This window comes from Tenacibaculum aquimarinum, from assembly GCF_022478115.1.
Lineage (GTDB): Bacteria > Bacteroidota > Bacteroidia > Flavobacteriales > Flavobacteriaceae > Polaribacter > Polaribacter aquimarinum_A.
Genome location: NZ_JAKGSC010000004.1, coordinates 57672 through 115342 on the forward strand (window position 1 = coordinate 57672; position 57671 = coordinate 115342).

General features: G+C 30.0%; 57 protein-coding genes and 1 pseudogene (2 of these 58 cut by a window edge). 25 read left to right on the plus strand and 33 right to left on the minus strand.

Annotated elements, in window-relative coordinates:
* The 3 genes from L1S33_RS09920 to L1S33_RS09930 form a co-directional block, all read left to right on the plus strand.
* Positions 1 to 445, plus strand: partial view of an ABC transporter permease gene (locus tag L1S33_RS09920; RefSeq protein WP_240562278.1) — the final stretch only. Its footprint begins 791 nt before the window's first position; 445 of the gene's 1236 nt are visible here — the last part of the coding sequence; the start codon falls outside the window, past its left edge; it ends in the stop codon at positions 443 to 445.
* Between the two features lie 394 nt (positions 446 to 839).
* Positions 840 to 2198: a pyridoxal-phosphate dependent enzyme gene (locus L1S33_RS09925; protein ID WP_240552021.1), complete on the plus strand. Its 1359-nt coding sequence runs from the start codon at positions 840 to 842 to the stop codon at positions 2196 to 2198.
* 582 nt (positions 2199 to 2780) lie between these two features.
* Positions 2781 to 3431 carry a hypothetical protein gene (locus tag L1S33_RS09930; protein WP_240562217.1) on the plus strand — a complete coding sequence of 217 codons (651 nt, stop codon included), beginning with the start codon at positions 2781 to 2783 and terminating at the stop codon, positions 3429 to 3431.
* Here L1S33_RS09930 and lipA read toward each other — a convergent pair.
* The 4 genes from lipA to L1S33_RS09950 are packed head-to-tail and all read right to left on the minus strand — an operon-like array spanning position 3424 to position 6208.
* A complete protein-coding gene (gene lipA / locus L1S33_RS09935; protein WP_240552023.1) occupies positions 3424 to 4293 on the minus strand; it encodes a lipoyl synthase in 870 nt (289 codons plus the stop codon). The genes L1S33_RS09930 and lipA overlap by 8 nt on opposite strands.
* A 37-nt stretch (positions 4294 to 4330) precedes the next feature.
* Positions 4331 to 4894: an RNA polymerase sigma factor gene (locus L1S33_RS09940; protein WP_240562218.1), complete on the minus strand. Its 564-nt coding sequence runs from the start codon at positions 4892 to 4894 to the stop codon at positions 4331 to 4333.
* Positions 4885 to 5991 (minus strand): glycosyltransferase, encoded by a 1107-nt coding sequence (locus L1S33_RS09945; RefSeq protein ID WP_240562219.1) that lies wholly within the window; start codon positions 5989 to 5991, stop codon positions 4885 to 4887. Before L1S33_RS09945 ends, L1S33_RS09940 begins: the two co-directional genes overlap by 10 nt.
* Positions 5992 to 6004: 13 nt before the next feature.
* On the minus strand, positions 6005 to 6208 hold the full coding sequence (locus tag L1S33_RS09950) for a membrane or secreted protein (protein ID WP_072555116.1): 204 nt from the start codon (positions 6206 to 6208) through the stop codon (positions 6005 to 6007).
* Positions 6209 to 6340: 132 nt separating this feature from the next.
* Between L1S33_RS09950 and aqpZ the strand changes: the two genes are divergently transcribed.
* The 9 genes from aqpZ to L1S33_RS09995 all read left to right on the plus strand — a co-directional run bounded on the left by aqpZ (position 6341) and on the right by L1S33_RS09995 (position 12723).
* Positions 6341 to 7027 carry an aquaporin Z gene (gene aqpZ, locus L1S33_RS09955; protein WP_240552028.1) on the plus strand — a complete coding sequence of 229 codons (687 nt, stop codon included), beginning with the start codon at positions 6341 to 6343 and terminating at the stop codon, positions 7025 to 7027.
* Positions 7028 to 7109: 82 nt separating this feature from the next.
* Positions 7110 to 7688 carry an RNA polymerase sigma factor gene (locus L1S33_RS09960; protein ID WP_240552029.1) on the plus strand — a complete coding sequence of 193 codons (579 nt, stop codon included), beginning with the start codon at positions 7110 to 7112 and terminating at the stop codon, positions 7686 to 7688.
* A gap of 51 nt (positions 7689 to 7739) precedes the next feature.
* Entirely contained in the window at positions 7740 to 8057 is a 318-nt protein-coding gene (locus tag L1S33_RS09965; RefSeq protein ID WP_240562220.1) for a hypothetical protein, read from the plus strand.
* Between the two features lie 5 nt (positions 8058 to 8062).
* The gene (locus L1S33_RS09970; RefSeq protein WP_240562221.1) at positions 8063 to 8548 is read left to right on the plus strand and encodes a hypothetical protein; all 486 of its coding nucleotides are present in this window, start codon (positions 8063 to 8065) and stop codon (positions 8546 to 8548) included.
* A 129-nt stretch (positions 8549 to 8677) separates the two neighbouring features.
* On the plus strand, positions 8678 to 9001 hold the full coding sequence (locus L1S33_RS09975; RefSeq protein WP_240562222.1) for an EF-hand domain-containing protein: 324 nt from the start codon (positions 8678 to 8680) through the stop codon (positions 8999 to 9001).
* 33 nt (positions 9002 to 9034) lie between these two features.
* The gene (locus L1S33_RS09980; protein ID WP_240562223.1) at positions 9035 to 10459 is read left to right on the plus strand and encodes a CotH kinase family protein; all 1425 of its coding nucleotides are present in this window, start codon (positions 9035 to 9037) and stop codon (positions 10457 to 10459) included.
* A gap of 233 nt (positions 10460 to 10692) precedes the next feature.
* Positions 10693 to 11427, plus strand: a complete 735-nt coding sequence (locus L1S33_RS09985; RefSeq protein WP_240552034.1) for a YHYH protein — start codon at positions 10693 to 10695, stop codon at positions 11425 to 11427.
* A 2-nt stretch (positions 11428 to 11429) separates the two neighbouring features.
* Complete coding sequence (locus L1S33_RS09990) at positions 11430 to 12053, plus strand: toxin-antitoxin system YwqK family antitoxin (RefSeq protein WP_240562224.1); 624 nt, start codon at positions 11430 to 11432, stop codon at positions 12051 to 12053.
* A complete protein-coding gene (locus L1S33_RS09995) occupies positions 12031 to 12723 on the plus strand; it encodes an SCO family protein (RefSeq protein WP_240562225.1) in 693 nt (230 codons plus the stop codon). Before L1S33_RS09990 ends, L1S33_RS09995 begins: the two co-directional genes overlap by 23 nt.
* A 56-nt stretch (positions 12724 to 12779) precedes the next feature.
* Here the strand turns inward: L1S33_RS09995 and murB are convergent, their stop codons facing one another.
* Complete coding sequence (gene murB, locus L1S33_RS10000) at positions 12780 to 13787, minus strand: UDP-N-acetylmuramate dehydrogenase (protein ID WP_240562226.1); 1008 nt, start codon at positions 13785 to 13787, stop codon at positions 12780 to 12782.
* Positions 13788 to 14978 carry a pyridoxal phosphate-dependent aminotransferase gene (locus L1S33_RS10005; RefSeq protein ID WP_240562227.1) on the minus strand — a complete coding sequence of 397 codons (1191 nt, stop codon included), beginning with the start codon at positions 14976 to 14978 and terminating at the stop codon, positions 13788 to 13790.
* Positions 14979 to 15130: 152 nt separating this feature from the next.
* Here L1S33_RS10005 and L1S33_RS10010 point away from each other — a divergent pair, with 152 nt between their 5' ends.
* Entirely contained in the window at positions 15131 to 16468 is a 1338-nt protein-coding gene (locus L1S33_RS10010; RefSeq protein ID WP_240562228.1) for an aspartyl protease family protein, read from the plus strand.
* 50 nt (positions 16469 to 16518) lie between these two features.
* On the opposite strand, the gene L1S33_RS10015 is transcribed toward L1S33_RS10010, so the two are convergent.
* Both L1S33_RS10015 and L1S33_RS10020 read right to left on the minus strand, forming a co-directional pair.
* Positions 16519 to 16923, minus strand: a complete 405-nt coding sequence (locus tag L1S33_RS10015; protein WP_240552040.1) for a DUF1573 domain-containing protein — start codon at positions 16921 to 16923, stop codon at positions 16519 to 16521.
* Between the two features lie 7 nt (positions 16924 to 16930).
* Positions 16931 to 17293, minus strand: a complete 363-nt coding sequence (locus L1S33_RS10020; protein ID WP_240552041.1) for a DUF1573 domain-containing protein — start codon at positions 17291 to 17293, stop codon at positions 16931 to 16933.
* Between the two features lie 106 nt (positions 17294 to 17399).
* Between L1S33_RS10020 and L1S33_RS10025 the strand changes: the two genes are divergently transcribed.
* Positions 17400 to 20036, plus strand: coding sequence for a valine--tRNA ligase (locus L1S33_RS10025; protein ID WP_240562229.1), 2637 nt, complete (start codon positions 17400 to 17402; stop codon positions 20034 to 20036).
* A gap of 175 nt (positions 20037 to 20211) precedes the next feature.
* The gene (locus tag L1S33_RS10030; RefSeq protein ID WP_240552043.1) at positions 20212 to 21075 is read left to right on the plus strand and encodes an OmpA/MotB family protein; all 864 of its coding nucleotides are present in this window, start codon (positions 20212 to 20214) and stop codon (positions 21073 to 21075) included.
* A 53-nt stretch (positions 21076 to 21128) separates the two neighbouring features.
* On the opposite strand, the gene L1S33_RS10035 is transcribed toward L1S33_RS10030, so the two are convergent.
* Positions 21129 to 24041, minus strand: coding sequence for an FAD-binding and (Fe-S)-binding domain-containing protein (locus L1S33_RS10035; protein ID WP_240562230.1), 2913 nt, complete (start codon positions 24039 to 24041; stop codon positions 21129 to 21131).
* A 181-nt stretch (positions 24042 to 24222) separates the two neighbouring features.
* Here L1S33_RS10035 and L1S33_RS10040 point away from each other — a divergent pair, with 181 nt between their 5' ends.
* The 6 genes and pseudogenes from L1S33_RS10040 to L1S33_RS10065 all read left to right on the plus strand — a co-directional run bounded on the left by L1S33_RS10040 (position 24223) and on the right by L1S33_RS10065 (position 30609).
* A complete protein-coding gene (locus L1S33_RS10040) occupies positions 24223 to 25035 on the plus strand; it encodes a DUF1338 domain-containing protein (RefSeq protein WP_240562231.1) in 813 nt (270 codons plus the stop codon).
* Positions 25036 to 25204: 169 nt separating this feature from the next.
* Positions 25205 to 27703, plus strand: a pseudogene (locus tag L1S33_RS10045) (M14 family metallopeptidase).
* Between the two features lie 132 nt (positions 27704 to 27835).
* A complete protein-coding gene (locus tag L1S33_RS10050; RefSeq protein ID WP_240562232.1) occupies positions 27836 to 28690 on the plus strand; it encodes a hypothetical protein in 855 nt (284 codons plus the stop codon).
* A gap of 118 nt (positions 28691 to 28808) precedes the next feature.
* On the plus strand, positions 28809 to 29219 hold the full coding sequence (locus tag L1S33_RS10055) for a hypothetical protein (RefSeq protein ID WP_240562233.1): 411 nt from the start codon (positions 28809 to 28811) through the stop codon (positions 29217 to 29219).
* A gap of 178 nt (positions 29220 to 29397) precedes the next feature.
* Complete coding sequence (locus tag L1S33_RS10060) at positions 29398 to 30252, plus strand: CPBP family intramembrane glutamic endopeptidase (RefSeq protein WP_240562234.1); 855 nt, start codon at positions 29398 to 29400, stop codon at positions 30250 to 30252.
* A gap of 198 nt (positions 30253 to 30450) precedes the next feature.
* A complete protein-coding gene (locus L1S33_RS10065; RefSeq protein WP_240552051.1) occupies positions 30451 to 30609 on the plus strand; it encodes a YqaE/Pmp3 family membrane protein in 159 nt (52 codons plus the stop codon).
* Here the strand turns inward: L1S33_RS10065 and L1S33_RS10070 are convergent.
* The 10 genes from L1S33_RS10070 to L1S33_RS10115 all read right to left on the minus strand — a co-directional run bounded on the left by L1S33_RS10070 (position 30606) and on the right by L1S33_RS10115 (position 40262).
* Positions 30606 to 30944 (minus strand): tRNA-binding protein, encoded by a 339-nt coding sequence (locus L1S33_RS10070; RefSeq protein WP_240553048.1) that lies wholly within the window; start codon positions 30942 to 30944, stop codon positions 30606 to 30608. The two genes, L1S33_RS10065 and L1S33_RS10070, sit on opposite strands and share 4 nt — an antisense overlap.
* 4 nt (positions 30945 to 30948) lie before the next feature.
* The gene (locus tag L1S33_RS10075; protein WP_240562235.1) at positions 30949 to 31413 is read right to left on the minus strand and encodes an Mpo1 family 2-hydroxy fatty acid dioxygenase; all 465 of its coding nucleotides are present in this window, start codon (positions 31411 to 31413) and stop codon (positions 30949 to 30951) included.
* Positions 31414 to 31444: 31 nt separating this feature from the next.
* On the minus strand, positions 31445 to 31990 hold the full coding sequence (locus L1S33_RS10080; protein ID WP_240562236.1) for a YfiT family bacillithiol transferase: 546 nt from the start codon (positions 31988 to 31990) through the stop codon (positions 31445 to 31447).
* A 149-nt stretch (positions 31991 to 32139) separates the two neighbouring features.
* Positions 32140 to 32646, minus strand: coding sequence for a hypothetical protein (locus tag L1S33_RS10085; RefSeq protein WP_240562237.1), 507 nt, complete (start codon positions 32644 to 32646; stop codon positions 32140 to 32142).
* A 190-nt stretch (positions 32647 to 32836) separates the two neighbouring features.
* The gene (locus L1S33_RS10090; protein WP_240562238.1) at positions 32837 to 35071 is read right to left on the minus strand and encodes a M1 family metallopeptidase; all 2235 of its coding nucleotides are present in this window, start codon (positions 35069 to 35071) and stop codon (positions 32837 to 32839) included.
* Between the two features lie 164 nt (positions 35072 to 35235).
* Positions 35236 to 37365 carry a M1 family metallopeptidase gene (locus L1S33_RS10095; RefSeq protein WP_240562239.1) on the minus strand — a complete coding sequence of 710 codons (2130 nt, stop codon included), beginning with the start codon at positions 37363 to 37365 and terminating at the stop codon, positions 35236 to 35238.
* 61 nt (positions 37366 to 37426) lie between these two features.
* Positions 37427 to 37918 carry a DUF6702 family protein gene (locus L1S33_RS10100; protein WP_240562240.1) on the minus strand — a complete coding sequence of 164 codons (492 nt, stop codon included), beginning with the start codon at positions 37916 to 37918 and terminating at the stop codon, positions 37427 to 37429.
* 33 nt (positions 37919 to 37951) lie between these two features.
* The gene (locus L1S33_RS10105) at positions 37952 to 38719 is read right to left on the minus strand and encodes a carboxypeptidase-like regulatory domain-containing protein (protein WP_240562241.1); all 768 of its coding nucleotides are present in this window, start codon (positions 38717 to 38719) and stop codon (positions 37952 to 37954) included.
* Positions 38716 to 39513, minus strand: coding sequence for a hypothetical protein (locus tag L1S33_RS10110; protein WP_240562242.1), 798 nt, complete (start codon positions 39511 to 39513; stop codon positions 38716 to 38718). Before L1S33_RS10110 ends, L1S33_RS10105 begins: the two co-directional genes overlap by 4 nt.
* On the minus strand, positions 39510 to 40262 hold the full coding sequence (locus L1S33_RS10115; protein ID WP_240562243.1) for a carboxypeptidase-like regulatory domain-containing protein: 753 nt from the start codon (positions 40260 to 40262) through the stop codon (positions 39510 to 39512). The genes L1S33_RS10110 and L1S33_RS10115 overlap by 4 nt, the downstream gene beginning before the upstream one ends.
* An 85-nt stretch (positions 40263 to 40347) precedes the next feature.
* Between L1S33_RS10115 and pepE the strand changes: the two genes are divergently transcribed.
* Positions 40348 to 41049, plus strand: a complete 702-nt coding sequence (gene pepE, locus L1S33_RS10120; RefSeq protein ID WP_240562244.1) for a dipeptidase PepE — start codon at positions 40348 to 40350, stop codon at positions 41047 to 41049.
* On the opposite strand, the gene ribB is transcribed toward pepE, so the two are convergent.
* From ribB to tpx, 6 genes are read right to left on the minus strand one after another with little or no spacing between them, the layout of a single operon-like run.
* Positions 41046 to 42188, minus strand: coding sequence for a 3,4-dihydroxy-2-butanone-4-phosphate synthase (gene ribB / locus L1S33_RS10125; RefSeq protein WP_240552061.1), 1143 nt, complete (start codon positions 42186 to 42188; stop codon positions 41046 to 41048). The two genes, pepE and ribB, sit on opposite strands and share 4 nt — an antisense overlap.
* Position 42189: 1 nt before the next feature.
* Positions 42190 to 43638, minus strand: a complete 1449-nt coding sequence (locus L1S33_RS10130; RefSeq protein ID WP_240562245.1) for an LptF/LptG family permease — start codon at positions 43636 to 43638, stop codon at positions 42190 to 42192.
* A 58-nt stretch (positions 43639 to 43696) separates the two neighbouring features.
* Positions 43697 to 44347 (minus strand): LolA family protein, encoded by a 651-nt coding sequence (locus tag L1S33_RS10135; RefSeq protein ID WP_240562246.1) that lies wholly within the window; start codon positions 44345 to 44347, stop codon positions 43697 to 43699.
* 30 nt (positions 44348 to 44377) lie between these two features.
* On the minus strand, positions 44378 to 46834 hold the full coding sequence (locus L1S33_RS10140) for a DNA translocase FtsK (RefSeq protein WP_240562247.1): 2457 nt from the start codon (positions 46832 to 46834) through the stop codon (positions 44378 to 44380).
* A 36-nt stretch (positions 46835 to 46870) separates the two neighbouring features.
* Positions 46871 to 47254, minus strand: a complete 384-nt coding sequence (locus L1S33_RS10145; protein ID WP_240562248.1) for a diacylglycerol kinase family protein — start codon at positions 47252 to 47254, stop codon at positions 46871 to 46873.
* A complete protein-coding gene (tpx, locus tag L1S33_RS10150; protein ID WP_240562249.1) occupies positions 47255 to 47752 on the minus strand; it encodes a thiol peroxidase in 498 nt (165 codons plus the stop codon).
* A 119-nt stretch (positions 47753 to 47871) separates the two neighbouring features.
* Between tpx and L1S33_RS10155 the strand changes: the two genes are divergently transcribed.
* Together L1S33_RS10155 and L1S33_RS10160 are read left to right on the plus strand one after the other, a co-directional pair.
* Positions 47872 to 49260, plus strand: coding sequence for an MATE family efflux transporter (locus tag L1S33_RS10155; RefSeq protein WP_240562250.1), 1389 nt, complete (start codon positions 47872 to 47874; stop codon positions 49258 to 49260).
* Positions 49247 to 49471 (plus strand): hypothetical protein, encoded by a 225-nt coding sequence (locus L1S33_RS10160; RefSeq protein ID WP_240552068.1) that lies wholly within the window; start codon positions 49247 to 49249, stop codon positions 49469 to 49471. The genes L1S33_RS10155 and L1S33_RS10160 overlap by 14 nt, the downstream gene beginning before the upstream one ends.
* Before the next feature lie 31 nt (positions 49472 to 49502).
* Here L1S33_RS10160 and L1S33_RS10165 read toward each other — a convergent pair whose 3' ends face one another.
* Positions 49503 to 51701, minus strand: a complete 2199-nt coding sequence (locus L1S33_RS10165) for an endonuclease MutS2 (RefSeq protein WP_240562251.1) — start codon at positions 51699 to 51701, stop codon at positions 49503 to 49505.
* 36 nt (positions 51702 to 51737) lie between these two features.
* Here L1S33_RS10165 and ung point away from each other — a divergent pair, with 36 nt between their 5' ends.
* Positions 51738 to 52400, plus strand: coding sequence for a uracil-DNA glycosylase (gene ung, locus L1S33_RS10170; protein ID WP_240562252.1), 663 nt, complete (start codon positions 51738 to 51740; stop codon positions 52398 to 52400).
* Here the strand turns inward: ung and L1S33_RS10175 are convergent.
* The 7 genes from L1S33_RS10175 to L1S33_RS10205 all read right to left on the minus strand — a co-directional run.
* Positions 52387 to 53403, minus strand: coding sequence for a glycosyltransferase family protein (locus tag L1S33_RS10175; RefSeq protein ID WP_240562253.1), 1017 nt, complete (start codon positions 53401 to 53403; stop codon positions 52387 to 52389). The genes ung and L1S33_RS10175 overlap by 14 nt on opposite strands.
* Before the next feature lie 3 nt (positions 53404 to 53406).
* The gene (locus tag L1S33_RS10180; protein ID WP_240552073.1) at positions 53407 to 54270 is read right to left on the minus strand and encodes a UDP-2,3-diacylglucosamine diphosphatase; all 864 of its coding nucleotides are present in this window, start codon (positions 54268 to 54270) and stop codon (positions 53407 to 53409) included.
* A 206-nt stretch (positions 54271 to 54476) separates the two neighbouring features.
* Positions 54477 to 54635, minus strand: a complete 159-nt coding sequence (locus tag L1S33_RS10185) for a hypothetical protein (RefSeq protein WP_240552074.1) — start codon at positions 54633 to 54635, stop codon at positions 54477 to 54479.
* An 18-nt stretch (positions 54636 to 54653) separates the two neighbouring features.
* Positions 54654 to 55514: a substrate-binding domain-containing protein gene (locus tag L1S33_RS10190; RefSeq protein ID WP_240552075.1), complete on the minus strand. Its 861-nt coding sequence runs from the start codon at positions 55512 to 55514 to the stop codon at positions 54654 to 54656.
* A gap of 1 nt (position 55515) precedes the next feature.
* Complete coding sequence (locus tag L1S33_RS10195; RefSeq protein WP_240562254.1) at positions 55516 to 56385, minus strand: nucleoside phosphorylase; 870 nt, start codon at positions 56383 to 56385, stop codon at positions 55516 to 55518.
* Positions 56385 to 57329 carry a DUF1835 domain-containing protein gene (locus L1S33_RS10200; protein WP_240562255.1) on the minus strand — a complete coding sequence of 315 codons (945 nt, stop codon included), beginning with the start codon at positions 57327 to 57329 and terminating at the stop codon, positions 56385 to 56387. Before L1S33_RS10200 ends, L1S33_RS10195 begins: the two co-directional genes overlap by 1 nt.
* A gap of 128 nt (positions 57330 to 57457) precedes the next feature.
* Positions 57458 to 57671 carry the 3' portion of a translation initiation factor gene (locus tag L1S33_RS10205; RefSeq protein ID WP_240562256.1) on the minus strand. It continues 110 nt past the right edge of the window, so the window shows 214 of its 324 coding nt (coding positions 111–324); its start codon lies off the right edge, out of view; it ends in the stop codon at positions 57458 to 57460.

Here is a 57671-nt window from a genome sequence, read left to right on the forward strand (position 1 = left end):
AGCAATTTTTGAATGGATTCAGCTTTTTGACAATAATGTGCAGTTTATAATTGCCATAATGATATTAATTGCAGGCATAAATATGATAACCGCTTTACTCGTTTTAATCTTAGAACGCGTACAAATGGTAGGTATTTTAAAAGCCTTAGGAAGTAGTAATTGGAGTGTTAGAAAAATATTTTTATACAACGCAACAAGTTTAATTTTAAAAGGACTTTTTTGGGGTAACTTAATAGGTTTAACGTTGTTGTTTATTCAGCATTATTTTGGGGTAATTACGTTAGATCCAGAAACCTATCATGTAACCAAAGTGCCTGTTTATATTAGTTTTTGGAATGTTTTACTTTTAAATATAGGAACGCTTATTTTGTGTTTTGTAATGCTAATTATTCCGTCTTATATAATTACAAAAATTAGACCATCAGAGTCTATAAAGTTCGCTTAAAATTTTATTTTTTAGTTGGGCGTTACTTTATCCTGAAAGCATTCAGGACCAAGTCGCGCTTTCCACTGTATCTTTTTAGTTTTGTTCTCGGTACAAATTTGTTCATTCTTCACAAATCCACTTGAACTGACAACTAAAAAGGATGCCGTTGCAATCGCTAACGCGCGTATATCCGCATTGTCATTACGAGGAACGAAGTGATCTCTTTTATATTAAAACCACGTAATTAAAGAATCTCTATTTTTCGATAATAATAAGTTTGTAGTAAGTAAACCCGCGTTAGGGATTGCGCGGCCTGTTTGAGCTCTTTTGTGAAGCATGAGCAAAAAGCGAGTAGCAAAAGCCCGTTAAAACGCCCAAAAAATAAGTATCTTTGCAGCTGTAAATTTAAGAGATGAAATACGCAAAAAATATATTAGAAACCATTGGTAATACGCCGTTGGTACAATTAAATACTGTAACTAAAGAGATAGATGCTTTAGTGTTGGCAAAGGTAGAAACGTTTAACCCAGGAAATTCTATAAAAGATAGAATGGCGTTAAAAATGATTGAAGATGCTGAGGCAGACGGGCGTTTAAAACCAGGTGGAACAATTATTGAAGGAACTTCTGGAAATACCGGAATGGGATTGGCTTTGGCTGCAATTATAAAAGGTTACAAATGTATTTTTGTGATTTCGGACAAACAATCTAAAGAAAAAATGGACATTTTACGTGCCGTTGGTGCAGAAGTAATTGTGTGTCCAACTAACGTAGAACCAAGCGATCCGCGTTCTTATTATTCGGTTTCTAAACGTTTAGGTGCAGAAACACCTAATTCTTGGTATGTAAACCAATATGACAATCCAAGTAATGCATTAGCGCATTATGAGCAAACTGGACCAGAAATTTGGGAGCAAACTGAAGGGAAAATAACGCATTTTGTAGTTGGTGTTGGAACAGGAGGAACTATTTCTGGAACAGCGAAATACCTAAAAGAGAAAAATCCGAATATTAAAATTTGGGGAATTGATACGTATGGTTCTGTATTTAAAAAATACCATGAAACAGGTATTTTTGATGAGAATGAAATTTATCCGTACATCACAGAAGGAATTGGAGAAGATATTTTACCTAAAAATGTTGATTTTTCTTTAATTGATGGTTTTACAAAAGTAACAGATAAAGATGCTGCTGTTTATACACGTAAAATTGCCAAAGAAGAAGGAATTTTTGTTGGTAATTCTGCAGGTTCTGCAATTAAAGGAATGTTGCAATTAAAAGAACATTTTACTAAAGACGATGTTGTTGTTGTGCTGTTTCACGATCATGGAAGTAGATATGTTGGTAAGATGTTTAATGACGATTGGATGCGCGAAAGAGGTTTCTTAGAAGAGGAAATTAAAACGGCTGCAGATTTAATTAAAAATCATTCTGATGAGCCTTTGGTTGCTGCACAAACCGAAGAATTGGTTTCGCACGCAATTGAGCGTATGCGCGATTATAAAATTTCGCAAATTCCAGTAAAAGACATTAATGGTTTTGTAGGTTCTATTGATGAGTCTGTTTTATTACACAGTTTTATTGCTGATAAAAATATAGCAGATAAGCCAATTAAAGATATTATGGGAAAACCATATCCTGTAGTTAAGAAATCTGCAAAGTTAGAAGAGATTTCTAAATTGATTACCAAAGAGAATCAAGCTGTTTTAGTAGATTTAGAAAATGGAAATCACCATATTATTACAAAGTATGATATTATAAGTGCTATTTAAATGACTTTTCTTTTCAGTGGACCATCCAGTTTAGGGGATTTTGTTTTAGTTTTTTTATTATTTATGTTGTTACCAACGCTGGTAATTTTTTCATTAATAAAAATAATTATTAAAGGAAATGAATTTTATCAAAACAGAGTTACAGGTAGTTTGTTAAGAGTAATATTTTATAATTTATTTATTTTTGTTTTATCTGTTGCAATATGTTTTTTTGGATTTTGGGTTTATTCTGAGATTTAACTTGTTAGAAATATTTAAACAAAAAAAAACCATCTCGTTAGAGGTGGTTTTTTTTAATCAACTAATTCAAATAATTTACACATGAAAACGGTTTACTACGTCGTCTTCAATTTCTTATTTGCAAATGCCGTGCCAAAATGTATTTTAAGTATGTAAGTTGTTAAAAAACTATGATTTTTATAAACTCTTAACACTTAGTTGGTGTTTTATTGCTAATATGATTATTGAGTTTGATTTTTAATACGGTTTATCTAATAAAATCAACAATTGGGTATTAATAATTATCTTGTTTAAAGATAAAATAAGAACTTTACAGTATTAAAAACTAACTATACAGACAAAATGGAGGAAATAATTAGAGTATTTATTTACATACACGCTTTTTTTGGCGGATTGGGTTTAATTTCTGGTATTGGAAGTATTGTTGTAAAAAAGGGGAGTATTCCGCATAAACGTTTTGGAAAGTTATTCTCAATAGGAATGTTGGTGAGTTCTCTAATATCGATTCCTATTGCTTGTTTGCCAAATCATCAAAACATATTCTTATTGCTAATTGGACTTTTTACTATTTATTTAGTTATTTCTGGAAATAAGGCTTTAACTTTTAAATCGAAAGCTAAAACAGCAGCTACTGTAACAGATAAAATTACTTCAGGAAGTATGTTTTTCTTTTCAGTTGTAATGATTTTACTTGGTGCTTATTACCTTTTTAAAGGAAGTACATCAGCATTTTTACTATTTGTATTCTTTGGTGGCTTCGGATTCTTATTATCGATAAAAGATTTTATTTTCTATAAAAACCTTTCAACCAAAAGGAATTTATGGTTAACAAACCATGTTGGTAAAATTGTTGGTGCTTTTATAGCTTCCGTTACTGCATTTTTAGTTGCAGGTTTAAGTTTAAACAATTTAATTGCTTGGATGTTGCCAACTATTTTAGGCACAATTTATATTGTGTATTGGAAAAGAAAATTAAAAGTTAAAACTAGTTAGCGTGTTTATGTGCTTTGTAAGAAGAACGCACTAAAGGTCCACTTTCTACATACATAAAGCCCATTTCTAAGCCTAAAGTTTCGTATTTTTTAAACTGCTCTGGCGTTATAAATTCTTTTAAAGGTAAATGTTTTTTACTTGGTTGTAAGTACTGACCAATAGTAATAACATCTAAACCAACTTCGCGTAAATCTTTCATTGTTTGGATAACTTCTTCTTCCTTTTCACCCAAACCTAACATTATACCAGATTTTGTACGCATTCCGTTTTCTTTAAGGTATTTTAAAACACCTAAACTACGGTCGTATTTTGCTTGTATTCTAACTTCACGTGTTAAACGACGAACAGTTTCCATATTGTGAGAAACCACTTCTGGATGTTCTGCAATAATTCGGTCTAATTGCTTTGTGTTTCCTTGAAAATCAGGAATTAAAGTTTCTAAAGTTGTAGTTGGATTTGCTCTACGAATTGCCTGAACAGTTTCTGCCCAAATAATAGAACCACCATCTTTTAAATCGTCTCTATCTACAGAAGTAATTACGGCGTGTTTAATGCTCATAATTTTAATAGAACGCGCTACTTTTTCAGGTTCGTCCCATTCAACTGTTTCTGGTCTTCCGGTTTTAACGCCACAAAAACCACAAGAACGAGTACAAATATTACCAAGAATCATAAAAGTTGCAGTTCCTTCTCCCCAACATTCGCCCATGTTTGGGCAACTTCCGCTGGCACAAATTGTATTTAATTTGTATTTATCTACTAAACCTCTAAGTTCCGTATACTTTTTACCAACAGGTAATTTTACACGTAACCATTTTGGTTTTTTTACTCTTTCTGGAAGTACAACTGATTTTTCTGACATTCACTTAATAATTGAAGAACAAAGTTACGAAGAATTGTTACGATTTCTTAATAATCTCAGCCAACAATTTTTTAGCACGTAACAATTTTACTTTTACATTGTTCATTGGTTCGTTAATTTGCTCAGAAATTTCTTTGTAGCTTAATTCTTGAAAAAAACGTAATTGAATAACTTCTTGATATTTAGGTTTTAACTTCTTAATATCTTGCAATAGTTTTGCTAAGTTTTGCTCGGTAATAATCTTATCTTCTGGAGAAGGAGCATCATCTACAACTGCATAGACAGTTTCTTCTTGCTCTTTAGTAGTTTCAATAGAAATAGATGATTTTTTCTTGCGAAGAAAATCGATATAGACATTTTTAGAAATGGCAATTAACCAGGTTTTAAACTGATATTGCTCATCAAATGTGTTTATTTTATCAAAAGCTTTAGAAAATGTTTGGATGGTTATATCTTCTGCATCTTCATCATTATTTATCTTTTTAAGCTGAAAATTATATACATTTCCCCAAAAAGAATCCAATAAAAAGTTGAAAGCAGTTTGTTTGCCTTCTTTCGCTTTTTTAATTTCTGATAAAAGTTTGTCTTTTTTTACTTCCAATCTACTGGTTTAGAAATTTTATTCGCAATAAAGATACCAAATTGAAATAGAACTAAACCAATTTCTAAAAAAGGTAAGAAAAATACAGTTTGTGTTTCGTGTAGTTTCTTGGCTGAAAAGCCTACTACTATAAATTGAACGATATAATAAATTAGTACAATTGGTAACATAATTTTCCAATCAAACACAAAGAATAGGAGTGTAGCTAAAATTATAAAAAGTAGTTTTGAAACGAAAAATAAACCAAGAAAAAACTGATGCTTAGTTTTGTAATGTTTTGCTGTAGAAATATGTCTTCGCTTTTGTAAGACCCATTTTTTAAATGTTTTGGGAGGCTCAGAAACGGTAAAACTATCTGTTGAAGTACAAATTGTTGTATTGATTTTTGTGGCTGCGTCTTGTATAAATAAATCGTCGTCTCCAGAACGAATATTCATATGATTTATAAAACCTTTTACTTTAAAGAATTCCGATTTTGTATAGGCTAAATTTCTACCAACTGCCATATAAGGTGATCCAATTTTAGCATAACTAAAATATTGAATTGCAGTTAGTAAAGTTTCATATTTAACAAAAAGGTTAACAAGACTGCGTTTAGAAGTATTGTACTTTCCATAACCTAGAACAATACTTTTCTCTGTTGAAAAATGGCTAGTCATTTCAGAAATCCAATTTTCAGAAAGTACGTTGCAATCTGCATCCGTAAACAATAAATGTTCGTGTTTAGCAGCTTTTATTCCTAAAGTAAGTGCGTATTTTTTGTTTCCCCAGAAGGCTTCATTGTTTTCAACATTAACAATTTTAATGTTGTTGTTTTCTTTTTGAAAAGCTTCCATAATTTCTAAAGAATTGTCAATAGAAGCATCATTAATTAAAACAATTTCAAACTCATGGTAATTTTGATTTAGTATAGATGGAAGAAATTCCGGTAAATTTTCAGCTTCGTTTTTAGCGCAAATAATTATAGAAACTGGAAAATTTTTATTGTTTTTTTGTTTTGCATCTTTTGAAAAAGCAAAAACAGAAAACACTAAATAGTATATAATTTGAATAATTGTAATTGCTACAAAAATGTAGAAAAGTGTAATTATTACCATTTAAAAAATACTATTAATTGTGTTGAGGTTCAGCACAATCTGCATATTGTTCTGGTGTTTTTCCGCAGAAACCACAAGACTCTCCACTCTCATTTAACATTGGGTTTTGACTTGCACAAGTTCCTGCAAATTTACCGTCTTTTTTTGCCCAAATTTTAATAGCAATTCCAGCTACAGCTAAACCTAATAAAGCTAAAGTTAATAAAAGTAATTTCATTTTATATGAATTTTATAGTGCAAAGATACAAACTAAAAAAATCAGAATAAATTATTTTAATATATTTATAAATGTGACTTTGATATAAAAATGTGTCACATAATAAATCAATTAATTTAAACTTTTTTAATTATGAAAAAATATTTCGCTGAGTTATTCGGTACATTTTGGTTAGTATTTGGAGGTTGTGGTAGTGCAATTTTTGCAGCTGCTTTTCCAGAATTAGGAATCGGTTTTGCTGGTGTAGCATTAGCCTTTGGTTTAACAGTTTTAACAATGGCTTATGCAGTCGGTCATATTTCTGGCGGGCATTTTAACCCTGCAGTTTCTTTTGGTCTTTGGGCTGGAGGAAAATTTTCTGCAAAAGAATTAATACCTTATATAGTTTCTCAATTAGTAGGAGCAGTTTTAGCAGCAGGAGCTTTATATTTTATTGTTTCTGGTAAAGCAGGTTTTGAAGGTGTTGGAGGTTTTGCTGCAAACGGATACGGCGAATTATCACCAGGAGGTTATAATATTACTTCTGCTTTTGTTGCAGAATTCTTATTAACAATGTTCTTTTTATTAATTATTTTAGGAAGTACAAATGAAAGAGCTCCAAAAGGTTTTGCACCAATTGCAATTGGTTTAGGCTTAACTTTAATACACTTAATTAGTATTCCTATTACAAATACATCAGTAAATCCTGCCCGTTCTATGAGTCAGGCATTATTTGCAGATGGCGCTTATTTAGCACAATCTTGGTTGTTTTGGGTTGCGCCAATTGCAGGAGCAATTGTAGCAGGTTTTATACATAAAGCTTTATTTGATAAAGAATAATTTTATTTAATAATAGATATAAAACCAGATAGACATTTTGTGTATCTGGTTTTTTTGTAGTTTTACTTTTTTATATATCCCTTTGAACGATCAAAACTTTATAAATCAATTACAAGACGGTAATCAAACTGCTTTTAGTCAACTTTTAGATGATTATCAGCAGAAAGTTTTTGGTACCTGTATTTCATTTATTCCTAATAAAGAAGATGCTGAAGACGTAGCACAAGAAGTTTTTTTAGAAGTTTTTAAGTCCATTTCTAAATTTAAAGGCGATTCCAAATTATCTACTTGGATTTATAAAATTGCTACCAATAAATGTTTAGAGTTTATAAGGAAAAAGAATACTAAAAAGAGGTTTGCATTTATACAATCTATTATGGGAAATGAAATTCCGTTAGATAAAACAAGCTACTTTACGGAAGTAAATCACCCTGGAATTATATTAGAAAATAAAGAGAAATCGGCAATTATATTTAGAGCCATAGATACGTTACCAGAAAATCAACGTGTGGTTTTTACGCTGGCAAAGGTAGATAGTAAGAGTTACCAAGAAATTGTAGAAATTACAGGTAAAAGTTTATCCTCTGTAGAATCTATAATGTTTAGAGCAAAGAAAAATTTGCAAGAAAAATTAGAAAATTTTTATAAATCAGAAAAATAGCACAAGTTTTTTAAAATTATTGCATCTAAATAAATAGCACAATTGTAAATAATGAAGACAAATAAAGAAATACAAAATAAAGTAGAAGATACTTTTAAAGTATTAGATACTATAGAAAAAGTAGAGGTTAATCACTTTTTTAAACATAAGGTTTTACAAAAATTAAATGCTGAAAAAAAAGAGAGAAATACTGTTTTTTCGTGGTTTACACCTCAATTTCAATTAGCAACACTAAGTTTGGTATTATTACTTAACGCTGGAGTAATATTGTACGCATTCAATAATTCAGCAATAAATACAAGTACAGATATAGAAACATTTGCGCAAGAATATTCTTTACAATCTACTAGTAATTCAATTTTAAATTAATAATAATGAAAACAAAATTACTTCCTGTTTTATTAATCCTGTTAATTGTATTAAATGGCTTTTTAATTTTTATGTTGATTAATAAGCCACACGAAAGACAAAGACCTAACCAAGAAAGAAATTTTTTAATAACAGAATTAGGATTTAATGATACTCAAAAAAATAAGTTCTTAGCTTTAGATGAAATTCATAGAGAGAATATGTTAAGTTTTGATGAAGAGATTAGAAAAAATAAAGATATTTTGTTCAATTCGTTTTCTGATGAGAACTTTAATTCAGACTTAATTATAAACAAAATAAGTATTTCTCAAGCTAAAAAAGAAACAGAGTTATTTAGTTTTTTCAGTAAAGTAAGAAAATTATGTTCTGAAACTCAAATTAAAAAATTTGACAGGATTATTAAAAAAGCACTTCGAGGAGGAAATAATCAACCACCAAGAGATGGTAGAAAACATCCGCCAAGAAAAGGTCAAATGCCACCACCAAGATAAAATTTTAAAACATTTTTTTATAAACCCTATTTCTTAGAAATAGGGTTTTTTGTTAAAGTAAAGTTAACGAGCACAAGTTTTAAAAAAAGCTTGCATCTAAAGGTATATAAACAAAAAACAACATTAAAAATGAAACGAGAAATTTTAAAAACAGTATTAATAGTACTTTTAGGAACGGCAACATTAGCATCATGTAAATCTACTGCTGAAACAGAGAATAATACATCTAAGCGTCAGCAACAAGATAGACAAAGAGGTGGAGAAAGATTATCTACTGATCAAATTTTTGCTCAAATGGACACCAATAAAGATGGTAAATTATCTAAAACTGAAGTTAAAGGACCTTTAGCAAAAGGTTTTTCTGATATCGATAAAAATGAGGATGGTTATATTTCTAAGGAAGAACTAGAAAATGCTCCTAAGCCAGAAAGAAGACAAAGACCAAGAAATTAAATTATTAAAACAAAACTGACTAATTTATTAAATATGAAATATTTTAAATACATTTTATTTTCAACGATACTAACTTTTGCATTATTTTCTTGTTCTAGTGACGAGATTGAAGATGTTGAAGATGAGGTAGAAGAAGAAGTTGCTTTAGTAATTGACGATACAGATTTTACAGCCACAGATTGGACAAGTGAAACGCATAGTAAAGATGCGGATCCAAATTTTGATGAAGTGTTCGAAGACAATACTGTAAAAAGATTAGATTTTGTAATAACAGAAGCACGTTGGCAAACTATGTTGGATGATATGACAAATCTTTATGGTGAGTTTGGCGCAAGTTCTGGAGGACCAGGAGGTGGTGGAGCAACAGTAGATATAGATGAAAATCCTATTTTTGTTCCAGGAGAAGTTTTTTATGAAGGAAAGCAATGGTATAGAGCAGGTTTACGTTTTAAAGGAAATTCTAGTTTACAATCTAGTTGGCAAGCAGGTATTTTAAAGCTATCATTTAAGTTAGATTTTGATGAGTTTGAAGATGATTATCCTCAGATTAAAAATCAACGTTTTTATGGATTTAAAAAATTAAGTCTTAAAAATAATTATGATGATAAATCTATGTTACGTGAAAAAGTAGCAACAGATGTTTTTAGAAATGCAGGTTTAGCAGCTTCTCATACAGCTTTTTATGCATTATATGTAGATCATGGAAACGGGCCAGAATACTTTGGATTGTATACATTGGTTGAAGAAGTAGATGATACAGTTTTAGATACTCAATTTTCAGATGATGATGGTAATTTATACAAACCAGATGGAGATGCAGCTTCTTTTGCAGATGGAACTTATGATGAAGAAGAATATGTAAAGAAAACAAATGAAGATGATGCAGATTTTTCTGATGTTTCCAATTTATTATCAATTTTACATGACAATACAAGAACAACAGACCCAACCACATGGAGAACAAATTTGGATGCAACTTTAGATACAGATGTATTTTTAAAATACTTGGCTGTAAATACGGTTGTTCAAAACTGGGATACGTATGGAAGAATGACACATAATTATTTCTTATACAACAATCCTGATACAGAAAAATTAACTTGGATTCCTTGGGATAATAATGAAGCTTTACAAGAAGGAAAAATGGGAGGTTCTCATGCTTTAGATTTCTCAGGTTTAAACACTTCTGAATGGCCATTAATAGGTTATATATATGAAGATGAAGTATACAAAGAAAAATATGACACATATGTGCAAGAAGTAATAGATGATGCGTTTAACGAAACAACAATTCAATCTTTATACACAAGTTATGCTTCTTTAATAGAGCCTTATGCAACTTCAGAAGTTTCTGGTTATACTTTTTTAAATAATAGTTCAGAATTTCAAGCAGCAGTGAGTCAATTAAGGAATCATGTTACTGCTAGAAAATTAGCAGCAGAAGATTATTTAAATTAAATATTTAGTTTGGTTGATTGAATGAAAGCTTCGTGAGAAATTGCGGGGCTTTTACTTTATAAAAATAGCTGTCTTGCAGTTAAAATTTATCAAGAATGAAAATATTTAGAAAAATTAGAAGAACATTAATAGTTTCAGGAAAAACTAAAAACTAAATGAATTTTTCAAACTCCCACAAGTTTTTTAAAAATAATGCATCTAAATATAAATACTAATTAATTAAAGAAGAAAGAATGAAAATCAATTTATTTAAAAAGATAATAATAGTGCTATTATTAGTGCCAATCTATTATTCATGCACTTCATCAGCATCAACAACACAAGAAGAAATACCAACATCTTTACATGCAGCTTATTCAGAGTTTAATGCAGATGCAACTACAATTTATTTAGATGGTTCTAATGTTGTAATAGAAACTACAGGTTTACCAAACCATGAAACTGTGTATTGGGGAGAAGGTAATAGTCTTTATAGAGACGAACCTACTGTAGATTTAACACCAAGTATTATGAGTAGTAATAATAATGCAACAACAATTACAGTAGATGCTACACCAAATTTAACAGGAGCAACAGTTGCTACAAATTTTAATACAATTGGTATTGCAGTAAGCGGAGCATCTATTTTTAACGATCAAGAAGGTGGTGGTGCTTTGGATGCAGCTGCAGGTAGTTTAGATTGGACTGGAGCACATATTGGACCAGGAGTTTATCATTACCATTTAGAGCCAAAAGCATTTACAAATGATGACGATAGTTTGGTTGGAGTATTATTAGATGGTGTATTTTTATACGGAAGAAAATGTAGTTCAACTACTACTTATCCAACAGATTTAGATACTTCTGGAGGGCATACAACAGTAACAGAACATAATACAGAAGCAGAATATCATTATCATATTATTAATGAATTATATTCTAACACAGGATCTTACATAGCATTTGCTGGTCCTTACCAAGGTTATTAAGAATGACAGAATTTAGAGTTTTTTTAATACTTTTTCTTACAGTTAGCTTGTTTAGCTGTAAGAAGAGTGTTATAAATACTAAAAGTAAAACATCAGAAAAAGTTGTTGAAAAAGAAACAATTATTAAACCTGTTGAAATTCAAAAGGAAGAGATAAAATTAAATCAAGTTGAAGGAACTTGGTATTATAATAAAGTTCCATATTCTGGTTATTCTGTAAAATATTATGCAAATGACACCTTAGCAGAAAAAACCGGTTTTATTAATGGAAAAAGGGAAGGAGTCTCTAAAAAATGGTCAGAAAATGGCCAATTAAGATTAGAACTTCATTTTAAAAATAATCGCATAGATGGTAATTATAAGACGTGGTGGCAAAATGGTGTAATTGCAGAAGAATCTACTTACGTTAAAGGAATTATGGAAGGAGTTCAGAAGAAATGGTATTCAACTGGCGTATTAGCTAAATTAAGAAATGTTGTTAATGGCAAAGAAAATGGTAAGCAACAAGCTTGGTTAGAAAACGGAAAGTTATATGTTAATTATGAAGCAAAAAACGGACGTATTTTTGGGTTAAAGCGAGCAAATTCATGTTATAAATTAGAAGATGAAAAAGTTATTACAAAATAAAATTCTATTCATATTTATCGGAAGTTTATTCTTCTTTAGTTGTGGTAAGCAAGTTAAAAAAGAAAAGATAAAAGTAGAAGAAACAAGTAGGGTAGTATATTTACCTTACTATAATGAAGAAACTTTTGAACCAAATTGGATAAAGCCAAATAGTAAAGAAGAACAAGAGTTTCATAAAATTCCAGATTTTAACTTAATAAATCAATTAGGAGATACAGTTTCACATAAAACATTTGAAAACAAAATATATATTACAGATTTCTTTTTTGCAACTTGTCCTGGTATTTGTCCAAAAATGACAGAAAACATGTTTAAAGTTCAAGAAGAATTTAAAGACGATTCAGATATACTTTTGCTTTCTCATTCTGTTACACCAACTAAAGATACTGTTGCTGTTTTAAAAGAATATTCAGAAAAATATAATATAATTGATAACAAATGGCATTTAGTTACTGGAAATAAAGAGGAAATTTATAACCTCGGAAGAAATGAATATTTTGTTGAAAATGAACTTAGTCTTACACCAAAAGATATAAACGATTTTTTACACACAGAAAACTTCTTATTAATAGACAAGAACAAACATATAAGAGGAATTTATAATGGATTAAATAGGGCTTCGGTAGCGCAATTAATTATTGATGTAAAAGCACTACAAAAAGAAAGTTGAAAAACAGTTTTTTTGATTTATTTTTAAAAGCCTTGTTATTAAGTTAATAGGGCTTTTTATATAATGTTTACTTCAATTTCTAAAGAAATTTGATAACTGTCTAATACTGTTTTCTGAATTTTTTGAGCAAGTTCAAAAATTTCTTTTCCCGTTGCATTGCCATAATTAACAAGAACTAGTGCTTGTTTTTCATGCACTCCAAACTCTCCAAAACGTTTACCTTTAAATCCACTTTGTTCAATTAACCAACCAGCAGGAACTTTAACTTCACTATCAGAAACTTTATAACTTGGTATGTTTGGAAATTTATCTTGAAGTTTCTCGAATTGTTCTTTAGAAATAACAGGATTTTTAAAGAAACTACCGCTATTTCCTATTTTTTTAGGATCTGGTAATTTACTTTCTCTAATTGCTATTACAGCATTAGAAATATCTTTTAAACTAGGGTTTTCTATGTTCTTTGAAGTCAATTCCGTTTCAATTGCTCCGTAAGAAGTATTTAAATTATGATTGCCTTTAGTTAATTGAAAGCTAACAGAAGTTAATACGTATTTACCTTTAGCTTCATTCTTAAAAATAGAATTTCTGTACCCGAAATTACATTCTTTGTTACTAAACTGAACTAATTTTCCAGTTTCAATTTCAATGGCTTCAACTTTTGTAATTGTGTCTTTTACTTCAACTCCGTAAGCACCAATGTTTTGAATAGGACATGTACCAACATTACCTGGAATTAAAGATAAATTTTCAATTCCTCCATAATTTTGAGAAACACACCATAAAACAAATTCATGCCAGTTTTCACCCGCATTTACAGTTAAATAAATATCGTTATGGTTTTCTCTATCTATAGAAATTCCTTTAATATCTATATGTACAACTAACTTATTAATATCTTTTGTAAGCAACATATTACTTCCTCCAGAAATTAAGAAAATGTCCTTTTCTACCTTTAAAAGTTGCTGTAATTGGTAAACTGAAGTAACAGAAATAAAACGTTTGGCATTTACAGAAATACCAAACGTGTTATATTTTTTAAGCGATATGTTATGTTGAATATTCAATTAATTTGGATATTGTTTTAAAGCTTCTTTTAAAATTTCAGCAGAACGAATTAAATCTTTCTTATTTAAAACGTATGCAATTCTAACTTGATTTTTTCCTTCACCAGGAGTTGAGTAAAATCCGCTTGCTGGTGCAACCATAATTGTTTCGTTATTATGATTAAAGCTTTCTAAAATCCATTGTGCAAAATGATCAGAATCTTTAACAGGTAATTCTGCCACACAATAAAAAGCACCTTTTGGATTGGCAACTTTTACACCATCAATCTTTTGTAATTCAGAAATTAATGTATTTCTACGTTCTACGTATTCTTCGATAACATCTTCAAAATAAGATTGAGGAGTATCTAATGCTGCTTCCGATGCAATTAATGCGTAGGTTGGTGGACTTAAACGTGCTTGTGCAAATTTAAGAGCAGTTTGTATTACTTCTTTATTTCTAGAAACTACACAACCAATTCTTGCACCACACATGCTGTAACGTTTAGAAACAGAGTCAATTACAATGGTATTGTTGTCTAAACCAGTTTCTTTTAAAATTGAATTATGTTGTAAGCCATCGTAAGCAAACTCACGATAAACTTCATCTGCAATTAAAAATAAATCGTGTTTTAAAACTAATGCTTTTAATTTTTCAATTTCCTCTTTAGAATATAAATATCCAGTTGGATTTCCTGGATTACAAATTAAAATTGCTTTGGTTTTTGGAGTAATTAGTTTCTCAAAATCTTCAATTGGAGGCAGCGCAAAGTTCTCTTCAATTTTAGAAATTACCGGAACAACAGTTACACCCGAAGCAGTTGAAAATCCGTTGTAGTTTGCATAAAATGGTTCAGGAATAATAACTTCATCACCAGTATCCATAATACTTCCGAAGGTAAATAATAAAGCTTCAGAACCACCAGTTGTAACAACAATATCAGTTGCAGAAACAGCAATGTCATTTTTCTTATAATAGTTTGCTAATTTTGTTCTGTATTCCTCAGAACCTTCTGAACGTGCATAAGCTAAAACTTCTAAGTTAGAATTCTTAACAGCATCTAAAGCAACTTTTGGTGTTTTAATATCTGGTTGACCTATATTTAAATGGTACACTTTTGTACCTTTTTTCTTAGCGTTTTCTGCAAAAGGAACCAATTTTCTAATTGGACTTTGTGGCATTGCTAATCCTTTGTTTGATATAGAAGGCATTGTCTAAATTTTATAGTTGTTTGAAAAACAAATTTGCGAATATTTTAGCAAATAAAAGTGATTTTTTTTGATTTGTTAAAGGTTAAAGTAATCTTAAAAAAGTTACTATAGTCAATAGTAATTTGTATATTGAAATACTAAACCTCTTTCTCTTGAATCGAAAATTATTCTTTTTTTTATCTATTTTACTTGTGTTTAATACACAAGCTCAGGGTAGTTTTCAATTTTATGGTTCAAACAAAAAAAAACAATCAGTAAAATTTAAGTTAATTAATAATTTAATTGTTTTACCATTAGAAATTAATGGTAAAGAATTAAATTTTATTTTAGATACTGGTGTAAACAAAACTATATTTTTTAATTTATCTCAAAATGATAGTATAGGATTAAAAAATATACAAACCATTTCTTTACAAGGTTTGGGTGGAGGAAAAGCTGTAGATGCACTTTTGTCTAAAAATAATCGTTTTAGAATTAAAAACTTAATAAGTAATAATGAAGATTTGTATGTTATTTTAAAAGATAATTTTGACTTGTCTGGAAAAATGGGAATTACAATCCACGGTATAATAGGATATAATTTATTAAAAAATGTTATTGCTAAAATTAATTATAATTCTAAAAAAATAGAATTTTATAACCCTAAATTTTATAAGTATAAAGAATGTAAAAAATGTGAAATTTTTTCATTGCAGTTTTATAGAAACAAACCTTATATAAATGTAAGTGCACAAATAGACACTATTAATAGTCAGAATGTTGAGCTTAAAATGTTAATAGATTCTGGCGGAAGTGATGCAATGTGGTTATTTGAAGATACAAAGGAAGAAATTAAGACACCAATTAAACATTTTAATGATTTACTAGGAGAAGGTTTAAGTGGAGCTATTTATGGAAACAGAAGTAAAATTCCTCAAATTAATATTGGTAGATTTAGTATTGAAAAACCAACGGTTTCTTTTTTAGATTCAGTTTCAACATTTAATGCCCGTAAATTTAAAGAACGAAATGGTAGTATTGGAGGTTCGATTTTAAAACGTTTTAAAGTCATAATTGATTATCCTAACAAAAAAATATCATTTAAAAAGAGTGCTTCTCTAAAAGGTGGTTTTTATTATAATATGAGTGGTTTAAATGTAGAATATAATGGTAAACAGTTAATAAAAGAAGAAGCCTCAACAAGAGTTTTTAAGACTTATAATACAGGCGGCCAATCAGATAATAATACAGTTTCTTTTATTAGAAGTTATGTGTATAAATTTAAACCTTCTTTTAAGGTAAGCCGTGTTTTAAAAGATTCACCGGCTGCTATTGCTGGTATTGTTAAAGGTGATGTCATTTTGAAAATAAATAGTAAATCTGCACATAATTACAAGTTAAGCGATATAATCTCTTTGTTTCAGAAAAAGCCAAATAAAAAGATAAAAATGCTAGTAGAAAGAGCAGGGTTAAAACTCAAGTTTGAATTTAAACTTAAAGAAAGAATATAAAAAAAGCCTCGTTTTACGAGGCTTTTTTTATATTCTTTTATACATATTATCTAGCTATCAGATAGCATGCTTTTTTCCTTTTCAGGTAGTATTTCTTTACTAATATATCCTTTAATCTTTATTTTCTTACGCTCAGTTTTGGCATTAGAAAATATGGTAATTGTTTTAGAAAAACCACCTAAACGCTTAGTATCGTAAGAAACTTCAATCTTACCTGTTTCTCCTGGCATAATTGGTTGCTCTGGCTTTTTAGGAATTGTACAGCCACAAGAAGAAGAAACTCTAGTTATAATTATTGGTTCTTCACCAATATTAGTAAATTCAAAAACTCGTTTTCCTTCAGAACCTTGTGCTATTTTACCGTAGTTAATTAGCTCTTTTTCAAATTTAAACTCTTGTGCGTTCATTGTTACGTTTAATAAACCAACAAAAAACAGTGTAAATACTAATTTCATTTTTTACTTATTTAGATATATATCCTTTTACTTTTATTTTTTTAATCTCACTTTTTGCATTCGAAAAAATGGTAATAGTTTTAGAAAAACCACCAGTTTTAGAAGTGTCATATTCAACAGTTAGCGTAGATTTTTCTCCAGGCATAATTGGTCTTTTAGGGCTTTCTGGAACAGCGCAATCACAAGATGTTTTAATATCTTCTATAATTAGTGGAGCATCACCAATATTGGTGAATTCAAAAACACGTTTTCCGTCAGAACCTTTGGCAACTTTACCGTAATTAATAGTCTCTTTTTCAAATTGAAACTCTTGTGCAGATACTCCAACAGAGAAAAGCAATCCTAAACCTAATAATAAACCTTTATTCATACTACAAATTTACAAATTTTAAATGATAAAAAATCAACTATACATTTTCTCTTGAAAAGAGATAATTGTACTTTTGTCAACTATATTTCAAAAACCATTCCAAAAGATGCAAATTCCATCAAAATATAACTCAAGTGAAGTAGAAGATAAGTGGTACGATTACTGGATGAAAAATAATTACTTTCATTCTGAAGTAGATGACCGTGAACCTTATACAATTGTAATTCCACCACCAAACGTTACAGGTGTTTTACATATGGGACACATGTTGAATAATACAATTCAAGATGTATTAATTCGTCGTGCTCGTTTATTAGGCAAAAATGCATGTTGGGTTCCTGGAACAGACCACGCATCAATAGCCACAGAAGCTAAAGTAGTTGCGAAGTTAAAAGAGCAAGGAATTAATAAAAACGATTTAACTCGTGAAGAATTTTTAGCGCACGCTTGGGAATGGAAACATGAGTATGGAGGAATAATTTTGGACCAATTAAAGAAAATTGGTGCTTCTTGCGATTGGGAAAGAACAGCTTTTACAATGGATCCGGAAATGTCTGAATCTGTAATTAAAGTATTTGTTGATTTATATAACAAAGGCTTAATTTACCGTGGTTACAGAATGGTAAACTGGGATCCTGAAGCAAAAACAACCCTTTCTGATGAAGAAGTTATTCATATTGAAAAACAAGGAAATCTTTATTATTTAGAATATAAAATTGAAGATTCAGAAGATACATTAACAATTGCAACAACTCGTCCAGAAACCATTTTTGGAGATACAGCAATTTGTATCAACCCAAATGATGAGCGTTTTACACACTTAAAAGGTAAAAAAGCTATTGTTCCACTTTGTGGAAGAGTAATTCCTATTATTGAAGATGAATATGTAGATGTAGAGTTTGGAACAGGTTGTTTAAAAGTAACACCTGCGCACGATGAAAACGATAAAGTTTTAGGAGATAAGCACAAATTAGAAGTAATTGATATTTTTAATGATGATGCTTCTTTAAACTCTTTCGGATTGCATTATGAAGGAAAAGACAGATTTGTAGCCAGAAAAGAAGTAGTTAAAGAATTAGAGGAAAAAGGAATTTTAGTAAAAACTGAAGTTCATACAAACAAAGTAGGTACGTCAGAAAGAACTAAAGCTGTTATAGAACCAAGATTGTCTGATCAATGGTTTTTAAAAATGACTGATTTAGCCAAACCTGCTATTGATGCAGTTTTAGGTGATGATACAGAAATTAACTTATATCCAAAGAAGTTCGAAAATACGTACCGTCATTGGATGGAAAATGTGCGAGATTGGAATATTTCTCGTCAACTTTGGTGGGGACAACAAATTCCTGCGTATTTCTACGGAGACGGAAAAGAAGATTTTGTTGTTGCAGAAAACATTGAGGATGCTCTTGAGCTTGCGAAAGAGAAAACTAAAAACTCAACACTAACAACTAAAGACTTAACTCAAGATGAAGATGCTTTAGATACGTGGTTTTCTTCTTGGTTGTGGCCAATGTCTGTTTTCGATGGAATAAGAAATCCAGAAAACGAAGAAATTAAATACTATTATCCAACAAATGATTTAGTTACTGGTCCAGATATTTTATTTTTCTGGGTTGCACGTATGATTGTTGCTGGATATGAATATAAAGATGAAAAACCTTTCAATAATGTTTATTTAACAGGTTTAGTTAGAGATAAACAAAGACGTAAAATGTCTAAATCTTTAGGGAATTCACCAGATGCTTTAAAGTTGATTGAAGATTATGGAGCAGATGGCGTAAGAGTTGGACTTTTATTAAGTTCTGCCGCTGGAAACGATTTAATGTTTGATGAAGATTTATGTCAGCAAGGAAAAGGTTTTGTAAACAAAATTTGGAATGCTTTCCGTTTGATAAAAGGTTGGGAAGTAGACGCAAGTTTACCACAACCAGAAACCGCTAAGATTGGTTTAGCTTGGTATGATGCTAAGTTTCAAAAGGCATTAGCAGAAATAGAAGATCATTATAGTAAATATCGTTTGTCAGATGCATTAATGTCTATGTACAAGCTAATAATGGACGATTTTTCTTCATGGTTATTAGAAATTGTAAAACCTGGGTATCAACAACCAATTGATGCTAAAACGTTTGCTTCTATAATTGAGGTTTTAGAAAACAACTTAAAAGTTTTACATCCGTTTATGCCATTTTTAACAGAAGAAATTTGGCAACATATTACTGAAAGAACTCCAGAAGAAGCATTGGTTATTGCAAAATACCCAGCAATTAAAGATTTTGATGCTAAAATTATTACTGATTTTGATTTTGCTTCAGGTGTAGTCTCAGGAATTAGAACTATTAGAAAAGATAAAAACATTTCATTTAAAGATGCTGTAGAATTATTTGCGGTTAATAATGAAAACAACACAAAAGAGTTTGATGTTGTAATTCAGAAGTTAACAAATGCTTCAGCTATAAATTATGTTACAGAAAAAGTAGAAGGAGCTTCATTTAGAGTAAAATCTAACGAATATTTTATACCTGTTTCTGCTGATGATATTGATGTGGAAGCAGAAACTGAAAAACTAAATGCTGAATTAAAAAGAGCAGAAGGTTTCTTATTCGGAATTCAAAAGAAGCTTTCTAATGAACGTTTTGTAAACAATGCACCAGAAAAAGTTTTGGCATTAGAGCGTAAAAAAGAAGCTGATACAGTTGCTAAAATCGAAACTATTAAGTCAAGTTTAGCTTCTCTTAAATAAAATTTTATATTTTTTTAAATTTATAAATCCATGAAAACTAAGTTTTTATGGGTTTTTTTTTGTTCTTTTTTTAAAATATTTAATTTTTAGGGTAGGGTTTTTTAAAACTTAGTTGTTTAATATATAGTACATGAATAACAACTAAATAAGTATTATATAATTAAAACAATTTATCATGAAAAAATTTATCATTCCTTTTGTTGCAATTTCTTTATTAACAACATCTTGTGTTTCGAAAAAGAAATATGCTCAACTAGAGCAACAATACATTGATGCAAATGGAAATCTTCAAAAAACAACTTTAGAAAAAGAAGCTTTAGAGGCTAAATTTGCCAAAATTGAAAAAAGAGTAGATAACTATAACAATAAAATTAACTCATTAAAAGATGAAAATGTAACTCTTGAAAAAAGTAAGTTAAATTTTTCTGATGATAATAAAATAATTTTATCAAAAGAACAAAGAGAAGGGTTAACTGCTACTTTAGCTAAAATTGATGCTAATAAATTAGCACAAGCTAAAACATTAAAAGATACTGTTAATTTAGTTTTAGATTATAACTTAAAGAATTCTATGCAATCTGCCGGAATTTATAATGATAGTGATATTGATATAAATGTAGAGAATACTGTGGTTATGATTTCTGTTTCAGATAAACTTTTATTTAGATCTGGAAGTGCAAAAGTTAATAAGAATGCGTTTCCTTTATTACAGAAATTAGCAGATGTAATTAACTCTGAGCCAAGTATGGATGTAATGATTGAAGGTCATACGGATTCTCAAACTATTAACACTCCAACCATCAAAGATAATTGGGATTTAAGTGTAAAAAGAGCTACTGCAATTGTTAGATTGTTAGAGAAAAACTACTTTATTAAGCCTGAAAGATTAATAGCATCAGGTAGAGGTAGTTCTGTACCGTTAGTGTTAAATGATACTAAAGAAAACAGAGCAAGAAACCGTAGAACTCGTATTGTTATTTTACCAAATTTAGACAAGTTTTTTGGTATGTTAGCAGAAAATAATACCCTTAAACCATAATTTTATAGTAGTAGAGTAGGTTAGTTTAAGCGCGCTCAATTGAGCGCGTTTTTTTATGCTAAAGCTTCTCTTAAAATGGTAACAGCATGTTTAGAAATTCGTTTTGTACCATCAAAAATTTGATGCCTACAACTTGTTCCAGATGCTACAATTTCTGTTTCAGGAGAACAATTTCTTACCTTCGGAAACAAGGTGTCTTCACCAACTTGCATCGAAACTTTATAATGTTCTTTCTCGTAACCAAAACTTCCAGCCATACCACAACAACCCGTATTTAAAATTGTTACTTTATAGTTTTTCGGAATATTTAAAATTGAAAAACTTGCATGTGTAGATGATAGTGCCTTTTGATGACAATGACCGTGAATTTTTAATTCTTTGGTTATATTAGTGAAAATTGAAGTGTCAAGATTACCTTTTTCAAATTCACTAGCTAAAAACTCTTCAATAGTAAAAGCATTCTTTGCTATTTTCTCTGCTGCAGATTTATTTTCAGCTAAACGTAAATATTCATCTCTAAACGTTAAAATTGCAGAAGGTTCTATTCCAATTAATGGAGATTCTTCAGTAATTAAGTCTTTAAAAACGGTAATGTTTTCATTACAAACTTGTTTAGCTTCCTTTAAAAAACCTTTAGAAATAAAACTTCTTCCGCTTTCTGAATGCTTAACCGTTTGTACAGTATAACCTAACTTTTCTAAAATAGTAACTGCATCTTTTCCAATCTCTGCATCATAATAATTGGTAAATTCATCGTTAAATAAGTAAACAGTTTTGTGAGACTTCTCGATTACGTTAGAAGTGACAGTTCGTTTATTCAACCACTTTTCTAAAGGTTGTTTTGCTAATTTAGGAACTGATCTTTCTGTGGCAATTCCCATTACTTTTTTAGAAAGCGTTGTGTTGGTTATAAAATTGGTAATTAAAGGAAATTTACTTCCTAACTTATTGTATTTAACATTATTAGCGAATAATTTATTTCTAAATGAATATCCGTTTTCTTCTTGATATTGATACAGAAATTCAGCTTTTAAGGCAGAAACATCAACATTACTTGGACATTCTGTAGCACACGCTTTACAACTTAAACACAAATCGAAAACTTCTTTTAATTCCTTAGAATTAAACTTATTTTGAGCAGTATTATTGGTTAAAACTTCACGTAAAGTATTTGCTCTAGCACGTGTTGTGTCTTTCTCGTTTTTTGTTGCTCTGTAACTTGGACACATTGTTCCGCCTGCTTCTGGAGATTTTCTACAATCTCCAGAACCGTTACATTTTTCAGCAAGTTTTAGAATTCCTTCATTTGAAGAAAAGTCTTGTAATGTTTTAATTGTTGGTTCTGTTCGGTCAATCTCATAACGCAAGCTTTTATCCATCGGAAAAGCATCTGTGATTTTTCCTTGGTTAAAAACATTATTTGGATCAAATGCTTTTTTAATTCGCCTTAATAATTGGTAATTTTTATCACCAATCATAAGTGGAATAAACTCTGCACGCACAATTCCATCTCCATGTTCACCAGAAAAAGAGCCTTTATATTTCTTAACAAGTTCGGCAGTTTCTGTGGTAATTTTTCTGAATAAAACTACATCTTCCTTTTTCTTTAAATTTAAAATAGGACGTAAGTGTAATTCTCCAGCTCCTGCGTGTGCATAATACACCGCATTTTGCTGATATTTAGCCATAATTTGGGTAAATTCTTCAATATAATTTGGTAAATCTTCTAAAGCAACGGCTGTATCTTCTATACAAGCAACTGCTTTTTTATCACCAATAATATTTGCCAAAGCACCTAAGCCGGCTTTTCTTAAATAATGAACTTTTGCTAGGTCGTTTCCATATACTTTAGGATGATGATAACCAAAGTTGTTTTTATCTAAATCGGCAATTAAATTATCTGCTAAAACTTCTGCTTCTTCAATGGTATTTGCAGAAACTTCTAACATTAAAACTGCTTCTGGATCTCCTTGTAAAAAGAATCTATTTTTTGCTAATTCGCGATTGTCTTTTGTACAATCTAAAATGGTTTTATCCATCAATTCACAATTATATAAATTGTGATTCATGGCAATAACTGTAGCTTTTAAGCTTTCATTTATACTCTTAAAATGAGTACAAACCATAATGCTTTCAGTAGGAGGTAAGTTGTCTAACTGAACTGTAATTGCAGTTGAAAAAGCTAAGGTTCCTTCGCTTCCTGCTAAAAATTTAGCAACGTTTATTGTTGCTTCATTTCCTCCAAATAAATCGGATTTTAGAAACTCATCAACAGCATAACCTGTACATCTTCGGTGAATACTTTCTTTCGGAAATTCGTTTTTAATTTCTTGTTGATTTTCTTCCGAAGAAAGTTCATTTAAAATTGATTTATATATTTTTCCTTCTTGGGTATTTTCTCTTGATTTCTGTTTAAATTCTTCTGAAGAAATTTCTGAAAATGTAGCTAAACTTCCGTCAGATAAAATAGCATCAATGCTAAGTACTTTGTCTCGCGTAACTCCATAACGAATTGAGGTGCTTCCTGATGAATTATTACCAACCATTCCGCCAATCATACATCTATTTGATGTTGAGGTGTTTGGTCCAAAAAACAAACCAAATGGTTTTAGAAATACGTTTAAATCGTCTCTAATAATTCCAGGTTCTAGAGTAATGGTTTTTGCCTCTTCATCAAACTCCAAAATATTGGTAAAATGTTTAGAAACGTCCACTACAATTCCATCTCCAACACATTGTCCTGCAAGTGATGTTCCCGCAGTTCTTGGTATTAAAGTAATGCTGTTTTTCGTAGCAAAATCAATTAAAGTTTGAATATCTTTTATATCCTTAGGAAAAGCAACTGCAAGCGGAATTTTACGATACACAGATGCATCTGTTGCGTATAACGTTTTGTGTAAATCATCAAAAAGAACATCACCAGAAAGCGAATTATGTAAAGTTTCTAAAGTTGCAGTATTACTCATCTAAATTGTAAAATATCTTATTTACAAATATCTGAATAAAATAATGATTTATAGAAGTTAGAAAAGGAGTTTGAAAATTTTTATTGAATTGATAAATATTATAAATAAAAATTAGTGATTTTGTAAGTAAAATAAAAATGGTAGAATTGAAATAATATTTTACATTTGTTTAAAAAGTAAAATGAATACAGTAGAAATATTTGATGCCTTGTGGAAAGAATATACAGAAAGAACTCCTTCTGCACAGAAAATTAAAGATTTGTTTATTACAAAAGGAAACAGTGTTTTTAATGATCACGTAGCTTTTAGAACTTTTGATGATGAACGTGTAAATATTGAAGTTTTAGCAACTCCGTTTATTAAAGCTGGTTACAAAGAATGTGGCGATTATCATTTTGAAAAAAAGAAATTATACGCTAAACATTATGAGCATGCAACTGATAAAAATGCTCCAAGAGTATTTATTAGTCAGTTATTAACAAAAGAATTTTCTAACGAATTGCAGGAAACTGTAAAGAATATGGTTGATGCTATTTCTTCGGAAGATTTAAATCCAGAAGAGTTAGTTTTTAAAGGACGTTTATGGGAACAACCTTCGTTTGAAGTGTATGAAAAACTACAAGCGGAAACTGAATATGCAGCTTGGTTGTATGTAAACGGATTCTGTTCTAACCATTTTACGGTTGATGTAAATAAGTTAGATACTTTTAATTCGTTACAAGAAGTTAACGAGTTTGTAAAAGAAAACGGATTTAAAATGAATACTTCTGGTGGAGAAATTAAAGGAACTCCAGAAGAATTTTTAGAGCAATCTAGTATTTTGGCAGACACAATTCCTGTAGCTTTTAAAGAAGTTACTAAAGAAATAACTTCTTGTTATTATGAGTTTTCATTTCGTCATCCAATGCAAAATGGCGAATTGTATTCAGGTTTTATTGCTGGTTCTGCGGATAAGATTTTTGAAAGTACAGATATGAAATTACAAGATAAGTAAACTTCAATCCTATTTATAATATTAAAAAACCTCACTAACTTAGTGAGGTTTTTTTGTTTATATGTATTCAATTTTAACTTTGTTAAAGATACGTTAAATAGGTTGTGGTAAATAATACAACCTTTTTGTTTCTTTATCTTGTAAGCTGAAAACTAACAAACTTTTTATAATGAAAAAACTACTTTTTCTTTTCTTAATTATCTCTTTCTCAATATCTGCGCAACAAGTAGATTTATCGTATTATCTACCTAAAGATGTAACGTATAATTCTGTAATACCAACACCAAAATCTGTTATTGGGCACGAAGTAGGCGAGTGGCATGTTACACACGACAAATTAGTTGAATATATGAAAGCTTTAGCAGCTTCTTCAGATAGGATTTCTATTGAAGATAGAGGAAGAACTTTTGAAGGAAGGCCGCTGTTATTATTAACAATTACGTCTCCTAAAAATCATCAGAATTTAGAAGTAATTAGAACTAAACATATTGAAGCAACAAATAATGCTTCGGTTAATGTTTCAAATGCACCAATTGTAGTGTATCAAGGTTTTTCTATTCATGGAAACGAACCAAGTGGCGCAAATGCAGGTTTAGCTGCAGCATATTATTTGGCAGCTGCTCAAGGAAATAAAATTGATGAACTTTTAAACAATACTGTTATTTTATTTGATCCTTCTCTTAATCCAGATGGTTTACAACGTTTTGCGTATTGGGCAAATACAAATAAAGCTCAAAATATTAATCCAGATCCAAATGACAGAGAATATAGAGAAGTTTGGCCTGGCGGAAGAACCAACCATTATTGGTTTGATATGAATAGAGATTGGTTGCCAGTTCAATTACCAGAAAGTAGAGCAAGAATTGCAAGTTTTCATAAATGGTTGCCTAATATTTTAACGGATCATCACGAAATGGGAACCAATTCAAGTTTCTTTTTTCAACCTGGAATTCCAAGCAGAACAAATCCGTTAACGCCACAAATGAACCAAGATTTAACCAAAGAAATTGCAACATATCATGCAAAAGCTTTCGATAAAATTGGTTCTATGTATTATTCTGAAGAAAGTTTCGATGATTTTTACTACGGTAAAGGTTCAACCTTTCCAGACATAAATGGAAGTATCGGTATTTTGTTTGAACAAGCAAGTTCTCGTGGTCATGCACAAGAAAGCGATAACGGAATTTTAACCTTTCCGTTTACAATTAGAAATCAATTTACAGCAGCTTTATCAACCTTAGAAGCGGCAAAAAATATGCGTGTAAAAATCTTACAATACCAACAAGATTTTTATAAGAACTCAAGAAATTCAGGAGAAAATAAAGCCATTGTTTTTGGAGACGAAAAAGATGCTGCAAAAAGTTTTCATTTAGCTGAAGTTTTAAAAAGACATCAAATTAAAATTCACGAAGTAAAAGCTGATTTTTCTTCAAACGGAAAATAATTTAAAAAAGGATATAGTTATGTAGTTCCTATGAATCAAAAGAACCAACGTTTAGTAAAAGCAATGTTTGATGTTCGTAAAACCTTTAAAGATAGCTTGTTTTATGATGTTTCTGCATGGACTTTTAATCATTCTTTTGGTGTAGATTATGCTGAAAATGTTTCACTTTCTAAAGCAGGAAAAGAAATTACAGATTTAAAAATGCAATCTGGAAATGTTAATTTTAAAAGCGATTATGGGTATTTAATGCCTTGGAACGAATATTATACACCAAAAGCATTAAACGCAATTTTAGAAAAAGGTTTACGTGCAAAAGTATCAATGAAAAACTTTAAAAATGGTGGAATTTCTTATGATTACGGAACCATTTTTATTCCTGTTCAAAATCAGAAATTAAATGCAACTGATATGTTTTCTTTTCTACAAGAAGTAGCAAATGAAAGTAATCTAAATTTAAACGCAGTAAATACAGGTTTAAATGACGGAATTGATTTGGGTTCTAATAACTTTAGAGCTGTAAAGCAACCTAAAATAGCCATGTTAGTTGGTAATGGAATTACAAGTTATGATGCTGGAGAAATGTGGCATTTATTAGATACTCGTTTTAATATGAAGGTAACAAAATTAGATATGTCTTACTTAAATAGGGTTGATTTAAGTAGATATAACGTGTTAATTGTGCCAAATAGCTACTCTATGGATAAAAGTAAAGTTGAAAAATTTAAAACTTGGATTAGAAACGGCGGAACCTTAATTGGCTATAAAAATGCAACACGATGGTTGAATTCTAATAAATTTATTTCTTTAGATTTTAAGAAAAGAAAAAATGATACTATTGAAAACGTATCGTTTGAAAATAAATCATTAAAATCTGGTGCACAAGTTATTGGAGGTGCAATTTTTGAAGCGAACATAGATCGTTCTCATCCAATTAATTTTGGATATAAAAATGATAAAATTGCTATATTTAGAAATACAACGTTGTTTATAAATCCAGATAAAAAGAGTTATAATAACCCAATTCAGTATACTTCTAATCCGTTATTGAGTGGTTATATTTCTAAAGAAAATGCAACGTTGATTAAAAATACGGTTCCTTTTAAAGTACAACGAATGGGCAGCGGAAGAGTTATTGTTTTTACTGATAATACAAACTTTAGAGCTTTTTGGTACGGAACTAATAAGTTATTTATGAATGCAATTTTCTTTGGAGATAAGATGTAGTTTTTTAATAAATAAATTATCTTTAAAAAATAATAGTAACATAAAAAGTATTATATACTGACTTTTATACGGGATTTGAGTAATAAAAGTTACTATATAACGAGTTGTGTGCAAGCTGAAAAAAAAATCGGAATGTCCAAAATTTACAATTACATTGACCAGAAAGGGATTCCATTTAAGAAGCTAGCTAGCTTCTCAATCAGAATTCAGGAAGATGACATTTTAAATAGACTGAACATTGAATCTGATGAAACTACAGATAAAATTATAAACAAAGGGGAATTAATTATTTCTACTCATAATCATCCCAACGTAAAAGCACCCGATTTCCCAAATAAATTCAAACTAGATAAAAAAGCCCAAGAAGAAGTTGCAATTAATTGGCTAAAAGATACCACAGGTTATATTGTGGATGAATTTAAAACGCTCTTCGAACTACCTGAATTAAACCAAAATCCTTTTTTATTAGAGATTGAGAGAGGAATTAGGAATTATTTTTTAGTACTCGCAACGAAAGTCATTAATGGAGATATGATTGTCAGAGAAAAGTATGATAGTCATCATGGGTTTTTACAAGAAAATTTCATTAAAACATTTGGACAAATAGAAAAAATAAACGGTACTTTAGGTATTGATGGTAAAATGAATGACTTTGGGAATTTAACCGAAGTTGGTGGAGATTTGTGGTTTTCTAATCATGTTTATCAAGAATATTTAGAATCTATCAAACCATTAAAAATAGTTTACGGTGATTTAAATTTAAAAAATACACATGCATCTTTGGAGTCTTTAGAAGAGGTTGGAGGAAATTTAAATTTAAGAAAGACTACATGTCATAACATATCGTCACTTAAAAGAGTTGGTGGTAATGTATTAGTATCCAAAAGTCAATTGGACAACTTTGACTTCTCTAAAGTAGAAATCAATGGAAAAATTAAGGCGTTTAATGACAAATTTAATCAAGGACAATTAACATCACCTCAATAAAAAATTTAATATAACGTAAGCTAGTATCTTCTTGAAAACATCCATTTACATTTTATTTATTCTGCTTATAATTTTGTTTATGATATTCCACAAAAGGAAATTAAGAAAAAAGAAAATTGTGGAATTTAACGATTTGAATCGCTCTTTTGATGAGCTTAAATTTCAATTTGAGAAAGGTCTGACTATTGAAAGTCATAAGCAAGGAACTAGATATTTCGGACTTGAAAAAGTAAAAGAATGGAAGTCTAAATTTGGATATACCTTTAATATTTATGGAAATGACCATTTCATAGATAATAAACCTCATTTTCATTTTGACCATAAAGAGAAAGGTGTTTTTTGTAAAATGAGTTTTGAGGGAGAAATATTTGAAAGTAAAGGAAAAAATAAAATAGATAAGAAAGTACTTAAAGAATTAAGATATTTTTTATCGATGGATAGAACACAAGAATTAATAGTTTCAAAATGGAATGAAAAAAATCCAAAACTGAAATATAAAATAAAAGCCAGCACACAACACCGTGTATAATTAATTGCTTGGTTATAGACAATTTACGAAAGTCCTTGCGGACTTTCTATCTGTGATTTATTTACTAACTTTATTGCTAAACAAACCTAACAAACCTAACAAAGCTTATACAAACACGTTAGGCACAATGTAACAAAACCATTATCTCTTCGTCTTCAATAAACAAACCAATCATATTATGTTAGAAAATATATCGGAACGAAAAGAAGCGTGGAAAACAATATTTTTGTTTCTTTTATTAGTTGTTATTCTTACTTCGCCTTTCCATTATGCAATAGTAAATTTATATCCTTCACGAATATATATTGGGGCAATAATGTGGTGTCCTGCGATAGCTGCGTTTATCACTCTAAAAATAAAAGGGCGTAAAATTTCATCTCTAAATTGGAATTGGGGAGATTGGAAATACATTCGATTGTCTTATTTTATTCCAGCTTTATCAGGTATAATTACTTATATACTCATCTGGATTTTTGGATTTGGAAATTTAGCAAATGCAGAAGTTATTACTGAATGGGCTAAAGAACTGCAATTAATGGGAATAGGAACTTTAGACACCATACCTATTGTTGTAATAGCCATAATCTTATTAGGAACTGTTGAAGTTATTAGGTCAGCCGCAACAACTTTAGGAGAAGAAATTGGATGGAGAGGTTTTTTTATTTATGAATTAAGAAAAGTGTTTTCTTTTACAGGTGTTTCTATTTTTAGTGGAATTATTTGGGCAATTTGGCATTGGCCGTTGTTCGTTTACTATAGTAATAATGCAATTTTGGAATTTTCAGCCTTTTTGACTACTTGTATTTTTATGTCGTTTACTATGACATACTATACTTTTAAATCTAAAAGTCTCTGGCCAGCAGTAATTTTCCACGCAGTAAGTAATGTTTATATACAAAAAATAATGCCTCCTTTAACAACAAAAATTGAAGGAACAGAACATTGGCTTGGAGAAAATGGAATTATGTTTACAATTGTTACTTGTATTTTTGGAATTTACTTTTGGAGAAAAGCTATTAAAGAAAAATTGTAAATAAAAAAAACAACACCTAACATCCGTATATAACAAATAGAATTTAAAATATTTTCAAATTTCAACTTAAAAAAGAAATTATTAAATCAAACAGAGAAAAGCGTCTAATTCTAAAGCTTTATCCATAAAAAATATTCACTTTTATTGTAACAAAACCAGTAATAAAGCGTCGTATAAGTACATTAACCAAATTGTACTATGAGTTTTTTTAGAGTTTTATTGGCAATCATTTTTCCACCTTTAGCAGTTTTAGGAAAAGGTTGTGGTTCTTTTTTTATAATATTTTTACTAACGCTTTGCGGATGGATTCCAGGAGTAATTGGCGCTTTGGTTATTTTGAATAACCCGAAAAGTTAAGAAACCTGCTCACCATTTTTAATGTCTTTAGAAGCTTGTAATAAAACAACTTCTTCATTTTCATTATAAACTCCAATAACCAAACATTGGCTCATGAAATTGGCTATTTGTCTCGGTTTAAAGTTTACAATTGCAGTTACTTGTCGGTTTAGTAAATCTTCTTTTGTGTAAAGATTTGTTATTTGTGCACTCGATTTTTTAATGCCTAAATCGCCAAAGTCTATATGTAATTGATAGGCAGGTTTACGCGCTTTAGGGAAGTCGTTTACTTCTATAATTGTACCAACTCTAATATCAACTTTTAAAAAATCTTCAAATGTAATTTCTTCTTTCATAAACTTATTTTTTTCCTCCTAATTTTTGAATAACCCAAAGAGGACCAATCAATAAAAATTGTAAATCTTTAAATAACGATGGTTTTTTACCTTCAACTTTATGGCCATAAAACTGACCAATCCAAGCAATTACAAATACGCCAATTGAAAACCATAATAAATTAAAACTACTGCTTATCCAATAATTACCAGCAATTGAAAGTAGAATTACCAAAACCATTTGTAAAAAATACCAAAAGCCTAAACGTAAGTAAAATCCGAAGGAAATTAAAATTCCAACAACAAATGCCCAGTTTTCTAATAACGGATTGTTTAGTTTTAAAAATGTTAAAAAACTTGTAGGAATACTCATAAACAAACCAATTACACTAAAAAATATAGCAGGAACACATATGTAATGTATTAATTGATTGGTTTCATTTTGATGGCTAACGGCATATTCATCAAACCATTGTTGTGCAGTTCTCATAAATTATTTTTTGAAAGTTGAAAGATAGAAATTAAATCCAACTTTTTCTAATTAATAAATTTTCTATATGTGCAAAATGATGGTTGCAATGCCATGCATAAATACCAATATTTTCTTTTAAACCTACTTTTTCATTTCCACTTGGGTGCACAAAATAGGTGTCTAAATCTTCATTAGAAAGACCTTTTAATAAATACACCCATTTAGCGTGTAATGCTTTTAAGGCGTTTATAGAAAGAATAATTGGTGCATTTTTAGAGTCGTGTAATTCTGCCCAACGATCTTCATAATAGGCTTTTATTAGAGGTTTATTTTCAGTTAATGCCCATTTAAAACGTGTATATGAATTTTGATGACTATCATAACAATGGTGTACAACTTGTCTTATTGTCCATCCGCCATCTCTGTATGGTGTATTTAGTTGTTCTTCAGATAAACTAGCTGTTACTGTGTCTAGTTTTTCGGGAAAATTCTCTAAAGTTGTAATCCATTCTGTAATAATTTCTGAAGTAATTATAGTTGGAATATTTGGCTGTCCTATTGGATATTTTAGTTGTTCTAGAGTTGGAGTTGTCATGTAGGTTTACTAAGGGTCTTGTATATGGTTTGTTGCGTGTTTTAAGCAACTAATTTAGTAAATAATTACCGTCCAAGAAAGTCCGCGAGGACTTTCGAAAGTAGGCAAGAAGCCAGTAATAAATTATATACGGTGTTGTACGCAGGCTTTTAATCATTCCTTATTTTTATAAATCTAATTTCATTCGAGTCGTAAAGATTAAATATAATTTTTTCGTTTCCATTTCCTTCAAATTGTGAAGCATATTCAATTAAATTTCCATTCTCGTCATAAAATTCAAATTGTCCATCAATTCCTCCTGTTTTCCAAGTTCCGCTTTTTGCAATTCCAGCATTTTCTTTTCCATTAAATTTATAAGTTCCGTCTTCAAATAAATTCAATTTAGAGTTAGTTTTTTCTTTCCCTTTTTCAACAGTTTGAATTTCATAAGTTCCAGAAAATTCCTCCATTTCACTTTTATTAAAAGATGGAACAGCGATTAAATACCAAAATGCAATTACACCAAAACACATTATTGGAACTGTTCCAATGCCGAATGCAATTTTTTTCAGTTTTTGAGATTTCTTAAATATTCCAAATAACAATACAATCAGAGAAATTAGCAGAAATATTCCACCAATAAAAATTAATAATATGAATAGTAAACTTTCCAGCATAATGTTTTTTCAGCTTGCGTACAATGTATTACAGAATATGCGCCGTTTTAATGACTTATATTCAACGTTAGCTAATTTACCTAAAAAGGAGTTTAGAAGCAAACTAAATTTTAAGCTAATTAAAAATAGGTTTTAAACAAAAAGCGCAACCAAATTGGTTGCGCTTTTATAGTATTAAAAGAATAGATAATTATCCTTTAGTTTTGTTTTTAAATTCATCAAACTTATTAGCTTCTTTTTTAGGCCAGCTATTGTTAGATGTATCTACATCTGCAGTTTCAAAATCTGGATCTACAGTTATACTTTTAACTTCTTGTGAAGAAGAAAATACTCTGTAAACTTTGGCATCATCTTTCATCCAAATTTGAGCAGGGAAAGTTTCTCTTTTAGTTGTACCATCTGCATACGTTAATTCAACTATAATAGGCATTGGTATTCCTCCTGGTTTTTCAAATTCTACTTGATACATAAACTTAGGAGTTTCTTTTAAAGCTGCTTTTTTATCAGCAGATAACGTAGCTAAATGCTTGTCTAATGCAGCAGAATTTGAATCTTCTTTTTTAGTTGTTAAGAACATTAGTTCACCTAAACCTTTAAAATAAGCAGGATATTGTTTAATTAATCCGGCAGTTCTTTCGTTTGGTTTATCAGTTAAATATAAAGGTTTAACTTCTTTAATACCAAGATCTACATAATCAGTTGTGTAGAACCATCCTCTCCAGAACCAATCTAAATCCATACCAGACGCATCTTCCATTGTTCTAAAGAAATCTGCTGGAGTTGGGTGTTTAAACATCCATCTTTTTGCATACGTTCTAAAAGCATAATCAAATAATTCTGGTCCCATAATAGTTTTACGTAACATATATAAACCAGCTGCAGGTTTTGTGTATGCATTTGGTCCAAATTGTTTTACGTAATCTCCTTGAGACATAATAGGAGAGATGTTAGATTGATCTCCACCCATATATCTTGTAATTTCTTTTGCCGGGTTAGAAGCAAATAATACAGGATCATATACATCTTCAGCTAAAATTTCAACAAAAGAGTTTAAACCTTCATCCATCCAAGTCCATTGTCTTTCATCAGAATTTACAATCATTGGGAAAAAGTTGTGACCAACTTCGTGTACAATAACTCCAATCATTCCTTTTTTAGTTCTGTCTGAATAAGTTCCGTCTGGATTTGGTCTACCAAAGTTGAAACAAATCATTGGGTATTCCATTCCTTGTCTTTCTGAGTGTACAGAAATTGCTTTAGAATACGGATAATCGAAAGTTAATTTAGAATATTCTACTAAAGTAGTAGCAACTGCTCTTGTAGAATGCTCCTCCCATAAAGGATTTCCTTCTTTTGGGTATAATGAAATAGCCATTACTGTTTTACCATTAACGTTAGTTGCCATTGCATCCCAAATATATTTTCTTGATGAAGCAAAAGCATAATCACGTACGTTTTTAGCTTTAAAGTGCCAAGTTTTTGTTTTTGTAGAACGCCCTTTTTCTGCTACTTCAGCTTCTGCTTGGGTAACAATCATTACTGGGTTTTTAAAAGATTTTCTTGCTTGTTCAAAACGTTTACGTTGTGTTTTTGTTAAAACATCTTTTTCGTTTTGTAATTCTCCTGTTGCTTCTGTAATATGATCTGCAGGAACAGTAAGTTTAACATCGTAATCTCCAAATTCTAAAGCAAATTCAGAACGACCCCAAAACTGCATGTTTTGCCATCCTTCTACATTGTCATAAACTGCTAAACGTGGAAAGAATTGAGCAATTGTGTAGTTTTTATTTCCGTCAGGAAATGTTTCTAACCCAGAACGTCCTCCGTCTACATTAATATCGTTAATTAAATAATTCCACTTAATTCTGAATTTAAAAGTACTTCCAGAAGCTAATGGGCTTGGTAAATTAATACGCATCATTGTACGATTAATTGTATGAGATAAATCTCTACCATCTGCATGTTTAACTGCTTCAATTTTAAAACCAAAGTCTTTAGCTTTACCCATGTTAGTTGACACAAACTGGTCTGGTGTTTGCCATCCGCTTGCGCCTTTAGATTGTGCTAATGGAGTTTTAGAATCTGGTGCACGCATATTTTGGTCTAACTGAACCCATAAATATTCTAATGCATCTTTAGAATTGTTGTGATAAGTAATTGTTTCATCACCATAAATCCTATCGTTTGCTTCGTCTAAACGAATGTCCATTACATAATCAACTTTTTGTTGTGTGTATTGGTGTCCTGGAGCTCCAGAAGCTGTACGTTGATCGTTTGGTGTTGGTAAAACGTCCTTTAATTGACGAAACTTGTTTTGATCTACTCTTGCATCTTGTGGCTGTTTTTCTTTTTTTGGTGCTTCTTGCGCTAAAGCGGAAGTAGAAACAAAAAGAACAGCTAGCAATAGCGTTGCTAATTTTCTCATTTAGTTATAGTTTGAATTATTTTAATAATAGGCTGAAAATTACGGATTAATCAGCAGTTTTAAGTGTCAGTTGTTAAAATTTTAACAAACCTTTAAGTTTTTTTTAAATTGATGGCATAAAAAAAAGCGATACCTCTCGATATCGCTTTTTGTAAAAGTCTTGCTTAACCTTTTACTTTATTTTTAAATTTATCAAATTTATTTGTTGTTTCCTTTGGCCAGCTATTATTAGAAGTGTCTACATCTGCAGTTTCTAAATCTGGATCAATAGTAATTTTAGAAATTTCTTTATTTGAAGAAAAAACTTTCGTTATTTCCTTATCATTAAGTCTCCAAATTTGAGCTGGATAAACTTTTCTTTCCGTTGTTCCATCTTTATAATCAAACTTTACAATAATTGGCATTACTAAACCTCCTGGTTTTTCGTACGTAATTTCATAATGATATTTAGAGTCAGCATTTTTTCCTGCTCCAAAACCTAAACCTGCTGTTGTGTCTTCAATAAAATCGACATTATTTCCATTTGGTTTAGTGTGGAATTTTTTAACACCTTTTATACCAATATCAGTTACATCAGTTGTGTAAAACCATCCTCTCCAAAACCAATCTAAATCTACACCAGAAGCGTCTTCCATAGTCCTAAAGAAATCTGCAGGAGTTGGGTGTTTAAACATCCATCTTTGTGAGTATGTTTTAAAAGCGTGGTCAAATAATTCTGGCCCCATAATAGTTTCACGTAAAATCCATAATGCAGTTGCTGGTTTTCCGTAGGCATTGCTACCAAAACTGTACACATTATCTCCTTTAGACATAATTGGCGCTATTTTAGATTGATCTCCACTCATATAACGTACAATGTTTTTTGGATAACCTCTTGTAATAGGGAAGTCTTTGTCATACGCTAACTCCGCTAACATTTCCATATAAGAATTTAAACCTTCGTCCATCCAAGTCCATTGTCTTTCATCAGAATTTACAATCATTGGGAAAAAGTTATGTCCAACTTCATGTATGGTAACTTTTATCATTCTGTATTTTGTTCTGTCTGAATAAGTTCCATCTGCATTTGGTCTTCCTGGATTGAAACAAATTTGTGGATATTCCATTCCCATTTGTCCATCTACAGAAATCGCTTTGTGATACGGATAATCAAATGTGTATTTAGAATATGTTTTTAAAGTTTGTGCAGTTGCTCTGGTAGAATGTTCTCCGTATAAAGGATTTGCTTCTTTAGAATATAAAGATTCTGCCATAACAGTTCTTCCGTTTATATTTACTGCCATTGCATCAAAAATAAATTTTCTTGATGTTGCAAACGCATAATCTCTTACGTTTTCTGCAATAAATTTCCAGGTTTTAGTTCCTTTAGCTTTGCTTTTTTCAATTTTTGTAGCTTCTTCTTGTGTTCTAATAATAACAGGATTGTCAAATGTTTTTCTTGCTTCAGCAAAACGTTTTAATTCTGTTTTAGAAAAAACTTCTTTTCTGTTTTGTAAAACACCTGTTGCACCTAGCATATGATCAGAAGGAACAGTAATATTTACCTTAAAATCTCCAAATTCTAGAGCGAATTCACTTCTTCCCCAGAATTGATCATTCTGCCAACCTTCAACATTATCATATACACACATTCTAGGATAAAACTGTGCAATTACATAATTGTTGTTTCCGTTTTCTGTAAAATGCTCGAAACCAGATCTACCACCTTGTGTTCTGTGGTTGTTAATATTGTACCACCAAGAAATATTGAATGAAAATTTTTCTCCCGCTGCTAATGGTTTTGGCAAGTTAATACGCATCATTGTTTGGTTAATGGTGTGCGATAAATTACTTCCATCAGTATTTGTTACTCCTGTAATATTGAAACCACCTTCAAAAGGCTCAGAAGGATAAGCTCTATCAAATCTACTTTTAGATAACTTCTTTCTTATTTTACTTGGCTGAATATCTGGAGTTTTAGAGTCTTTTGCTCTCATATTTTGGTCTAATTGAACCCATAAATATGTTAATTCATCTTTAGAATTATTATGGTACAAAATAGTTTCGTTACCTGTAATTTTTTGGTTATCGTCATCTAAAACAATATCCATTACATAATCAACCTTTTGTTGTGTATAGTTTACACCAGGCGCACCAGAAGCAGTTCTTTGGCTGTTTGGTGTTGCCAATTCGTCTTTAAGTTGTTTAAACTTATTCTGATTTGTATGGCCTTGTTTTGTAATTGTTTTTTCTTGGGCAATTGTAGAAGCTCCAATAAAAAAAACACTTAATAAGAATAGTGTTATTTTTTTCATTTGTACGAAATTTGAATTAGCGTACAAATTAAGAATAAGTCAGTAGAAAAGTTAAAAAGTGTTAAAACTTTAACAAACCTTTATCATTTTTTTTGGTCAACATTTTACTGATATTTTTTCCGTTTACTTTCGCTTTAATTAAGTTTTGCTGATCCGGAAATTGTTTTACTAATATTGTACTAGTTATTTCTAAAGAAGAAACTTCAGTAATTTTTTCTATTTCTAAGTAAAAGTAAACAATGTCTCCATCGTATTCTTTTCCAATAAAATTAAATGTTTTATCAATATTATTAACTTTTACCTTTAGGTGATTTTTCACATATTTTTCAAAATATTCATCAACATTTTTAGGCTCCTTTTCTGTGGTAAGTTGTAAATCTACATTATAATCTTTGTTTATGGCAAGCTCAATATCGTCCATAAAAACATTGGTAATTAATTGAACTGATTGTGCTTCTTTATTAAATTCTACTTGAGTTAAACTTAAATAGTATTTATGTACCGAAAATGAAAGTAGTGGAAGTAAAACAAAAAGGGTGATTATTTTTTTCATAGTTTGAATAAAGTCAAATATTGCGCCAAAGTACTAATTATATTTTTTAGGATTTAGTTTTTTAAATTTTTCAGATTTATCTTGTAAAAAATGCGCCATTGAAATTTGATCTTTAAAAAAAAGTGAATTAAAATCTTTGTCTTCTTCGCAATACGAAACAAAAAGGTACGTGTCTTCGTTTAAAATTTTTAATTCTTGATTTATATAAAGTTTATAATTGTTAAATAAACGCAATATTCTTTTTTCCTTATCCTCAATAACTTTTAATTTCTTCAATTTTTTAGTGCGTCCAGAAATCCAATTTAATAAAGGGTCAATTGGTATTCCGCCAGAACTGGTAGTAGCTGTATGCAACCTTCTTTCTGCTACTGTTAAAATTCTTGAGCCAGCATAAGGCAAGTTTAAAGATTCTGCGCTAACTTCTTCTTTTATTTTAACATCATTCACATCAGTTTCTATGTAGCCCAGAAAGTTATTCTTTCTTAGCTTAACTTCATCAAGTTCAATTGGGGTTTTAATAAGTGTTATCTTATTCTTTTGAATACCAAAATGATCAAGAGTAATTACCCAAATTTTTGTTTCATAACCAAGAAACGAAATTTTTATTGAATCTTTTGGTTGGGCAAAAATCCTAAATTCACCGTTATTATTACTTAAAGTTCCTTGACCAGTGTTTAAATTGATTATATGTGCATTATTAATTCTCTTAACTGCATCTAAAGTTGTTCCGTATAGCGCTTTTCTTTCTTGGGAAGAAAGTGATAACGTACTTAAAAGAAAAATAAAGAGTAATTTTTTCAATCTTGTTTATTTATAATTTTTAAATACTCAACATGTTCTTGTTTTAGTATTTCAATAACCTTTAAATGATTTCCTTTCTTGTATAAATTTTCAATACCTAAAGGATTGCAATATTCTAAAAAATGATAATATCTTTCAACAGGAATTTTTAATTCTTCAAAGAAAAATTGCTCGCCAAAGTTATTTAAAATTTTTGCTGGAAACGATTTTTTAAAAGCTAAATCTCTACGCAATGCCCATAATCTTTCTGAATACTTAAAAGGCATTCCAATTGAAGCTCCAGCTCCAGCAAAGGCTTTTGTTGGATCAGATTCTACAATATGTGGCCTAACTCTTTCGTCAATATGGTCATCTTTAGTTGGTGCACTCATATCAATTTTAGAAAAATCCATTAATTTTTCTAATGCTTCAGCTTTTTTATCTCTTGGTGTTTTGTTTATGTCAGAAGTTATATTGCCTAATAAATCGGTCTTTTTTACATGAACTTCGTCTAATTCATATACTTTTTTATCAATAAAAATATGCAAATCATTAAAGCCAAAACTAACCTTGTTTACTTTATATAATTTGGTATAATATTGTATAGAAGTAACTTTAAGTGAGTCTCCAATTTTAGCAAAAATTCTAAAATTACCATTAATATCGGTATAAGTTGCTTGTTTAGTTTGCATGTTAATTACATGTACGTTTCTTATTACATTAATAGAGTCTGAAACTTTACCGTACAAGGTTTTTCTTTCTTGTGCAGAGAGTGAAATTGTACTTAAAATAAAAAGAAGTAATAGTTTTTTCAATCTTGTTTTTTTATAATTTCATGATAGCTAATGCTTTCTTCTTGAAAGATACGTATTAATTCAAGGAAGTTTTCATTTTTATAAAGGTTTTCGGTATTCTTATAAGAACAATAATCTAGAAAATGATAATAATTTTCTTTTGGTATTTTTAATTGGTTGAAGAAAAAATCTTCGCCCAAAATTGCAAGTAACCTTTTTGGAAAACGCTCTTTAAATAGTATTTCATTTCTAATTTGTTGCTTTTTATTCGATTTTGGAAATGTAGCTTTTACACCTGTTAAAGAGAGCTGAAGCCATCCTTTTTCTTTAGATCTTAAATATTCTAAATCTTTATTAAGTCTTGTTGTAAAATCATTCATTAAGATGGCTACTTTATCTTCTGGCACTTTATTGATGTCCAAATCTAAAGAACCGCTTAAATTATGATTTTTTATAAGCACTTCTTCCAAAACAAAATTCATTGCTTCTAATTCTATTTTTACAACATTACTGTTTACGTTTGTTACTTTATATATTTTTGATGCATAACCGATAGATGAAATTCTTAAACTATCATTCTGTTTGGCTAAAATTTTAAAAAGACCTTCAGCATTAGAATAAGTACCTTGTTTGGTATTTAGGTTTAATACATTCACATTTTCTAAAGAAGTAGTAAAATTGGTGATTTTACCTTGAAAAAACGTTCTTTTTTCTTGAGAAAAAAAGGTAGTTGAATACAGTAATATATTTAAGAGTAAAATTTTTTTCATTCGATAACTATCTACCACAAAGAAAATAGAAAGTGTTCTTAAAAATGTTTTAAAGGATTTGTAAACTTTTGTTAATTTCGTGCTTATGAAAAATTTACTAATTGCAAGTACATCCACAGTTCACGGAAGTGGATATTTAGCATATTTATTACCAACTTTAAAAGATTTTTTCTCGCAAACGGAAACCATTTTATTTATTCCATATGCGCGTCCAGGTGGAATTTCGTATGATTATTATACAAAAATTGCAGCAAATGCTTTTGCTAAAATTGATAAAAAAGTGATTGGAATTCATCAGTTTGAAAATCCAAAGGAAGCTATAGAAAGTGCTGAAGGAATTTTTACAGGAGGCGGAAATACCTTTGAATTGGTAAATCAGTTGTATAAAAACGATGTCTTGTTAACTTTAAAACAAACTTTAGAACACGGAACACCTTATTTAGGTACAAGTGCAGGAAGTAATATTTGTGGTGTAACTATGATGAACACTAACGATATGCCAATTGTGTATCCGCCAAGTTTTAACACAATGGCGTTAATTCCTTTTAATATAAATGCGCATTATTTGGACCCGATTGAAGGTTCTACGCATATGGGAGAAACTCGTGAAACTCGAATTAAAGAGTATCATGTATTTAACAAAACAGCTGTTTTAGGCTTGCGAGAAAGTTCTTGGTTAGAAGTTAAAAATGAAAAAATTACACTTCGTGGAAGTTTAACTGCACGTTTATTTCAACAAAACCAAAATCCAATTGAATTAGAAAGTGGAGTAGAAGTGGTTATTTAATATCCTACATAATCTACAATTTCTAAACCATAACCAATCATACCAACACGTTTTGTTTGTTGTGAGTTAGATACTAAACGTAGTTTATGTAAGTTTAAATCGTGTAATATTTGTGCTCCAATACCAAAATCTTTATTGTCTAAATTAATGTTCGGAGCTTTTAATTCTCCTTTAGCTTGACTCTCTTTTAAAGCACTTAATCTATTTAATAAATTTAAAGATTGTACTTGTTGGTTGATAAATAAAATTGCGCCTTTTCCTTCGTCATTTATAAGCTTAAACATTTGGTCTAACTTCTTATCTGCATTATTGGTAAGTGTACCAAGAATGTCATTATTAACTAATGTAGAATTTACACGTGTTAAAACAGGCTCATTAGTTGCCCAAGTTCCTTTAGTTAATGCTATATGTATTTGATTGTTAGTTGTTTGTTTGTAAGCTCTTAATCGAAAATCGCCAAAACGAGTTTGAATTGTAAAATCTTCTTTCTTTTCAATTAAAGAATCGTGTTCCATTCTGTAAGCCACTAAATCTTCAATAGAAACAATTTTTAAATCGAATTTTTCAGCAACTTTTAATAGCTGTGGTAAACGTGCCATTGTTCCGTCTTCATTCATAATCTCAACAATAACTCCAGCAGGTTGTAAGCCAGCCAAACGAGCAAAGTCTATTGCAGCTTCTGTGTGTCCTGTTCTTCTTAAAACACCACCATCTTTAGCTTTTAAAGGGAAAATATGTCCAGGTCTTGCTAAGTCAAATGGTTTTGTTTCTTTATTAGTTAAAGCTTGTATTGTTAAAGCCCTATCTGATGCAGAAATACCAGTTGTAACGCCTTTTCCACGTAAATCTACAGAAACTGTAAATGCAGTTTCCATTGGGTCTGTATTGTTATTTACCATCATTCCCAATTCTAATTCTTTACACCTACTTTCAGTAAGTGGCGTACAAATTAAACCACGTCCATGTGTAGCCATAAAGTTTACCATTTCTGGTGTAACCATTTCTGCAGCAGCTAAAAAGTCTCCTTCATTTTCTCTGTCTTCATCATCAACAACAATAATTACTTTTCCATTTTTAATATCTTCAATGGCTTCTTTAATTGTGTTTAAATGTGTGTTTTTTTCTGTGGCTGTTGTCATTTTAAATGGCTTTGTTCTTTTTTGAAAATAAATTTTTAAAGAAATTAATTATAGGTGATAAAAATGAATTTATATCAAATAATCCTTTATCCTTTGATGCTCTTATAGTTAAAAATATTGCAAATGGCAGTAGTGCTAATACAGCAATCCACGAACCAACAATGGCAGAAACAGAGCTTTCTTCTGCAAGGTTTTTACCAAAGGAATTTGTGAAGAAATATACTACGTAAATTGCTATTGCTAAAATCATTGGTAAACCAAAACCACCTTTTCTGATAATTGATCCTAGTGGAGCCCCAATAAAAAATAATAGAATACAAGATAAAGATAAAGCTACTCTATTGTAAAATTCAACATCGTAAAGGTTTAAAACTTTTCTACGTTGCTTTAAGCTCTCTTTATTGTTTTTTACATTATTTATAGAACGCTCTACTTTAGCAAGTGCTGTGCTTAAAACATTTGTTTGCTGTTTAAGTTCAAAATTATCAAGAATTATTGGGCTCAATTTCTTGTTAATAAGAGAGTCTGGATATTTATGTAGGTCATTTACTCTAACATCTAAGCCTAAGGTTTTTGCTCTACCATTAATATATTCATCATAGTTTTCTTTAAGCGTCGGAACAGTGTCTTTTAGCTGTTTTAAACTAAGCATGTTAAAGTTTTTTGTGTAATTTTCTTTATCTAAATCATCATTGTCTAATGCGGAAACATCTATATTTATAGTGTATTCTTCAAAATCGGCATAAGAAGCGGGCATCTTTTTCTTATCTTCATAAGTAGTATTTTGCTTGATGTGGTTTTCAAAAAAATGACCATCATTAAGAACAAGTGTCATGTATCTACTACCTTCTTCAGAAACTATTTTTCCTTTTTTGGCTGTAATAATTTTTTTATTACCTTTTCTTTCTGATAAATCGTAGATTAAAACGTTCTTTAGTAAGTTGCTTTCTTCTCCGTATTTTTCATCAAATTTAATTTGATAATTTGGTATTTCTGAATTAAAACTTCCCGGAACCAGTGCTAATGCAGGTTGTTTCTTTTTAATATTTAACTTTAAATTTATTATTTTTAAGTTAGCATATGGATATACATAATTGGATATTAAAAAATTTGCAGCACTAATAAAAATAGCAAACACTATTAAAGAGCGTACAATTCTTGGTAATGATATTCCAGCAGATTTTGCAGCGGCAAATTCATATTTTTCAGAAAGATTACCTAGAGTCATTATCGAAGATAACAAGATTGCAATTGGTAAAGCTTGTGAAAGTACTATTAGTGATGCGTAATAGATAAACTTTAGAATAATATCAAAAGTAATACCTTTTCCCGCAATTTGATCGAAAAAAAACCATACAGCTTGCATTACCAATACAAAAAGTATGATAAAAAAAGTTGCAAAAAATGGTCCTAAAAAAGATTTTAGTATGTATTTATCTAAAATTTTCACAGAAGCAAAAGTACTTTGTTCCTTTTTAAAAAGCTACTAATTTTCTGTTAATTGAAAATTAATCTATTAAATAACCTTGCTTTTGGTATTTAGCTTTATCAAACGAGAATAATTTCTCTGAAATTGTTTGATCACTTTTAAAAACATTAATGGTAAATGTAGTTTTAGAGCCATTTGCTCCACTTTGGATTAACTTATAAATATGCTTTGTTTTTGCATCTATAGCTAACTCAACTTTAATAATTTCAGAAGAACTGTCAATAGGAGTAAGCGTTACATATTGTAACTTTCTACCTTTACTATTTTTAAGTTTTCCCATTTTAAAAGTATAACCTTCTTTGTAAAAAGTTAATAATTTAGAAGGGTATATAAAACCATCTTCTTCTTCCAAATCTCCTTCAGTAACGGCTATTTCTTTTTCTTCATGATTTATTACGGCTAATTTTTTTCCGTCGAAAACAAAATCATTACCTAAATATTTTAAATTGTATTTTTCTTGTTGAATTGTAATATTTCCTCTTATTGGAGGATCGTTTGTAATACCAACTTCTTCGTTTGTTAAAGTTGAATCGAAACCAATGTACATGTTTTTATAAGCGCCCATTTTAGTAGAAACTTCGTCTAATAATTTTTTTGCTTCTGTTGCATTTTGTGCAACTGTATTAAAACTTAAACATATTGCTAAAAATAAAAATCCTAATTTTTTCATTGTATCTATTTTTTCCGCTTTGCGGAATTTTTAATTCTTTTCGTTTTCTAATAATTGATCTAGAGCAACAAAATCTGGTACTAAAACCTGTCTAGCTTTACTTCCTTCAAACTGACCAACAATTCCGGCAGCTTCTAATTGGTCTATAATTCTACCAGCTCTATTGTAACCCAACTTTAATTTCCTTTGCAATAAAGATGCCGAACCTTGTTGTGCTGTAACAATAACTTCTGCTGCTTCTCTAAACAATTTATCTCTGTCTGCTATGTTATTATCAAGACTTATGCCACTTTCATCATCTACGTATTCTGGTAATAAATGTGCTTCAGGATAAGCACGTTGAGAACCAATAAAATCGGTAATTCGTTCTACTTCTGGAGTATCTACAAAAGCACACTGAATTCTATTTATTTCGTTTCCAGCAGTGTATAATAAATCTCCTCGACCAATTAATTGATCTGCTCCACCAGCATCTAAAATGGTTCTACTATCAATTTTTGAAGTTACTCTAAATGCAATCCTTGCAGGGAAATTTGCTTTAATAATACCTGTAATTACATTTACCGAAGGTCTTTGCGTTGCTACAATTAAATGAATTCCAATAGCACGAGCTAACTGAGCTAAACGGGCAATGGGTGTTTCTACTTCTTTACCAGCAGTCATAATTAAATCGGCAAATTCATCAATTACTAAAACTATATAAGGTAAAAATTGATGTCCGTTTTCGGGATTTAATTTACGTGCTTTAAACTTTACATTATATTCTTTAATGTTACGAACCATTGCGTTTTTAAGCAAATCGTAACGATTATCCATTTCTATACAAAGTGAATTTAAAGTATGAACAACTTTTGTAGTATCGGTAATAATTGCATCTTCTGAATCTGGTAATTTTGCCAAATAATGACGTTCAATTTTGTTGAATAAAGTTAATTCTACTTTTTTAGGATCTACCAAAACAAACTTAACTTCCGCAGGATGTTTCTTATATAAAAGTGATGTTAAAACCGCATTTAAACCAACTGATTTTCCTTGTCCGGTAGCACCTGCCATTAATAAGTGAGGCATTTTTGCTAAATCTACCACAAAGGTTTCATTAGAAATTGTTTTACCCAAAGCAATTGGTAATTCCATAGGAGATTCTTGAAATTTCTTTGAAGAAATAACAGAATGCATTGATACAATGGTAGATTTTTTGTTAGGAACTTCGATACCAATTGTCCCTTTTCCAGGAATAGGAGCAATAATACGAATACCTAATGCCGATAAAGACAGTGCAATATCGTCTTCTAAATTTTTAATTTTTGAAATTCTAATTCCCGCTTCAGGAACAATTTCATATAAAGTAATTGTAGGTCCAACAGTAGCTTTAATTTGAGAAATACCAATTTTGTAGTTTTTAAGCGTTTCTACAATTCGGTTTTTATTAGCCTCAAGTTCTTCTGGATCAATAGAAATTGTTTCGTTGTATTCTTTTAATAAGTTGAATGTTGGGAATTTAAAATTACCAAGCTCTAAGGTTGGATCAAATTCTCCAAAATCTTTTACTATTTTTTCTGATAAATTTTCTGTTGAATGTTCTTCTTCAACAGTTTTTTCAACTGCAATTTCTACTTCTTTAGGTGTATCTTTTTCGGTAGTTTTTAATACAGGTTCTAATTCTTTTTGTAATGGTTTATCTACTTCTAAAGAAATTGAATTTGTTTCTGTTTTTGTAGATACATCTGAATGTTTACTTATTGTTGGTTGTAAATTTTCTACAGATAACTCAAAACCAGATTTTTCTGTTGTTATTTGCTGCTTCTTTTCTTCGTTTTCTGATTCGTCAGAAGCTTTTTCCGTTGTATTGTATTCTGCTTCCTGTTGTTCTTTAGTAATTGCGTTTTCCCTTTTTTCTTTCAACTTATTACTAATTAATTCAGGGGTAATTTTAAAACGCATTACTAAATAGGCAATAAAAAAGAAACCTAGCAAAATTGCTAAACCTGTTTTTCCCAAAAATGCTTGTAGGTATTCATTAATTTCAAAACCTATAATTCCAGAAATAAGAGCATATTTTTTTTCAACAAAACCTAAAGTTATAGAAAGCCATAACATACTTATTAAACCCCAATTCCAAGAGGTAATTATTCGTTTTTTTTTAGTTTGTAAAAACCAATGTAAACCTGTTATAAAAAGTAAAAAAGGAATTATAAATGCACCAATTCCAAAACCTTTGTAGATAAAGAAATTACTTAGTTTTGCGCCAATTTTACCAAGTAAGTTTTTGGTTGCAATAGCTCTGTCTCCAAATTCTGTTAACGTACTTTGATCTTCTTGCCAAGAAAAGAAAAATGAAATAAAAGCAACTGTTAAAAAAACAGCAAATAATATTAGAAACGCACCAAGAATGGTTTGTGTTTGTCGGTTTTTAAAAAACTCACGAGTTTGTTTTATAAAAGACGGTTTATTACTTTTTTGCTTATTTGTACTTGTTTTCTTAGCCATTAATTTATAGAAATAATAATTCGTAAATATAGTATTTTACGCTAACAATTCGGCTATTTTTGGGAGGTAAATTATAGCAGCTATAGCTAAAGATACTAGTGCTGCAATTGCAGGAGCGCCTGCAGCAATATCTTTTATAAAACCTATTTTTTTATGATAATCTGGGTGTATAAAATCAGCAACTTTTTCCACTGCAGTATTTACCGCTTCAGCTACTAAAACTAAACCTATAACTAGTAGTTGAATCATCCATTCAATAGAAGAAATATTAAAGTAAAAACCCGCGATAATAGCTATTAAAGCAAAAAAAGATTGTGCTTTAATACTGTCTTCGGTGGTTAAAAGTAACCACATTCCGCGAAGCGCAAATTTCATGCTTCTTAATCTTCCTCTTACAAATCCGTCATTAGGATTCTTCATTTATAAAGCTTTTAATGCAGCTTCGTAATTTGGCTCATCTACAGTTTCTGTAACTTGTTCTGTATGAACTACAGTTCCGTTTTCATCAATTACAACAATAGAACGAGAGTGTAAATTAGCTAATGGACCTGTTGCAATTTCTAAACCATAATCTTTACCAAATTGTCCTGTAGCAAAATCAGATAACATTACAACGTTTTCAATTCCTTCAGCTCCACAAAAACGAGCTTGAGCAAATGGTAAGTCTCTAGAAATACATAATACTTTAGTGTTATTTAAAGAACTAGCTTCTTTATTAAAGTTTCTAACAGATGCAGCACAAGTCCCAGTGTCTAAAGATGGGAAAATGTTTAAGATTAATTTATTTCCAGCAAAATCTGCTAATGTTTTTTCAGATAAATCTACTGCAACTAGTTTAAAATCTGCTGCTTTTGTAGCTGTTTTTGGTAAGTTTCCTGAAGTTTCTATTGGGTTTCCTTTAAGTGTTATTGTTGCCATTCTATGTGTTTTTTAGAATATCAAAAGTACTTAAAAATTTTCAAAATACTACAGAATAGAACTGTTAACTGAACGCTAAAAAAAACTATCTTCGTGCTTTTAAAAATGAGCATTTAATTTTGATTTTAGCAAACTATACAAAAGAATTTAAATACAATTGGAAACTTGCAGCACCAGTAATGTTGGGTATGTTAGGGCATACTTTTGTTAGTTTTGTTGATAATATCATGGTTGGGCAATTAGGAACAGCAGAATTAGCCGCAGTTTCTTTGGGTAATAGTTTTATGTTTATAGCAATGTCTATTGGTATCGGTTTTTCTACAGCTATAACTCCATTAATTGCAGAAGCAGATTCTTCTAACAATTTTAAACAAGCAAAATCTACGTTTAAACACGGTTTATTCTTATGTACAGTTTTAGGAATTGCTATGTTTTTGGCAGTGTATTTTTCTAAACCATTACTGTATTTAATGAAACAACCAACTGAGGTTGTAGAATTAGCACTTCCGTATTTAGATTTAGTAGCTTTTTCTTTAATTCCGTTAATAGTTTTTCAGGCATTTAAACAGTTCAGTGACGGTTTGTCTATGACAAAATACCCAATGTATGCAACTATAATAGCTAATTTGGTTAATGTACTTTTAAACTACCTTTTAATTTTTGGAAAGTTTGGTTTTCCTGAATTAGGAATTGTAGGAGCAGCTTATGGAACTTTAGTTTCTAGATTTATAATGGTGCTATATTTATGGTGGTTATTGGGGAAAAAAGAACGTTCTAAAAAATTAGTTTCAGATATTAAGCTCTTTGTTTTAGATAAGCTAATGTTAAGGAAGATTATAAGTTTAGGCTTTCCTAGTGCAATGCAAATGTTTTTTGAAGTTGCAATTTTTACAGCAGCTATTTGGTTAAGTGGTTTGTTAGGTAAAAATCCACAAGCAGCTAATCAAATTGCATTAAATTTATCTTCTATGACTTTTATGGTTGCTATGGGATTAAGTGTTGCTTCTATGATTAGAGTTGGAAACCAAAAAGGATTACATAAATATAAAGAACTTCGAAGAATTGCATTTTCAATCTTTTTATTAGGAACAATTTTGGCGGTTTTATTTGCCTTACTGTTTTTTATATTTCATAAGCATTTACCTAATATTTATGTAGATTTAACAGACGTAGAAAATTATGCAGACAATATGGAAGTGGTTTCCATAGCTTCTCAATTGTTAATTGCAGCAGCATTTTTTCAAATATCAGATAGTATACAAGTTGTAGTTTTGGGAGCTTTACGTGGCTTACAAGATGTGAAAATACCAACATTGCTTACTTTTATATCGTATTGGGTAATTGGTTTTCCGGTTTCTTATTACTTTGGAAAAGAAGAAATGTATGGAAGTTTTGGGATTTGGCTTGGCTTATTAGCGGGTTTAACAACAGCTTCTATTTTATTATTTATTAGATTCAACTATTTAACAAAAAAACTTATTAAAACTAAAGACAATGGACTTACCTAAATTTTTACTGGCTGATAACAGCGATTTTCCTGAAGATATTTTTGTGTTGCATACAGAATTCCCTCGTTTTTTAATCAATTTAAAAGACGATTCTGTTGAATGGTTTGAAGATTTAACTGGAGAAAAAGAAGAAGATATTGCTACAGAATTAGCTGATTTAATGGATAAAGCTGGAGAATTTTACGATAGTGAAATGCAAGATTTGGATTAAAAAAAAGAATTATTATACTCAATAATTAAGGTTACTTTTTTTTCTCAACTAACTCTAATTGTTGAGTTTTTGCTTTTGTAGTGAAAACACCATAATTGATAAAGACATTTTTCTTTTCTATTTTATCAATTGTACCAACTGATGTGCTATCAATTAAACGAACTCTATCTCCAATTTTATAAATATAATCGGCTTTAGCTTTAGCAACTTTTGCTGCTTCAATTTTCTTTTCTTTTCTAACTTCAACAACTTTTTCTAAAACTTCTTTTTCAATTTGTTTTACGATTGCTGTTTTCTTTTGAATGGCAACTTTTTCTTGTTTCTTTTCGGTCTTTGTTTTCTTTTTTGGCGGATTCTTCTTTGTATGTTTTATTTTTTCAGAAGCAACCCACTTAAAAAACTCGGCAGAAAGTTCTTTCTTATTATTGGTTTGAAAGTATTTATGCAATAACTCATTAGTTTTTCTACCTAACGAAAGCATTTTCTGATTTGTATCATATAATTCCTGGAAACCAGAAAGTTTATCTTGAATCTTTTGTTCTTTCTCCTGTAAACTATCAATATGTTCTCTACCTTTTGTTTGTTGTTTCTCTAAGCTATCCGACCTTTTTTGTAGTTTATTACGTTCTTTTTGTAATTTAGAAATGGTTTTATCTAAACGTATTTTTTCTGTCTCAACACGCTTTTTAGCACGGTTTATTAAACTATAAGGAATTCCATTTTTTTGAGCAACTTCAAACGTAAAAGAGCTACCTGCTTGTCCAATAAACAATTTAAACAAAGGCTCTAAAGTTCGTTCATCAAACTGCATGTTTGCGTTGGTAACATTGTCCAATTCATTTGCTAACACTTTTAAATTTGCATAATGCGTTGTTATAATTCCGTAAGCTTCCTTTTGATGAAATTCTTCTAAGAAAATTTCTGCCAAAGCTCCACCTAATTCCGGATCAGAACCTGTACCAAATTCATCAATTAAAAAGAGTGTATTGTCGTTACATTTACGTAAGAAATTACGCATGTTTTTTAAACGATAACTATATGTACTTAATTGGTTTTCAATAGATTGATTGTCTCCTATGTCAGTTAGAACTGTGTTGAAAATAGTGGTAACACTACGTTCATGAACAGGAATTAATAATCCGCTTTGCAACATTACTTGCAATAATCCAATAGTTTTTAAAGTGATACTTTTACCACCAGCATTTGGACCCGAAATAACAATAATTTGTTGTTTTTCGTTAAGCTGGATTGTTTGAGGAACCGTTTGTATATTTTTCTCCTCGTTCTTTTTCCATAAAATAGGATGAAAAGCATCCTTAAAAAAGAGCTGTTTTTCTTTTGTGATTTTTGGCAATAAAGCATTAATACTTCTTGCATATTTTGCTTTTGCACCAACAACATCTAAATGTGTTAAATACGCTACATATTCTTCTAAAAGACCTACAAAAGGTCTAATTTCTTCAGATAAAGTTCGTAGAATTTTTACAATTTCTTGCTTTTCTTCATATAATAAATTCTGCAATTCTCTACCATGTTGCAAGGTTGCTTGTGGAGCAATATAAACGATATTACCAGATTTTGAAGCGCCTAATAAACTACCAGCCACTTTTCTACGATACATTGCTAAAACTGCTAAAACTCGCTGGTTATCAACTACAGATTCTTTAATGTCATCTAAATAACCGTTAGAAATACTTTTGCTTAAAGCTCTTGTAAAACTCTCAGAAATCTTTCCTCGAACTTGCCCAATATCTTTTCTAATTTGTTTTAATACTGGTGAAGCGTTATCAGTTATAATTCCATCTGCAGTAATTATTTTTTTTATTGCACTAGAAATTTCAGTAGTAAATTCAATAGATTCACTTAATAAAAATAGTGTAGGGTAGTAGTCTTTAAATTTCCTTAGGAACTTTTTTTGTTCATTTACTACTTCCGATGTTGCAGCTATTTTTAAAAAAGCATCGGTTTCTAAAAAACTATTTTCAATAGCTAATCTTTTTGTGCTTTCTGTAATATTATCAAAATTATGATTTGGTAGTCGGTTTTCATTTTCAAAAGAAGCTAGATATTCGTTTACCAAATCCAACTCAAAAAACAACTTCTTTTTATTAGTTATTGGTTGAATGTTTAAAACACTTTCTTTACCTAAACCAGAAATACAGAATTCTTCAACTTGTTGTAAAACCGTTGTAAATTCTAAATCTTGTAATGTTTTTGATGAGATGCTCAATGTTGTATATTTGAAAACGATAACAAAAGTAAAACAATGCAAATAAAAATTGCTAGTAGCTGGAATAATATTTTACAAACTGAGTTTGAAAAACCATATTTTAAGAAGTTAATTAATTTTTTAAACGATGAATACAGTAGCAGAAGCTGTTTTCCGAAGGAAGAAGATATTTTTGCCGCTTTTAATTCATGTTCTTTTGAAAATTTAAAAGTGGTTATTATTGGTCAAGATCCTTATCATGGAGAAAACCAAGCAAACGGATTGTGTTTTTCTGTTCAAGATGGAATTAAACATCCGCCTTCGTTGGTAAATATTTTTAAAGAAATTGCTACAGATATAGGAAAGGAAATTCCAGTTTCCGGAGATTTATCTTATTGGGCGCAACAAGGTGTTTTGTTATTAAATGCAACTTTAACGGTTCGTGAAAGTGAAGCGGGAAGCCATCAAAAACATGGTTGGGAAGAGTTTACAGATGCTGTAATTGCTAAAATTTCTGAAGAAAAAGAAAATGTTGTCTTTTTACTTTGGGGAAAGTTTGCAGAGAAAAAAGGAGTTTCAATTAATACTGATAAACATAGAGTTTTAAAAGCGCCACATCCATCTCCATTAGGTGCTTGGAGAGGTTGGTTTGGTTCTAAACATTTTTCTAAAACCAATACTTTTTTAAAAAATAGTCATAAAGAAATTATACAATGGTAGTTTGAGATACTAAACTGTTATTTATATATGGTAATAATATAGTGTCAAGAATGTCTTCAGTAATATCTGGGTAATTTACCGTTACTTTTTTGTCAGATTTAATCCACTTAGCTATTTTTAGTAGATTTTTTTTACTAAGCTTTTTAATTACAGGAACTCCAATTTCTTTTAAAGCTAAAGCATTGCATTGTTGTTCATACTGATTTTTCATTGGAATTACCATTAGCTTTTTTCTCAAGAACAAAGCTTCGGCAGGTGTTTCAAATCCAGCTCCACAAAGAACACCTTCGCATGTGGTAAGACTATTAATAAAACCTTTTTCGCTTACAGGTTGAATTGTAATGTTGTTTTTAAAATAATTTGTGTCTGTATGTTTGGAAAATATTTGCCACTCAATGTTTTTAAATTGAGATAAAATTTTAATTATTTTTTTATCATTATATGCAGGTAAATACACGGTGTAATGACCTTTGTTTTTTTTATTTCTATATCTTATTTCTTTTCTTAATATAGGTGTAAATATTGAAGAATTATAGGTTTTAAAATGAAAACCAAATTTTATTTTTGCGGGCGCATAGTATTTTAATATGAGTCTTTCGGGTTTTAAAAAACCATATTTTGGTGCATTTTTGTTTGTTACAGCATTTTGGTGGCTTAAAGATATTATTGGAGTATTTTTAATTTTTGAAGCCCAAGCAGTTATAGGTTCAAAATCATTGATAATTAAATCATAGTCTTTTACTGGTGTTGTTTTAATTTCTCTAATTAACTGTTTAAATTTTAATTGTTTAAAAGATTTCCAAATGTTTATGCCACCGTTTTTACCAAAAACGAAACTTAAGCCATGATATTTGTATTTAATTTTCCAAGGCAATTCTATTTCACTTTGGTAACCACTAATTAAAATATCTACTTCTGCACGTTGTTTTAGGTACGGTATAATTTCTAAGGCTCTAACAGTATGTCCATTTCCTGTACCTTGAAGCGCATATAAAATTTTCATTTCTTATTTGTTTTTTAAATTGAATTCAACTAAAAGTTCCTCAAACAACACGTTGCTATTACTTTCTGCAGAAATAGTTTCTAGGTCTTTATCATCAATATTTAAATGTGCGTTTTTTGCTATGTTGTCTTTTTCATATTCATATAAAGACCATTTTTTATTATCATATTCTAATGCAGTTAAGTTTTCTACCCAATCTCCAGAATTCAAGTAAGTAACTTCTCCTTTAGAGGTGTTTATTTTTTTGATTTCTGGTTGATGAATGTGTCCGCAAACCACATAGTCATATTTATTGTTTATTGCAATTTCAGCAGCTGTTACTTCAAAATCATTAATAAACTTTATGGCGCCTTTTACGCTGTTCTTAATTTTTTTTGAAAACGAAAACTTACTAAAACCAAGTGTTTGGCTAATAAAATTTACGAATGTGTTTATTAATATTAAAATATCATAACCGACACCACCAAGTTTAGCTAACCATTTTGAGTTTTTCATTGTAACATCAAAAACATCTCCATGAAAAATCCATACTTTTTTATTATCTAAGTTCAGTACTATTTTATTTACAATCTCAAAAGAACCTAGACGAAAACCTTTAAACTTACGTAACATTTCATCATGATTTCCTGTTACATAGTAAATTTTTGTTCCGTTGGTAAGTAGAGAAGTAAGGTGTTTTATTACTTTCATGTGGCTTTTAGGAAAGTAACGCTTGTTAAACTGCCAAATGTCTATTATATCGCCATTTAAAACCAAAGTTTTGGGGTTAATAGATTTTAAATAGTTTAGTAGTTCCGTAGCGCTACAGCCAAAAGTTCCTAGATGGACATCGGAAATAACAACAACATCTAATTTACGTTTTTTCATTTTTAAACTTTTTAAAGTTTTAAAAGGTTTAATTATAGTTAGTTATAATTTAATCAAATGTAAATATGTAATGTGTTCTTAAGTGAAAGTGAAAATAAAGAAATAGTAACCAAATGTTTAACTATTTGCAAATTCTATGTTATTAAAATGAAAAAATCCGCCTTTTAAGCGGATTTTTATTGAATTTGAATAGAGAACTATCAATGTTAATTAACTGATGCTTCTGCAACAATTATATCTTGTTGATAGTTAACTTGTTTAGTTTGCTTAGTTTTTGAAGCTAAACCACAAGGTTTAGAACTTCCGCAAGATGAAAATCCTAACATACCGATTACACAAATTGCTATAAATATAATTTTCTTCATTTCTTTAATTTTGAAAGGTCAAAAGTACATATTTTTTATGAACTCGCTAGATTTTTTCTTCTCGTCTATAACGCCAAAGTGTATCATTTTATTTTGAATGCGGCCAATTAAATTTTTACTCATCGGTTTTCCGTCATTCCATTCAGTAATTGAAAGCCATTTTTGAATGTCAACTAGTTGTTGTTCATAACGTTTAGCTAATGTTTTATCAATATTTTCTATTTTTTTAAAGTCTGTAGCACAGTTGTTTATAATATCTAAAACAGCTTTTACTTCTTCAAAATTATTTTCTAAAACTTCATTTCTTACAGCAACAACAAAACAAGACCAAGGTGTTGGGCAATCTCCTAAACGTCTAAACGTTCCGTTATCTACTAATGGTTTTGTGGTAAAATGTTCCCACATAAAATAGTCCGCTTCGCCGTTTGTAAGCGCATCAATTCCGCCCTGTAAGTTGCCAACTACTTTAAATTTAAGCTTGTCAATATCCCAACCATTGTTGTGCGCATTTACAATTGCCATTAAATGAGAACCAGATCCAAAACGGCTAATTGCTACAGTTGCATGTTCTAAATCAGATATTTTTTTAAATTTAGATTTATCGCCAACATGAATTCCCCATATTAATGGAGATTTTATGTAGGTTTGGGTAATTTTTGAAGGATTTCCATTTGCAATATCCTTAATAATTCCTTCTGTTAAAACAATGGCAATGTCAACTTCTCCAGAGCGTAATGCTTTACACATTTGTCCGGTTCCTCCGTGATAATCTGTCCAGCGAAGATTGATCCCTTTTTTGGTGTATTCTTTATTTTTTAGGGTAATGTACCAAGGATAATTAAAGTGCTCAGGTACACCACCAACTTTTAAGTTTACCATTTTACTCAACTAATTTGTCTAACGTGTATTTTATTAATTTTGCTACTACTTTACCTGGGTTTTCGCTAAAAGTTCCATTAGCTCTGTTGGCAATAATAGCATTCATTGAAACTGCATTATGTCCAAGTAATTTAGATAAACCATAAATGGCAGAAGTTTCCATTTCTAAGTTTGTAATTCTATTACTGTTAAAGTTAAAAGAATCAATTTTACTGTTTAAGTTGGCGTCTTGAAGTGGTAATCTTAAGACTCTTCCTTGTGGTCCGTAAAATCCTCCAGCTGTTGCTGTTATTCCTTTAAAAGTAATTTCTGAAGCTATTTTTTCAGCTAATTTTTCACCGTTAGCAATAACAAGTGGTTCGCATTTTTTTGAAGACCAGTTTGTATGTTTTATAAAAGCTTGTTCCATTTCTGGATGCGCAATTTCTTCAACTTGATAGGAGTGAAGCATACCATTTATGTCTAAAGCATGAGAGCTTAATAAGAAACTATCTACAGGAATATCTGTTTGTAAAGAACCAGAAGTACCAATACGTACAATATTTAAAGCTGTGTGTTTTTCTTTAATTTGACGTGTTTCTAGGTTTATATTTACTAACGCATCTAATTCATTAAGTACAATGTCTATATTATCTGGACCAATTCCGGTAGATATTACTGATAAACGTTTGCCTTTATAAGTTCCTGTGGTTGTTTTAAACTCTCTTTTTTGAGTTGTAAAATCTATTGAATCAAAATGAGCAGTAACTTTATCTACTCTGTCTTGATCTCCAACAAAAATAATGTCTGTTGAAATGTCTTCTGGAAGAAGGTTTAAATGATAAATACTTCCGTTAGGATTAAGTATTAATTCAGAATGTTTAATATTCATTAAGAGGTAATTTTCAGCAACTTACCTGTATTGTTTGTTTGCAGGAAGTTGTATTTTTTTGAACCACCAAGATACGAAAAATCTGAACGAATATGAGCGTAAAAATTCATTTGATTAAATAACACTTTTCTACCCATTTTACTAAGTTTTACAGGGTTAAATGAAGTGAAAAGCCTTTTCATTTCGTTTAAGTTATTATTGTACTGTATATCTCCAAAACCGTAATTTTCTTGATTTTTCAATAAATTTTGAATAAGCTCTTCTTTGCTTGAAAATTCATTTTGTTTTACGGTTTGTAATATTGAGTTTTCAATAATATTTAAGCCATTTTCAATAGAAGGAAAACGTAATAAGTGTGCTTTTATAGCATCTGCTAAATAAGAAAATGGAGACATTGGATTGAATTGATGCACTGTTTCTAAGCGCAATGGACTGTCAGAACAATATAATTGCCAAATATAATCGGCATATTCAATATCATCTTGTGTTAGAGTTGCTCTATTTTTAAAATGTAGTTGTATTTGCTCTTCATTTAATTGAGGTAAATTATACATTTTGTTTGTATTGTCTAACTTTCCGCTAGTTACTAAAGATATCTTGTAACCTTGCCTGTGTTTTTTTAACCAGCTAATTACTGCAAGCATGTTTACTTGACAAAATAAGTCAGATTCAAACCACAACACAATTTCGTCTTGTTGTTTGTGTTTACAGAGGTTTCTGTATTCCTTTAGCGTATAATCTATAAATTTTTTCTTACTTATTTTGTAAGACGATTTTAAAAAATCGAAACGTGTTTTCCAAAAGGTTTCACTACCTACATCTGTTAATGTTTGTCCTTCACATAGCATTTCTCGCCATGTAATATAATTGCCATTAAAATTTAAATTTTGAAGATGTTTTGTGGTGTAATCACCATTTGTAATGTGTAAAAAATGGGGTTTCATTATGTGAAAGAATTATTAATTCTGTAGTCAAATAACGTAAAAATAATTATGATATTATAAAAATAAAATAATTTTTATGAATATCTTATTAAAGAGACTGAAGTATTGTGGTATGTGTAAAAGATAATTTATCCACCCACACGTTTTACCTTAAAACCTTTATCTTTTAAAAGCTGCATAATTTGTGTTCGATAATCTCCTTGAATAATTATTTTTTCATCTTTAAAACTTCCGCCAACGCTTAGCATTTTTTTAATCTCTTTGGCTAGTTTTTTAAAGTCTTGGGTTGCACCATTATATCCTTCTAAAATAGTAATGGGTTTTCCTTTTCTTTTTTCGTAT

Coding starts and splice junctions, on each gene's coding strand:
- L1S33_RS09925 (WP_240552021.1), top strand. CDS start 840: ATGAAATACGCAAAAAATATATTAGAAACCATTGGTAATACGCCGTTG.
- L1S33_RS09930 (WP_240562217.1), top strand. CDS start 2,781: ATGGAGGAAATAATTAGAGTATTTATTTACATACACGCTTTTTTTGGC.
- lipA (WP_240552023.1), bottom strand. CDS start 4,293: ATGTCAGAAAAATCAGTTGTACTTCCAGAAAGAGTAAAAAAACCAAAA.
- L1S33_RS09945 (WP_240562219.1), bottom strand. CDS start 5,991: ATGGTAATAATTACACTTTTCTACATTTTTGTAGCAATTACAATTATT.
- L1S33_RS09950 (WP_072555116.1), bottom strand. CDS start 6,208: ATGAAATTACTTTTATTAACTTTAGCTTTATTAGGTTTAGCTGTAGCT.
- aqpZ (WP_240552028.1), top strand. CDS start 6,341: ATGAAAAAATATTTCGCTGAGTTATTCGGTACATTTTGGTTAGTATTT.
- L1S33_RS09965 (WP_240562220.1), top strand. CDS start 7,740: ATGAAGACAAATAAAGAAATACAAAATAAAGTAGAAGATACTTTTAAA.
- L1S33_RS09970 (WP_240562221.1), top strand. CDS start 8,063: ATGAAAACAAAATTACTTCCTGTTTTATTAATCCTGTTAATTGTATTA.
- L1S33_RS09975 (WP_240562222.1), top strand. CDS start 8,678: ATGAAACGAGAAATTTTAAAAACAGTATTAATAGTACTTTTAGGAACG.
- L1S33_RS09980 (WP_240562223.1), top strand. CDS start 9,035: ATGAAATATTTTAAATACATTTTATTTTCAACGATACTAACTTTTGCA.
- L1S33_RS09985 (WP_240552034.1), top strand. CDS start 10,693: ATGAAAATCAATTTATTTAAAAAGATAATAATAGTGCTATTATTAGTG.
- L1S33_RS09990 (WP_240562224.1), top strand. CDS start 11,430: ATGACAGAATTTAGAGTTTTTTTAATACTTTTTCTTACAGTTAGCTTG.
- L1S33_RS09995 (WP_240562225.1), top strand. CDS start 12,031: ATGAAAAAGTTATTACAAAATAAAATTCTATTCATATTTATCGGAAGT.
- L1S33_RS10005 (WP_240562227.1), bottom strand. CDS start 14,978: ATGCCTTCTATATCAAACAAAGGATTAGCAATGCCACAAAGTCCAATT.
- L1S33_RS10015 (WP_240552040.1), bottom strand. CDS start 16,923: ATGAAATTAGTATTTACACTGTTTTTTGTTGGTTTATTAAACGTAACA.
- L1S33_RS10020 (WP_240552041.1), bottom strand. CDS start 17,293: ATGAATAAAGGTTTATTATTAGGTTTAGGATTGCTTTTCTCTGTTGGA.
- L1S33_RS10025 (WP_240562229.1), top strand. CDS start 17,400: ATGCAAATTCCATCAAAATATAACTCAAGTGAAGTAGAAGATAAGTGG.
- L1S33_RS10030 (WP_240552043.1), top strand. CDS start 20,212: ATGAAAAAATTTATCATTCCTTTTGTTGCAATTTCTTTATTAACAACA.
- L1S33_RS10035 (WP_240562230.1), bottom strand. CDS start 24,041: ATGAGTAATACTGCAACTTTAGAAACTTTACATAATTCGCTTTCTGGT.
- L1S33_RS10040 (WP_240562231.1), top strand. CDS start 24,223: ATGAATACAGTAGAAATATTTGATGCCTTGTGGAAAGAATATACAGAA.
- L1S33_RS10050 (WP_240562232.1), top strand. CDS start 27,836: ATGTCCAAAATTTACAATTACATTGACCAGAAAGGGATTCCATTTAAG.
- L1S33_RS10060 (WP_240562234.1), top strand. CDS start 29,398: ATGTTAGAAAATATATCGGAACGAAAAGAAGCGTGGAAAACAATATTT.
- L1S33_RS10065 (WP_240552051.1), top strand. CDS start 30,451: ATGAGTTTTTTTAGAGTTTTATTGGCAATCATTTTTCCACCTTTAGCA.
- L1S33_RS10070 (WP_240553048.1), bottom strand. CDS start 30,944: ATGAAAGAAGAAATTACATTTGAAGATTTTTTAAAAGTTGATATTAGA.
- L1S33_RS10075 (WP_240562235.1), bottom strand. CDS start 31,413: ATGAGAACTGCACAACAATGGTTTGATGAATATGCCGTTAGCCATCAA.
- L1S33_RS10080 (WP_240562236.1), bottom strand. CDS start 31,990: ATGACAACTCCAACTCTAGAACAACTAAAATATCCAATAGGACAGCCA.
- L1S33_RS10085 (WP_240562237.1), bottom strand. CDS start 32,646: ATGCTGGAAAGTTTACTATTCATATTATTAATTTTTATTGGTGGAATA.
- L1S33_RS10090 (WP_240562238.1), bottom strand. CDS start 35,071: ATGAGAAAATTAGCAACGCTATTGCTAGCTGTTCTTTTTGTTTCTACT.
- L1S33_RS10095 (WP_240562239.1), bottom strand. CDS start 37,365: ATGAAAAAAATAACACTATTCTTATTAAGTGTTTTTTTTATTGGAGCT.
- L1S33_RS10100 (WP_240562240.1), bottom strand. CDS start 37,918: ATGAAAAAAATAATCACCCTTTTTGTTTTACTTCCACTACTTTCATTT.
- L1S33_RS10115 (WP_240562243.1), bottom strand. CDS start 40,262: ATGAAAAAAATTTTACTCTTAAATATATTACTGTATTCAACTACCTTT.
- pepE (WP_240562244.1), top strand. CDS start 40,348: ATGAAAAATTTACTAATTGCAAGTACATCCACAGTTCACGGAAGTGGA.
- ribB (WP_240552061.1), bottom strand. CDS start 42,188: ATGACAACAGCCACAGAAAAAAACACACATTTAAACACAATTAAAGAA.
- L1S33_RS10135 (WP_240562246.1), bottom strand. CDS start 44,347: ATGAAAAAATTAGGATTTTTATTTTTAGCAATATGTTTAAGTTTTAAT.
- L1S33_RS10140 (WP_240562247.1), bottom strand. CDS start 46,834: ATGGCTAAGAAAACAAGTACAAATAAGCAAAAAAGTAATAAACCGTCT.
- L1S33_RS10145 (WP_240562248.1), bottom strand. CDS start 47,254: ATGAAGAATCCTAATGACGGATTTGTAAGAGGAAGATTAAGAAGCATG.
- tpx (WP_240562249.1), bottom strand. CDS start 47,752: ATGGCAACAATAACACTTAAAGGAAACCCAATAGAAACTTCAGGAAAC.
- L1S33_RS10160 (WP_240552068.1), top strand. CDS start 49,247: ATGGACTTACCTAAATTTTTACTGGCTGATAACAGCGATTTTCCTGAA.
- ung (WP_240562252.1), top strand. CDS start 51,738: ATGCAAATAAAAATTGCTAGTAGCTGGAATAATATTTTACAAACTGAG.
- L1S33_RS10175 (WP_240562253.1), bottom strand. CDS start 53,403: ATGAAAATTTTATATGCGCTTCAAGGTACAGGAAATGGACATACTGTT.
- L1S33_RS10180 (WP_240552073.1), bottom strand. CDS start 54,270: ATGAAAAAACGTAAATTAGATGTTGTTGTTATTTCCGATGTCCATCTA.
- L1S33_RS10185 (WP_240552074.1), bottom strand. CDS start 54,635: ATGAAGAAAATTATATTTATAGCAATTTGTGTAATCGGTATGTTAGGA.
- L1S33_RS10190 (WP_240552075.1), bottom strand. CDS start 55,514: ATGGTAAACTTAAAAGTTGGTGGTGTACCTGAGCACTTTAATTATCCT.
- L1S33_RS10195 (WP_240562254.1), bottom strand. CDS start 56,385: ATGAATATTAAACATTCTGAATTAATACTTAATCCTAACGGAAGTATT.
- L1S33_RS10200 (WP_240562255.1), bottom strand. CDS start 57,329: ATGAAACCCCATTTTTTACACATTACAAATGGTGATTACACCACAAAA.